This window comes from Curtobacterium sp. MCLR17_039 (assembly GCF_003234745.1).
Taxonomy (GTDB): domain Bacteria; phylum Actinomycetota; class Actinomycetes; order Actinomycetales; family Microbacteriaceae; genus Curtobacterium; species Curtobacterium flaccumfaciens.
This window is the reverse complement of the sequence record NZ_QKTF01000019.1, coordinates 1-57,671: the sequence shown is the minus strand read 5'-3', so window position 1 is coordinate 57,671 and position 57,671 is coordinate 1. Positions and strand designations below refer to the sequence as shown.

Sequence of the window (57,671 nt, the reverse complement as noted above, 5' to 3'; positions counted from 1 at the left end):
GGCGCTGCTGCCACTCGAGCTGATCGGCTCGCACGTCGGGCCGGAGGTCTCGCACACCACGGGCCGGCACCTCGACCTGGACTTCCGGATGGCGGTGTCGCTGTTCGGCTCGGCCGGCATCGAGACCGACATCACGAAGCTGTCACCCGAGGAGCTCGACCGGCTCCGGGCCTGGACGGCGCTGTACCGACGGGAGCGCGGGCTGCTGCACTCCGGCCGGCTGCGGCACCTGGACCTCGGGGACCCGGGGACGGTGGCGACATCGGTCGTGGCCACCGACCGTTCGCGGGCGCTGGTGCGGGTGGCGCGGACGGAGACGGGGCCGAGGTCGTTGCCGGTGCCGCTCCGGGTGCGCGGACTCGACCGGTCGCGGCGCTACCGGCTCGCCCCGGTGGCCGGGCTCGCCGTGCCGCACGGGCTCGACATGGTGCCGCCGGAGTGGCTCGTGCGCGGGCACCTGGAACTGACCGGCGCGGTGTTCGAGGACGTCGGCGCACGGCTCCCGCTGCTCGCCCCCGCGAGCGCGATCGTGCTGGAGCTCCGCGCGCTCGACTGAGCACGTTCGACCGACGGTTCCGGTTCGCGAACCCGGGGGATCGTGAACCGGAACCGTCAGCGCGACGCCCCGGTCAGGGCAGGAGCGAACCCGCGTGGCGGAGGACGAGCGGGTGGACGAGCTCCTGTGCAGCGATGCCCGGCGCACCCGTCACCGTGAAGGTCACCGACTCGCCGGGGAGCAGGGACACCAACCCGTCGTCGACGCGGGCGGCCGCATCCACGCGATCGGGGAACAGCGAGACGTCCCGCGCGTACGCTGTCGCCGTCACGGTGACCGTCGCGCCGTCGTCCGTCGCCGACACGACCGTCGACAGGGGCGAGGGCTCGAGCGTCTGGTCGACGACCTCGGCGAAGTCGTGCACCGTGCGGGTGCCGGCTCCCGTGACGACGAGGACCTCGGAACCGGGGTCGCCCGGTACCGCGAGCGACGACGGCAGCTGCACCCGGGCGGCATCGGCGGGGTTGGCCGCGAGCGTGAACGACGACGACTCGAGCACGGTGCCGTCGAAGGCGACGCGCGAGACCGTGACCTCGTCGGCGACCGACGCCCCGGACGCGTTGACGAGGACGACGTCGAGCCCACCCTGGCCACCGGACGACGGCTGCACGGTGAGCAGCACGGGCTGGTAGGCCTGCCGGACGGCGTACCAGACGGGCTTCCGGATGCCGGCGTGGTCGACGAGGGCCCAGGACACCACGGGCCAGTCGTCGTTCAGCTGCCAGACGACCATGCCGGTGTTGTCGGGCGTGCGGGAGCGGAACCACTCCATGCCGAAGCGGATCGCGTGCGCCTGGTTGAGCTGCGCGGCGAAGTGCCAGTCCTCGATGGTCTTCGGCTCGGGCAGGTGCCCGCGCATGCCGTCGGCGAGCTTCCGGTTGCCCTGGTCGGCCTTCTGGTGCACGAGCATCTCGTGGCCGTCCGGGTCGAGGGGCTCGTCGTGCACCACCGCGGTCAGGGTCGACCACGCCGGCGGCCCCTGGAACCCGAACTCGGCGACGAACCGCGGCTCCCAGTCGGCGTAGGCGCGGTAGTCGAGCCGGTTCCAGACGTCCCAGATGTGCACGCTGCCGTTCCGCTGGTCGTTCGGCGTCAGGTACTCGTCGAACGAGAACGGGCTGCCCGGCGTGTACGGCCGGGTCGGGTCCAGCTCGGCGACCATCGACGGGAGCAGGGAACGGTAGTAGCCGTTGCCCCAGGTCCGGCCGACGAGCGACGGCCGCCAGCCCCACTCGGCGTAGGCGACGAGGTTCTCGTTGTTGCCGTTCCACACCACGAGCGACGGGTGCGGGCTGAGGCGGGTGACGGCCTCGCGGGCCTCGGGCTCGACCTCGTCGGCGAGCCAGGGCTCCTCGGCGTAGGCGGCACAGGCGAACAGGAAGTCCTGCCACACCAGGACGCCGAGCTCGTCGCACCGGTCGTACAGGTCGTCGGACTCGTAGATGCCGCCGCCCCAGATGCGGAGCAGGTTCATGTTCGCGTCGATCGCGTCCTGGATCCGGTCCGCGTAGCGCTCGGGCGTCATCTCGGTCAGGTAGGCGTGGTCGGGGATCCAGTTCGCCCCGCGCACCATGACCGGACGGCCGTTGACGCGGAGCAGGAACGGCGCGCCGCCGGCGTCGGCAGCGGTGTCGAGCGTGACCGTGCGGAAGCCCACGCGGCCGGTCCACACGTCGTCGCCGACCTCGACCCGGACGTCGTACAGCGGCTGGTCGCCCTCGCCGCGGGGCCACCAGACGGCGACGTCGGGGACCTCGAGGCGGACGGTCGCCGCGCCGTCGACGACGGGGCGCGCGCCGACCACCCGGCCGGCGGTGTCGGAACCCGGGTGCCCTGCGGACGCGGGGTGCGGGGCCAGGGTGATCCGGGCCTCCAGGCCGTTGCCCGCGGAACCGTCCGCGGACGCGACGGGCGCGCTGCCGATCGCCTGCGAGAAGGAGCCGGTGGAGCCGGCGTGCTCGACGTCGACGTGGGCCGTCAGCACCCCGGTGGTGCCGTCGAGGTCGACGAGCGGGCGGACGGCCGCGATGCGGACGCCGCTCCAGGACTCGATGCCGATCGACTTCCAGATGCCGCTCGTGGCGACGTCGACGCCCCAGTCCCACCCGAAGTTCGACGCGTTCTTGCGCAGCGCGTTGTAGGGGTGGTGGTTGACGTGGGGTAGCTCGCCGCCGTGCAGTGCGGACAGACGCTCGGCTGCGGGGACGGGCGCGTCGAACGTGACGACGAGCTCGTTCGTGCCCGGTCGGAGCAGGTGCCCGACGGGGAACCGGTACGAGCGGTGCTGGTTGGCGGTGGTCGCGACGACGATGCCGTTGAGCTCGATCGTGGCGAGGGTGTCGAGGCCCTCGGCGACGAGGTCGTGGCGGGTCTCGTCCGGCGCGGTCCACTCGAACGTGCGGCGGTAGCGCCAGACGGTGTCGCCGATCCACTGGGTGGCGGCCTCGCCGTCGCCGTCGAACGGGTCGGGGATCCGGCCGGCCCGCAGCAGGTCGGTGTGCACGCAGCCGGGCACCTGCGCCTCGACCGGTTCGCGGTGCTCCGCCGACTGCTCGGGCCCGGTCACCGCCTCGAGGGTCCACGTGCCGTCCAGGGTGGTCCGCTCCATTGCGTCTCCTCATCGTTACGGGGCCGTGACCCGACCCCTTGACCGCCTTAGTTTACGCGTGTAACAATCACGCTCACAACGTGGACCCTGCGACGACGCAGACCGAGAGGACAACGATGTTCAACCCAACCCGTTCACGGCTCGCCATCGGCGGCGCCGTTCTCCTCGCAGCCGGCCTCGCGCTCAGCGGCTGCAGCTCCAGCGGCACCGCCAGCACGAACGACGCCGCTGCCTCGACCCTGGTGGCGTACACCGGCCAGTCCGGCGACTACCAGATCAACTTCAACCCGTGGTCGCCGTCCAACATCGGCGGCGTCGGCACGATCTACGAGTCGCTCTTCTTCATCACCAACGTCAACACGAAGGACCCGAAGCCGCTGCTCGGCAAGTCCTACGAGTGGAACGACGACGGCACGCAGCTCACCATCACGCTGCGCGACGGGGCCACCTGGAGCGACGGCGAGCCCTTCACCTCGAAGGACGTCGTGTTCACGCTCGACATGCTCAAGAAGCAGAAGGCCCTGAACTCGATCGGCTACGACGGCACCGCGAAGGCCGACGGCGACGACAAGGTGGTCGTCTCGTTCGACAAGCCGTCGTTCGTGCTCGGCCCGAACCTGCTCGGCAAGACCTGGATCGTGCCCGAGCACCTGTGGAAGGACATCGACCCGACCACCGACGTCGTGCGTGAGCCCGTCGGCACCGGCCCGTACACGCTCGGCACCTTCAAGGCGCAGGCATTCACCCTCGAGGCGAACAAGAAGTACTGGGACGGCGCCCCGGCCGTGAAGACCATCCGCTACCTGTCGCTCTCCGGCAACACCGCCGGCGCCGACGCACTGAAGCAGGGGTCGATCGACTGGCAGACCGGCCCGGTGCCGAACATGGACGACATCCCCGCCAACTACAACGGCTACGACGGCATCACCGTCGGCCAGAACCAGATGGCCCTGCTGACCTGCGCGAACACCGACCTGGGCTGCGCCGGCCCGCAGACCGACCCGGCCGTCCGCCACGCGATCGCCGACGCCATCAACCGGAAGCAGCTCAACTCGCTGGCGTTCGAGAACACCGCGAGCGAGATCTCGCCGACCTTCGCGCTCACCACGACGCAGAAGGACACCATCTCGAAGGACATCGAGCCGGCCGTGATGCCGGAGACCGCCGACACCGACGCGGCCGCCGCGACCCTCGAGGACGCCGGGTGGGAGAAGGGCTCCGACGGCATCTACGCCAAGGACGGCAAGAAGCTGTCCCTGACGGTCGAGGTCGTCACCGGGTGGACGGACTACATCACCGCGATCGACACGATGACGCAGCAGCTCAAGGCCGCGGGCATCGAGCTCAAGGCGCAGCAGTCGTCGTGGAACGAGTGGACCGACAAGAAGACCAAGGGCAACTTCGAGCTCGCGATCGACTCGCTCGGCCAGGGCCCGACGGCGAACCCGTACTACCTGTACAACAACTACTTCACGACGGCCAACACCGCGAAGGTCGGTGAAGCGGCCCCGATGAACATCTCGCGGTACAGCAACCCCGACGTCGACGAGGCCATCGCGAAGCTCGCCACGATCAACCCCGAGGACACCGCGGCGACCCAGCCCGAGCTCGACACGATCCAGGAGCACATCGTCGAGGACCTGCCCTACATCCCCGTGATGACGGGCGGCACGACGAGCGAGTTCCACGCGGCGAAGTTCACCGGCTGGCCGACGAAGGACGACCTGTACGCGTTCCCGGCGGTCTGGGCGAGCCCGGACAACGCCGAAATCTTCAAGGCGCTCAAGCCGGCGAAGGGCTGACACCGATGGGATCGCGACCGAGGGGCACTCGACGATGACCTACTTCCTGCGCAAGATCGGGTTCTACGTCGTCGCACTGTGGGCGGCCCTGACGCTGAACTTCATCATCCCCAGGCTCCTGCCCGGCAACCCGGTGGACATCCTGCTCGCCAAGCTCCAGCAGCGCGGCGGCCAGGTGACCCCGGCGACCCGGGAGGCGTACGAGCTGCTCCTCGGTGGCGATTCCTCGGAGCCGCTCATCTCCCAGTACGGCCACTACCTGGTCAACGTGTTCCGCGGTGACCTCGGCGTGTCCGTCAGTTACTTCCCGGCACCCGTCACCGAGGTGATCGGCAGTTCGCTGCCGTGGACCATCGCCCTGGTCGGGATCGCCACCATCGTGGCCGCGATCATCGGCGTCGGCCTCGGGGCCTTCGTCGGGTGGCGGCCCGGCACCTGGCTCGACTCGTTCGTGCCGGCCACCACCCTGCTCGCCGCGGTGCCGTACTTCTGGCTCGCGCTGATCCTGGTGTACTTCTTCGCCACCGGGCTCCACCTGTTCCCGGCGCAGGGCGGCTACGACGTCATCCTGACGCCCGGGTTCAACTGGGACTTCATCGTCTCGGCGGTGCAGTACGGGGTGCTGCCGGCGGTGACGATCGTGCTCGCATCGCTCGGCGGCTGGCTGCTCGGCATGCGCAACATGATGGTGTCGACGCTGTCCGAGGACTACATCACCACCGCGCAGGCGAAGGGCCTGTCCGACGGCAAGATCCTGCGGAACTACGCCGCCCGGAACGCCGTGCTGCCGTCCGTCGCCGGGTTCGCGATCTCCCTCGGGTTCATCGTGTCCGGCTCCGTCGTCACCGAGCAGGTGTTCTCGTACCCGGGCATCGGGTCGAAGCTGCTGTCCGCCGTGACGAACAACGACTACGCGCTCATGCAGGGCATCTTCCTGTTCATCACCCTGGCGGTCCTCGGCGCGAACCTCGTCGTCGACCTGCTGTACGGACTGATCGACCCGCGCACGCGGGCCCGGAGCTAGGGGAGGAGACGACCATGACCAACATCCAGCAGGAGACCGAGCCCACCATCGGCGCGCTGACCGAGGAGGCCGACAGCACCACGTCGATCGCCACCCGGCGCGCGTCGAAGGGCGGCATCCGCAGGTTCTTGCCCACCCTCACCCCGTGGCTCGTCACGGGCATCGCGCTCGTCGCCGGCGTCACGCTGTTCGGGGTGATCGGACCGCTGCTCGTCGGCGACCCGACCACCATCCGCGACACCGGGCTGCAGGGACCGAGCGGCTCGAACGTCCTCGGCACCACCCAGACCGGTCAGGACGTCCTGGCGCAGCTCGCCTTCGCCACCCGGGGCAGCCTGCAGATCGGGCTCATCGTCGGCGTCCTCGCCACGGTGCTGTCCGCGTTCTTCGGCATCCTCGGCGCCTACCTGGGCGGGATCATGGACGAGGCGTTCTCGCTGTTCTCGAACGTGTTCCTCGTCATCCCCGGCCTGCCGCTCGTCATCGTCATCTCCGGCCTGGTGCCGCGTGAGGCCCGCGGGCTGTGGACCATCGCGGTCGTCCTGGCGATCACGTCGTGGGCCGGGTCCGCCCGGGTGCTGCGGGCGCAGACGATGTCGATCCGCAACCGCGACTACGTGTCCGCCGCCCGGGTCGCCGGCGAACGGCCCTGGCGGGTCATCGCCGTCGAGATCCTGCCGAACCTGCTGCCGGTGCTCGCGTCGCAGTTCGTGTTCGCGGTGATCGCTGCGATCCTCGGGGAGGCGGGGCTGTCGTTCCTCGGGCTCGGGGCGTCGAACTCGTCGACGCTCGGCACGATGCTCTTCTACGCCCAGAACGGCTTCGCGCTGGCGAACGGAGCCTGGTGGTGGTTCGTGCCGCCGGGCCTGCTCATCGCCCTGCTCGGCATGGGCCTGTCCCTGGTGAACTTCTCGATCGACGAGGTCATCAACCCGCGACTCGCGAACGTGCGTGCGCAGCGACGGCGCGACCGTCGTGCGAAGCGTGCGGCCCGCTCGGGAGGCCCGGCCCGCGTCGCCACCGCCGGTCACGACACGAAGGGGGTCGCCCGATGAGCGCCACCGACACCGCACGACCGGTCACCTCCGACGCCACGGGCGACGGCCGCCGACCGGCCGTGCTGACCATCGACCACCTCGACGTCGTCTACGAGACCGAGCACCCCGTGCACGCCGTCAAGGACGTCTCGCTCACCCTGGCGCCCGGCGAGATCCTCGGGCTCGCGGGGGAGTCGGGCTGCGGCAAGACGACCCTGGCGTACGCCATCACCCGGCTGCACCGGCCGCCGGCGAAGGTCACGTCGGGCAGCATCACGTTCCACGACCGCGACGGCACCGACGTCGACCTGCTCGGCCTGCCGCACGAGCAGCTCCGGGCGGTGCGGTGGTCGAAGCTGTCGATGGTGTTCCAGGGGGCGATGAACGCGCTCAACCCGGTCACCACGATCCGCGCCCAGCTCGACGACGCCCTGGTCGAACACCGGAAGGGCCTGCCCCGCAAGGAACGTCGGGCGATCGCCGAGGACGCCCTGCGCCGCGTCGGCGTCGACCCGTCCCGCATCACCGCGTACCCGCACGAACTGTCGGGCGGCATGCGGCAGCGCGTGATGATCGCGATGGCGATGCTGCTCGAACCGCAGATCATGATCATGGACGAGCCGACCACCGCGCTCGACGTCGTGGTGCAGCGGGAGATCCTGCGCGAGATCGTCCGACTGCGCGACGAGCTCGGGTTCGCCGTCGTGTTCATCACCCACGACCTGCCGCTGCTGCTCGAGATCAGCGACCGGATCGCGATCATGCTCCGCGGCGAGGTCGTCGAGTGCGACCGTGCCAGCGTGATCCAGCACGACCCGCAGCACCCGTACACGCGGAAGCTGCTGCAGTCGTTCCCGAGCCTGTCCGGAGCCCGCGGCGCGTTCATCCGCACCGGGGTCGAGGACGGCGCCGAACCCGAGACCGACACCCGGGCCGTCGTGGTCCAGGCAGCACAGGAGACGGACCGATGACCAGTGTGACCGTCAGCCACCTCGGCAAGGACTTCCACACCCGCAAGGGCCTGAAGCGCACCACGCTGCGGGCCGTCGACGACGTGTCGTTCGACCTGCTGCCCGGCCGGACCGTCGCGCTGGTGGGGGAGTCCGGCTCGGGCAAGTCCACCATCGCGCGGATGCTCGCCAAGCTCGAGACCAGGACGCGCGGCTCGATCGACGTGCGGCTCGAGGACGGCACCCCCGTCGAGGGCAGCATGTACCGGCGGCACGTGCAGATGGTGTTCCAGGACCCGTTCGCCTCGCTCAACCCGTTTCACTCGATCGAGCACCACATCGCCCGGCCGCTGCAGCTGCACCACCGGGCCCGCGGCGCCGACGAGACCGCCGACAAGGTGCGGGAACTGCTCGGCCGGGTGAACCTCGACGAGGACTTCGCGTCGCGGCGGCCGCACGAGCTCTCCGGCGGGCAGCGGCAGCGCGTCGCCATCGCCCGCGCACTCGCCCCGGGCGCCCAGGTGCTCATCGCCGACGAACCCGTGTCGATGCTCGACGTCTCGATCCGCCTGAGCGTGCTCAACCTGCTCGGCCGGCTGCAGCGCGAGGACGAACTCGCCGTGCTCTACATCACGCACGACCTGGCGACCGCGCGGCACTTCTCCGACGAGATCCTCGTGCTCTACCGCGGCCGGGTCGTCGAGCGGGGTCCGTCGGACGCCGTCATCCTCGACCCGCACCACGACTACACCCGGCTGCTCGCCGAGGCCGCCCCCGACCCGGAGCGCACCGAGCGCCGGATCACCGCGGGGCCGCCGCTCGACCGGACGAAGATCGACAACACCACCTGCTACGACCACACGGTCGGGGACTGGGTGTCGAGCGAGCCCGCACCGGTCGGGGCGTGATGAGCAACGGGCCGACGTTCGTCGACTGGGTCACCGACGGGTTCGCGGCACGGTTCCGGGTCGGTGCGGACCAGCCCGCGGCGCTCGTGTCGTTCGTGCCGACCGGCGGAGCGTCGGCTGGCGGAGCGCTCGCCGACGGGCCGGACGACCCGCAGCCGCTCGTCGAGCTGACGACGATCGGGCACGGGCGGTTCCCGGGCGGGTTCCGGCACGTGGACTCCACGATCGGGGCGCGACTGCGCCCCGTGTCGCACCACGTGCACGACGACGGGACCGACCTGTGGTTCCGGATCGTGCAGGCGGACGCGGCCACGGGCCTCCAGGCCGAGTCGGTGTTCCGGGCGCGCGCCGGCGTGCCCGCGTTCCAGACGTGGACCGAGGTGTCGGCCGAGCACGGTGAGCACGTCGTCGACTCCGTGTCGTCGTTCGCGACCGGGGTGTTCCTGGCCGACTCGGGTGCCACCGTCGACGAGCTCGCCCTCGTGCACGCCGACAACGACTGGGCAGCGGAGAGCCGTTGGCGGACCGATCCGCTGCGGTCGATCGGGCTCGCGGCGATCGACCGGGAGGCCCAGCACCACCCGCCCCGCAGCCGCGCCGTCGTGCAGAACCGCGGTTCGTGGTCGACGGGCGAGGCGCTGCCGATCGGGGTGCTGCGGGCGGAGGACGCTGTGTCGCTTCCGTACGCGCTCGTCTGGCAGGTCGAGCACAACGGGCCGTGGCTGTACGAGCTCGGGGAGACCCGGCGGCACGCGTACCTGCTGGTGAGCGGCCCCACCGACCAGGAACACCAGTGGACCACCGTCGTCACGCCCGAGCAGCCGTTCACCTCGGTGCCGGTGTCCGTCGGGATCGCCGGGTCGATCGACGACGCCTTCGGGGTGCTCACCCGGCAGCGTCGGGCGTTCCGGCACGTGCGGGAGGCCGACCGTGCCCTGCCCCTGGTGTTCAACGACTACATGAACACGCTCATGGGCGACCCGACCACCGAGAAGCTCCTGCCGCTCATCGACGCGGCAGCCGACGCCGGAGCGGACCTGTTCTGCATCGACGCCGGCTGGTACGCCGAGGGGCACTGGTGGGACACCGTCGGAGCGTGGGAGGAAGCGGCGTCGCGGTTCCCATCGGGGCTCGGGGCCGTCATCGACCACATCCGTGCGCGCGGCATGCAGGCCGGCCTCTGGCTCGAGCCCGAGGTCATCGGCATCCACTCGCCGCTGGCTTCGACCCTGCCGTCGTCCGCGTTCGTCGAGCACCACGGGGTCCGGGTCGCGGAGCACGGGCGGCACCTGCTCGACCTGCGCTCGCCGGAGGCCCGCGCGCACCTCGACGCGGTGGTCGACCGGCTCGTCGGGGAGCTCGGGGTGACGTTCTTCAAGATGGACAACAACACCATGACGGGGCCGTTCGCCGGGATGCTCGACCACCAGCGGGCGCTGCTCGACTGGCTCGACGCGGTGCAGGAGCGGTACCCGGCACTGCTCATCGAGAACTGCGCCTCGGGAGCGATGCGCGCCGACTGGGCCGTGTTGTCCCGCCTGCACATGCAGTCGACGTCGGACCAGCAGGACCCGGTGTTGTCCGCCACGATCGCCGCCGCCGCTCCCGCCGCGATGCTGCCCGAGCAGGCGGGGAACTGGGCGTACCCGGCGCCGACGATGGACCCGGAGCTGTTCACGCTGTCGCTCGTGAACGGGGTGCTCGGGCGGATGTACCTGTCCGGGTACCTCAACGAGATGACGTCGTCGCAGCGTGCGGTGGTCGGTGACGCCATCGCGGCACACCGGCAGGTCCTCGACGTCGTCGAGGCGTCCGTCCCGGTCTGGCCCCTCGGGCTGCCCGCCTGGGAGGACCCGTGGGTCGCACTCGGCCTGCACACCGCCTCGGGCGACCTGTACCTGTCGGTGTGGTCGCTGCCCGGTGCGTCGGCGTCGGTGTCGTTGCCGCTGCCGGCGTTCGCCGGGCAGACGGTGGTCGTCGAGCCGCTGTTCCCGACGGCACTCGGGTCGTGGTCCGTGGCGTGGGACGCCGCTTCGGGCTCGCTCGAGGTCGCGAACGGCGGATCGACCCCCACAGCGCGGGTGCTCCGCGTCCGGTCGCAGGAGGCGGACGCGGAGGCCTGAGCGGGCGCGCGTCGCGATGGCAGGGCGCGCGCCGGAGCGGACGGGAGGCACGGTGCGGGCAGGCACCGTGCCGCCCGTTTCGTCGGTGGTCGCGTCCACGGCGGGGGGACGCGGCTTCGTGTCCGCGCGGTGACGGTTCCGGTTCGGGATCCTCGGGGATCGTGAACCAGAACCGTCAGGAGCGCTGCAGGACGGGATCCCCGCTCGTGCACAGCGCCGTAGGATCAGAGCAGGGGAGTTGCGGAGAACCGGGGGAGTCGAGCGTGAGTGCACCGATCTGGCTGATCGCGATCGGCGGGGTGTTCGTCGTCCTCGGCGGATTGGCGTACGCCGGACTCTGGCGGTCGTGGATGCGACGCAGCACGCCGGCGATGCCCTTCGGCTTGTTCTGGCTCGGGCTGGCGCTCGCCTGCGAGGGCGTCGCGGCGTTCTGCTTCAACGGGCCTGTGGTGCTCGCCCTCGTCCTGATGGTGGCGTTCGTGCTGTGCGGCGTGCTCGGGATGTGGTTGCTGTTCGGCGGGGCTCGGTGGGCGACACCGCGGTGGTCGCGACGGGCGGCTCGCCGATGACCCGGCACGTGCCGTGGGACCCCTGGCCTGACGTCCGCTGGGATGCACTGGCCATCGTCGACGGTCTCGTGTTCGAGGTGCCGGAAGGGTGGACGGCCCGTCCGGTCGAACCGGGCATCCGACTTGAGCGCGACGACCACGCGGTGTCCATCGACGTGCGGTCCTTCTCCGGTGATCCGACGGCGGAGGTCGTCCGGCGACTCCGGGACCGACCGGACGCCCTCGTCCTCGAATCCACGGACGCCCGGGTCCTCGTCGCCCTGCCCGAACCGGACGACGTCGTCATCCGTGAGCTCCGGATCCTCCGCGATGTCCGGGTCCGGGTCGCGGTCGAGTGCTCGGCCCGTGACTGGCCTGGAGCCGCCGCGGTCGTCGACGGGCTGCTCGACTCGCGGTGGCGCCGTCCCCTCGACGAGCCGTCGACCGGGAACCGCGCGCTCGCCGCAGCCGCCGGCCCGGGTGCGACCCTTCCGTGGCGCACTCCCGTCGGAGTGCTCGACCAGCTGGTGCGATTCCGGGAGCGCGGCATGGTGCCGGCAGCGGCGCGACGCTCGGGGACCGGGGTCGCCGCGCGAGAGCTCGGGTTCGTCGGGCGTTTCGGTGGCCTCACCGACAAGGGCCACGAACTCGTCGGCCCGGTGGTCGATCACGATGCGCTCCTCGTCGTCGAGTCGAGTGACCCCGCGAGCGACGCTCCGCCACTGCGCTGGGCGTGCTGGATGCAGGGCCAGAAGTGCGTCGTGCGTGCCGGCCACGAGGACGGTTCGGAGTCGCTCGGTGTCGTTCGTCCAGGATCCCTCGTGGCACACCTGCTCCGGTGGCTCGATGTCGACCCCGTCGAATCGGTCGGCTCCGGTGAGCCGGTCACGATCACGACGGCGCAGTACGAGGACCGATCCGGCCCCTGCCCGAGCGACGTCGTGTGGTTCCGGCGTGCCTGGGCGGAACCTCGGTGGCGGTCCGTGAACGGCTGGAGCCACCAGGCCGGGAAGGGAGTCCACGGGCTGTTCGTACTGGGTGTCGGTGCGCTGACGAGGGAGAGCGGTGACGGAACGATCACCCTGCGTCCGGAGCGCACCGCGGTGGTCGTTCGGGGTGCTGTCGAGGGAGTGAACGCGTTCGTTGGTCTCACCGACGGCGCCCGGCAGCAGCGCTGATCAGGGGAGGAGCTGGAGCTCCATCGCCCGGGTCACCGCACGGGTGCGGTCGTTCACGCCGAGCTTCTCGAAGACGTGGCCGAGGTGCGTCTTCACCGTGGCCTCGCTGAGGAACAGCGCGCGGCCGATCGCCGGGTTGCTGTTGCCCTGGGCGACGAGGCGCAGGACGTCGAGCTCACGCGGGGTCAGGGTCGGGCCGGCGGCGGCGGGGAGCGAGCCCGTCGCTCGGCGGACGAGCGCTGCGGCCGCCGAGGGCGCGAGTGCCGTCTCACCCCGTGCGGTCGCCCGGACGCCGGCGAGGATCTCGGACTCCGGGGCGGCCTTGAGCAGGTAGCCGGTGGCGCCGGCCTCGATGGCCGCGAGGATCTGGTCGTCGGACTCGTACGTGGTCAGGATCAGGACGCGGACGCCGGGGTCGGCGGCGAGGATCTCCGCCGTCGCCGCATCGCCGTCGAGCACGGGCATCCGGAGGTCCATGAGCACGACGTCGGGGCGTTCGGCCAGCGCCACCGTCACCGCGGCTCGGCCGTCGCTGGCCTGGCCGACGACCTCGACGTCGTCGGCGTCCTGCAGCAGGGCCACGATGCCCGACCGGACGATCGGGTGGTCGTCGGCGACCACGACGCGGATCACCGGGTCACCTCCGCCACGGGCTGACGACCGACGGCCTGGAGGCCCGGCTCGGGTCCGGTGGGCAGGCTCGCGTCGACGACGGTGCCTCCGCCAGGGCAGCTCGTGATCGTGCAGGCACCGCCGGAGAGCGACAACCGTTCGTGGAGGCCCCGGAGACCGTGCCCGGCTGTCGGGACGCCGGTGTCGAACCCGACGCCGTCGTCGGTCACACGGACGCCGACCTGTCCGGGCGCGTGCTGCAGGACGATGCGGACGGAGCCGGCATCGGCGTGCGCACGGATGTTCGCGAGGGACTCTTGGACGACCCGGAGCAGCACGACCTGGGCATCGCGGTCGAGCGGGCCGTCGGTCGCGTCGACGGCGACGGGCGTGCCGGTCTCGCGGGTGTAGCGCTCCGCCAGACGGTGCAGGGCCCCGGCCAGGCTGCCGCTCGTGGCACCGGCGACCCCGGCGGCGATGAGGGCGCGGGAGTCCTCGAGCGCCGCTCGTGCCGACTCCTCGAGGACCGCCAGCCGTTCGTCGAGTGCGGCACCGCGGTCGTTCGCCAGGTCCTTGCGGGCACGTTCGGTGAGCATGACGATGCCGGCGAGGTTCTGCGCGACGGTGTCGTGGATCTCGCGGGCCAGGCGCTCCCGTTCGCTCGCGACGCCCGCGCTGCGGTGGGCATCGGCGAGGGACTGCTGGGTGGCGCGGAGTTCGTCGAGGAGCTGGCGGCGCTCCTCGGACAGGCCGGCGACGCTCGAGATCCACACGCCCATCGCGCAGGCACCGATCACGCTGATGCCCTCGATGAGCACGGTGCTGACGAGGGCGTCCTGGCCGCCGGAGACCTGCAGGCCGATGCCGCTCGCGACGCCGACCGCGACCGAGAGCAGGACGGCGGTGCGGACCCGTTCGGACTGCACCCAGACGAGCGGGAACGCGATGCACTGCACGAACGCGGTGCTCGGCACGACGGCGGGCAGCACCAGGGCGGCGACGAGGACCAGCGGCAGGAAGGCCGCGGCGGCACGGCGGCTGTCGTAGCCGCGGTGGCCGAACACGGCGTAGGCGACGACGAGCACCACGACCGCGGTGTAGGCGGGCCAGCGGATCGACCACGGGGACCACCCGAACACGGTGATCACGGCGGTGAGGAGCATCGTGGCCGCGAAGAAGACGTGCAACCACCGGTTGCGCATCCACGTCTCACCGCTCATGTGCCCAGCATCCCACCAGCGGGGCGCCATCAGGCGTCCTTGCGGTTCCACCGGAACGTCAGCAGGCAGGCCACCGTGCCCAGGACCAGCCACGCTGCCAACACGAGGGCTCCGAGGGCGAGGTGCCACGCGCCTCCAGGCTCACCCGACTCGAACGCACCGGGCAGGAAGACGGACCGCATGCCGGACGCCATCCAGCGCAGGGGGAAGACGGACGCGACGTCCTGCAACCAGGTGGGGAGCTGCGTGAAGGGCAGGTAGACGCCGGAGATGAACTGCAGCACCAGGACGATCGGGACGATGGTGGCGGTGGCGCGCCGGCCCTCGCGGGGGAGCGCCGAGACCGCGATGCCGAGGACGCAGCTGGTGGCGATGCCGAGGACCATCACCCCGGCGAAGACACCCCAGTTGCTCGCGTCGGTCGGCAGGTCGACGCCGAACACCAGGCTCGCGATCGCCAGCAGCAGGGCCGTCTGCACGAGCGTGGTGACGAGGACCATGCCGATCTTGCCGACGAAGTACGACAGGACGGGCAGCGGTGTGCCGCCGAGGCGCTTCAACGTGCCGTCGCTGCGCTCGGTGGCGATGTCGACGCCGAGCGACTGCGTGCCGGAGAGCAGGATGCCCGTCGCCACCAGGCCGGGCAGGTAGTAGGTGGCGTAGTCGACGCTGACGTCGGGGCCGGCCTGGATGTCAGCGGCGCCGGAGAACGCCACCGAGAACAGCGCCAGCATGATGATCGGGAACAGGAACGTGAAGAAGACCGCGTCGGGAGCGCGGAAGTAGGTGCGGATCTCGTACGAGATGCGGCTGGTCGCTGTCTTCACTTCTGTCCCACCATGTCGAGGTAGACGTCCTCGAGGGACGGACGGATGACTTCGAGGTCGTGCATGGGCGAGGTGCTGCTGCGGATCAGCGCCGTCGGGTCGGTCGTGCGCTCGTTGTGGTGTCCGCCGTCGTCGTCACGCCAGCGGACCCGGGGCGTGCGGGCCTCGGCACCGCCGATCTCGTCGATGGGTGCGAGGTCGAGGAGCTTCCCGTCGGCGATGACCGCGGCCCGGTCGGCGAGCTGGGCGGCTTCGTCGAGGTAGTGCGTGGTGAGCAGGATCGTCGTGCCCTCGTGCTGCACCCGGCGCAGGAGATCCCAGAACTGCCGACGGGCCTCGGGGTCGAAGCCCGTGGTCGGTTCGTCGAGGAACAGGACCTCCGGGCGGCCGATGATGCCGAGGGCGACGTCGACGCGGCGGCGCTGGCCACCCGACAGTCGGCTGATGCGGGTGTTGCGCTGCGTCTCGAGCCCCGTCGCGGTGAGGAGCTCCTCGACGCTGCGGTGCTTCGGGTAGAGCGTCGCGAAGTGGTTCAGCTGCTCAGCGACGGTGACGTTCGGGGACTCCGCGCTGGTCTGCAGGACGATACCGATGCGTGCGTTGTGGCTGCGGCTCGTCCGTGCCGGGTCGTGACCGAGGACGCGGACCTCGCCGGCGGTGCGGGAGCGGTACCCCTCGAGGATCTCGACCGTCGTGGACTTGCCGGCACCGTTGGGGCCGAGGAGCGCGAAGGTCTCGCCGTGTTCGATCGTGAAGGAGACGTCGTCCACGGCACGTTTGCCGGTGGCGTACTGCTTGCCGAGGTGCTGGACCTCGATGGCGGGGGACTCGGGCATGGGCCCAGCTTCGCCGCCGGGGCGCCGTGGGGGATCGACCGGGGCGGTGGTGTCGGCATCGTCCGATCGGGGGATGGTGCCGGCGGGGAAGGTGGTTCGGTTTCCGGCCGTGACGGTTCTGGTTCGCGATCGTCGGGGATCGTGAACCGGAACCGTCAACGTCTCAGTACTGCGGCCGGATCCAGTCCGTCGGCGGCACGAAGCGGGCGCGGGGCAGGACCTCGTCCGGCTCGGCGGTCCGCACGCTCGTGATGATCGTGGCCTCGCCGTGCTCGTACGAACGGCGAGCGATGCCGTCGCGCTCGTCGATCACCAGCGTCGAGCGGGACGCCGGGTCCTCATGGTGCTCGAACGTCAGCAGGATCGAGTGCTCGCCGATGTGCTGGATCAAGATCGGGTGGACGTCGTCCGTGGCGCGACCCCACCGGAGCATCAGATCGGGCGCTGCCATCCGGACGACGGGGGACGAGACCATGCCCCGGGCGAACGACACGTCGATCGGGCCGTCGTCGGGCTCGTGCAGCACGCCGTCGCGGTAGGAGACCGGCTTGGCACGCTGTCGGACGAGCGTCCAGGTCTGCGCGGGCTCGTCGATGTCGACGCGGAACTGCCAGGACTTCTGCCTGGGCTCCTGGTGGATGCCCTCGAGGACGTACCGGGCCGGTCGGCGGAGGGCGGCGAGCTCCTCGGCGATCGCGGGACCGTCGGAGCGGGTGAGGAGATCGTCGAAACGCACGGTGCCAGCATGGCGCAACACGTGCCGGGGACGGCACCCCGTGACGAGCTGGAGGCGCGGGTCTGGGTGGTGCGACATGACCGTGCCCGCCGATCGTGGTGATCGGCGGGCACGGCCGGGCAGAGGGATCAGCCGATGCTCGGGCTCGCGGTCATCCCGACATCGCCCGTGTGGGCGAAGCCGTCGGTGCCCGCGGTTCCGACCCACGTCCACAGTGAGCCGGTGTTGGCCTGCACGGCGACGGCGACGTCACCGCCGACGGTGTCGACGGCCGGGCTGGTGCCGACCTTCATGCCGACGCCCGCGGTGTGTGCGAAGCCGGCGTCACCGGGCGCACCGCGCCAGGTCCACAGGTCGCCGGTGTTCGCCTGCGCCGCAACGGCGAGCTGGGAACCGACGAGGGTGATGGACGGGTTCGTGCCCGCCTTCATGCCCAGCGCGGTCTCCTTCGCGAGACCCGCAGTGCGCGGCGTCCCGCTCCACACCCAGAGCTTGCCGGTGTTCGCCTGCGCCGCGACCGCGATGGTCGAGCCGTTGACGCGCGTGACCGAGGGGCTCGTGCCGTCCTTCATGCCGAGACCGGTGTCGGCCGCGGTGCCCTTCTGGGCTGCGGTGCCGTACCAGGTCAGCAGCTTGCCGCTGTTCGCCTGGAACGCCACGGAGACGCCGCTGCCGACGGTCGTGATCGACGGGTTCGTGCCGGCCTTCATGCCGTAGCCGGTGGACATCGCCGTCCCGGCCGACCCGGGCGTCCCCGTCCAGGTCCAGAGCTCGCCGGTGTTGGCCTGGAACGCGACCGCGTACTGGCCCCCACCGAGTGAAGCGATCGCCGGGCTCGTGCCGAGCTTCATGCCGACGTTCGCCGAACCCGCGGTCCCCGTCTGCCCGGCCTTGCCTCGCCACGTCACCAGCGAGCCGTCCGGCGCCGCGAACGCGGCAGCGGAATCGGTGCCGGTCGAGGCGATGGCGGGCGACGTGCCCTCCTGCACGGCTCGCCCTGAGTTCGCGGCGAAGCCTTCACTGCCCGCCTCGCCGGTCCACGTCCACAGCGTGCCGGTGTTGGCTCGGACAGCGACGTGCGACTGGACGATCGTGCCCGGGAAGTTCGGGAACGACCACGGGATCGGTGTGCCCTGGCTGACGGAGCGACCGCAGGTGAAGTAGTCGTTCAGTCCGGTCTGACTCGTTCCGTCACGCTTCACCTCGAAGTGCAGGTGGTTGCCGGTCGAGTTGCCAGTGGTCCCCACCGAACCGATCCGCTCGCCCTTCGTGACGGTCTCCCCGACCGAGACGAGCGGGCTGCCGTTGATCATGTGTCCGTAGAGCGTCTGGTAGCCCGCGCCGTGGTCGATCACCACGTAGGTTCCGTAGCCGGTCGTCGCCGAGCTGTTGATGACCGTGCGGACCGTACCGGCCGCGCCCGCGACGATCGACGAACCACCCGAAGCGGCGATGTCGATGCCCGAGTGCGGCGTGCCATCGCAATGGGCCCCCACGTACCCCGTCACCGTTCCGGACGCCGGCACGATGACATCCCCCGTTGCTGCCTGCGCTGGTACCACAGCGATCAGGCTCAGTCCGGCTGCCAGGGCAACCGTCGCCGACAAGGCGAGAATCTTCTTCATGTGTTTCCCCTCAACGACCGCCGACGGTGGCGGCCGTTGGAACTCTGTCAGGGAGTAGAACACCATTTCCACCCCCCGATCGGGCCGAGGGGTCTGCGGGGCGTTCGTACTGCCGATCGGGGATCGTGAACCGGAACCGTCAACGCCTCAGTACTGCGGCCGGATCCAGTCCGTCGGCGGCACGAAGCGGGCGCGGGGCAGGACCTCGTCCGGCTCGGCGGTCCGCACGCTCGTGATGATCGTGTCCTCGCCGTACTCCGAGAAGCGGCGGGCGATGCCGTCGTGTTCGTCGATCACGAGTGTCCCGCGGGTCGCCGGGTCCCCGCGGTGCTCGAAGGTCACCAGGATCGAGTGCTCGCCGATGTGCTGGACCAGGATCGGGTGGAAGCTCTCGGAGCCTCGTCCCCAGCGGAGCATCAGGTCGGGCACGGCCATCCGGACGACGGGTGCGTCCGTGGTGCTGCGGTCGAACGGGGCGTCGATCGAGCCGCCGGGGTAGACGTCGTCGTGCAGAACCCCTTCGCGGAAGCTGACGTGTTCACCGTCGGACCGATCGAGGGTCCAGGTCTGCGCGGGCTCGTCGATGTCGACACGGAACTGCCAGAACTTCTGCCGGGACTCCTGGTGGATGCCCTCGAGGACGTACCGGGCGGGTCGGCGGAGGGCGGCGAGCTCCTCGGCGATCGCGGGACCGTCGGACCGGGTCAGGAGTTCGTCGAAACGCACGGTGCCAGCATGGCGCACCACGTGCCGTGGACCGCACCCCCTGACGGGCTGGAGGCGCGGGGCGGGGTGGTGCAGGGCCTCCAGGCCGTGGGGTGGTCGCGTCAGGTTGCGTCAAGCAACGTGCGCGTAGACCGGGAGGATGCAGGTCGTCGGAGTCGAACAGTTCGGAGGGCCCGAGGCCCTCGCAGTCCACGAGGTGCCGGAGCCGCACGCCGGTGCGGGGTCCGTGCGGATCCGGGTGCAGGCGTTCGCCGTGAACCCGACCGACACGGGGGTGCGTGCCGGGCAGCGGGACAGCTCGCAGGCTTCGCCGCCGTACGTGCCGGGGATGGACGCCGCCGGCGTCATCGACGAGGTCGGGCCCGACGTCACCGGCTGGCAGGTCGGCGACGAGGTCATGGCGATGGCATTGCCGCTCAGCGCCCACGGTGGCGCCTACGTGCAGGAGCTCGTCGCGCCGGTGGGGTCGTTCGCACGGATCCCTCGCGGGACGTCGATCGAGGCTGCGGCGACCGTGCCCATGAACGGGCTGACGGCGTTGCAGATCCTGTCGCACGCCTCGCTCGCACCGGGGCAGACGCTCGCCGTGACCGGGGCCGCTGGGCTGCTCGGGAACTACGTGGTGCAGCTGGCGAAGGCCGCCGGGCTGACCGTGATCGCGGATGCTGCTCCGGCGGACGAGGCACTCGTCCGGTCGCTCGGGCCGGACCACGTGGTGCCGCGAGGTGCTTCCTTCGCCTCCGCTGTCCGGGAGCTCGTGCCGGACGGGGTCGATGCGCTCGCCGATGCTGCCGTGCAGCGCGACGAGGTCGTGGACGCCGTTCGGGACGGGGGAGTCTTCTTCGACGTGCGGGGGTGGCAGGGCAATGGGGCTCGGGGGATCGAGTTCGTGCAGGTGATGGTGTTCTCGGAGTACCGGTCGTTCGACAAGCTCGAGCAGCTGCGGCACGCGGTGGAGAGTGGGACGTTGTCGCCGCGGGTCGCGGAGGTACTGCCGGCTGCGCGGGCTGTGGAGGCGCATGAGCGGTTGGAGGCTGGGGGGACGCGGGGGCGGTTCGTGCTGACTTGGTGAGTTGATGACGGTGTGATGGACGGGAGGCGCGGTGCCGGGTGGTGCCGCGCCTCTCGTCAGTCAGTCGGCCGCTGCTCCTGATCGGCTCCTGTCGGGAGACCCTTCAAGTGCTCACTCGCTAGGAGCCGAGGACTTCCGCGAGCGGAAGAGGCCAACGACCTTGCCGCCCACTGCATCAGCAGCTCCGGCCACCCGGCCGCCGACCTGCTTGGCCGCAGTGAGCGCCTGCGCTTCATCGGGCACCCCGTCGCCGTCTAGATCGACTCTCCGAAAGACCCGGGTGGCGGTGCTCGCCGCACCAGAAACACCCGTACCGACTGCTCCAGCAGCCCCACTCACCCAACTACCGGTCGACCGCGCAGCATCTTCCAGCGCTGCCAGAGCGCGGCTCTCGGAAGCCGCATCTTCGGAGTCCGTATCGGCTGAGATCGTGAGGTGTTCTGGGAACGTCTCCGGCGCTTCGGGGAAAGCGGTGCGGGATGACTTCACAACGTCGCGCCCGAACACGAAACGGGCGACTCCGCCCGTCACCGCGCCGACGCCGTACTCGACGGTCGCGCGCTGCTTGCCGGTCATCCCCTCGCGGATCGGGTCGAGCTCGCCGGTCTGGATGGTGCGGACGAGGCTCTGGGCGGCGCCACCCGGCAACGCGTTGGACAGCGTGGAGGCCCAGTGCGACCAATCGTCCCGACCCGCAGCGATCGCCTGGCCGGTACCCACCGTGCCGCCCGCGGAGACCTCAGCGACGTCATTTGCCATCGCAGCGATCTGCTGCTGGCTCACTCGCTCGTTGGTGAGGCCGAGGATCAGCGCCTGCGCCTGGTCCTTGTCGAGGTCCATGTCGTGGACGTCGGCAAGCGCGAGACCGAAGACTGCCGTGATCTCGAACTGCAGCTGCTGGTCTCCGGCAGGAAGTAGTCGTGCCGCCGCGCCCCGAGCGCCGGTCTGAGCGGCGTTCTTTGCGAGGTTCTTGGCAGCCACCTTCATGGCACCCTTCGTGCCGGCCTTCGCTGCTTGTGCGCCCGCGCTCTTCGCTCCGGCGACGGCTGGGCCCGCAACAGGAATCGAGGCAATCGCGATGTCCGCTGCGATCGATCCCACCGTGATCGCGGCCCCTGCCGTCGTGATCGACGTCGTGTAGTGGCGCTCGAGCATCTGGACGATGTCTGCGGGAGTTGCCGAAGGGTTTCGACGGCGGAGCCACTTCACGTACTGCCGGGCGAGGGCACGACGGCCGGTCACGGCCTTCGCGATGTTCCGAGTCACGTCTTCCTCGGGGACCTCGGCTTCGAGGGTCACGTCGGCAGCGTCGGGTTCGGTCATGTTCGGTTGTCCTCTTGCGTGAGCCGCGCTCGGGTACGCGGTGTTGGTCGACATCGTCGCATGAACCGCGGACCTTGCGAAACTCCTGCTTGACTCCGCGCTCTCGGCGGACGCTTGCCGCCCACGGAGCCCGGTTCGCATCGCGTCAGTGGGACTTGGTTCGGGGCAATCTTCGCTGGCCTGCTAGCGTGCGGACATGGCGGATGAGGGGCTACGCGAGGAACTCCGTGAGTTCGTGGCGGAACGCGACTGGGCGCAATTCCACTCGCCGGAGAACCTGGCGAAGAGCATCTCGATCGAGGCAGGGGAGCTGCTCGAGTGTTTCCAGTGGACGTCTGAGGCCGATGTGGCGCGCGTCCGTCTCGAACTCGCCGACGTCCTCACCTACTGCCACCTACTCGCCGATCGACTCGGCTCCGATCCCGCAGAGATCATTCGCGAGAAACTCGCCCTCACTCGGGACAAGTACCCGATCGATCAGGCCCGAGGACGAAGCACGAAGTATGACCAGCTTTGACATCGCGCAGCTCCCGTTCAACGAGCGGCATCTGCGGCTGTGGCGCGAAGAGGACCCTCGGTTCCTGAACTGGCCCGTCGTGTACATCCTCGACGACGGCAAGCGTGTCTACGTCGGCGAGACGCTCAACACTGCGTCACGCATGCGGCAGCACCTCGATTCCGCAGAACGGCGGTCGTTGAAGGCCGTGCGCCTAGTACTCGACAGCACCTTCAACAAGTCCGTGTGCCTGGACCTGGAGTCGCAGCTGATCGGACTGTTCGCTGGAGACGACAAGTACACCGTCCTCAACAGCAACAAGGGTGTCGTCAATGCGGACTACTACGACCGTGCGCGGTACCGAGAGACCTTCGAGGAGATCTTCGAAGCGCTGCGCGAGCAGAAGCTCTTCACACGCAGCATCGCCGAGATCGAGAACAGCGAGCTGTTCAAACTCTCCCCATTCAAGGCGCTCAACCGTGATCAGGCCGTCGTGATGGAGGACATCCTCGAGGGGCTGTTCGACGACCTATCAACGGGCGCAGGCAGCACGATCGTCGTGCAGGGCGACCCGGGGACAGGCAAGACGATCGTGGCCGTCTACCTGCTCAAGTTGCTCCGCGACATCGCGAACGGCGTCGGGGGCGACGAGGTGGACGGGGACTCGATGTTCTCGGACTACTTCACCGAGGAGAACCGTGGGCGCCTGGCTGACTTCCGAGTCGGCCTAGTCATCCCGCAGCAGGCGCTCCGCGCGTCCTTGAAGCGCGTGTTCCGCAAGACCCCTGGCCTCGAGAAGATTATGGTGCTCACGCCGTTCGAGGTGGGGAAGAGTGCTGAGAAGTGGGACCTGCTGGTCGTTGACGAGTCGCACCGGCTGAACCACCGAGCGAACCAAGCATCCGGACTGCAGAACAAGAGCTTCGGAGAGATCAATCAGCAGCTCTTCGGCGCTGATGCTGACCACTACACCCAGCTCGACTGGATCCGGAACCAGAGCAGACACCAGATCTTCCTGCTCGATTCGGAGCAGAGCGTGCGCCCAGCGGATCTTCCGCAGGACCTGCAGAAGGACCTCGTGGACGAGGTGAGAGAGCAGCACCGCTACTACCGGCTCTTCACCCAGATGCGCGTGCAAGGCGGAGCCGACTACGTCTCATACGTCCGCGCTGTCATGCGAGGAGAGTCGCCCGACCCACGGTCGTTCGGCGACTACGAGCTCCGGATGTTCGACGACCTAGGGGAGATGCACGATGCCATCCGGGCGCGCGACGACGCAGTGGGCCTCTCAAGGCTCGTCGCGGGGTACGCGTGGGAGTGGAAGAGCAAGCGTGATCGCAGTGCGATTGACATCGAGATCGATGGACGCCAGCTGCAGTGGAACCAGACGCAGACCGACTGGATCGCCTCACCCGGCGCGGTCGACCAGGTCGGCTCGGTCCACACCGTGCAGGGATACGACCTTAACTACGTCGGGGTGATCATCGGGCGCGACCTGCGGTTCGACCCTGTCTCGATGGAGATCGTGTTTGACCGATCGAACTACTTCGACAAGAAGGCCAAGGAGAACAACCCTCGCCTTGGGATCACATACACCGACGTCGATCTCGGTCGCCTAGTATCGAACATCTACTCGATTCTGCTGACGAGGGGTGTCCAAGGCACTTTCCTCTACGTCGTCGATGCTGAGTTGCGCGCACATCTTGCGCGGTTCTGCAACTCGGACCTTGGCCGAGGTGCCAACCGCGCGTAAAAATCTTATATTAATCGGGTAGCCCGCACGAATCTCCCTGACAGGATTCGATAGAAGGATCGGACCAGGGGAAACGAGTGCAAACTCGCTACTTCGAGCATTCGAGAAGAGCCCATCGGGCACAGAACGTCAGTAGCGCCGCTTGATGCAGCAAGGGGACTGACTCGAGACCGAACGTTTGTGTACGCCTCCTTGTTTTGCGCATCTGGGTCGCCATTGGCCGCATGCCTGTGAGGGATCAGGACGGGCGGCCGATCTCCAGCGCTGCTTGCGAGCCGCAACGGCGGCGCGAAGAACCCCAAGCAAGCCACCCCCGAACGGCCGGACGTTGATGTAGCCTCAAGTCGTGGTACATGTGAGCCGGCTAGAACCGGGACGCCAGCAGATTCGCGCGCACAAGACGTCCATCCGTGCCTTCGTGCAGAGGGTGGTGGCCGAGGATGGAACCGCGCGCGTTCATCTGAGTACCTTCGGCTCACCTGAACGCGAGTCAGCGCCAAAGAGCAGCCAATCGTTACAGTTTGACGAGCGATCCGCCAAAGAACTGGTCAGATACTTCCATGAGATCTTCGGCGAGGACCTGGGGAGTGCGCCCGAAGAGCCTGGGTCCGCGGACTATCGAGACGGAGACGGGCGGCGGTTGGAGCCCGGATTGTCGCACCCCAGTGGGTACACTGCCCCGGAGACCGGAGAGTGATGACCGACACATTTGCGAGACAGCAGTTCAAATTCATTGACCTGTTTGCAGGCTTAGGCGGCTTCCATGTTGCCCTTGAACGGCTGGGAGGAAAAGCGGTTTTTGCTGCCGAATGGGTACAAGACCTTGCAGAACTGTACGAGTTGAACTACGGCTTGCGACCCGCGGGCGATGTAAGTGCAGTGGATGCGGCAAGTATCCCAGATCATGACGTTCTAGCGGCAGGCTTCCCGTGCCAACCGTTCTCAAAGGCAGGAGAACAGCTAGGATTTAGGCATACAGAACAAGGAGAATTGTTCTTCGAAGTTCTGCGAGTTTTAGAGAGTAAGCGACCGTCGACCTTCATTCTCGAGAACGTGCCAAACCTACTCACGCATCGGAATGGCGAAACGATGCGTCTGATCGAGCGCAGACTGCGAGCCCTCGGTTATGACGTTGCAATGCGAAAATACTCGCCCCACATGTTCGGTATACCTCAGATCCGGGACCGCGTCTACATAGTGGGCTCCTTGAACAGTCTGGACAAGTTTCATTGGCCCGAACCTGTTGCCGCCGTGCCCCCGTCGATTCACTCGATACTCGACCATCGGCCAACTGGATTCGATTTGCCTCCGGGTGTCCAGGAGTGTCTCAGCGTGTGGGACGAATTCTTGAAAAGCGTGCCAGATCATGTGCAGATTCCTCGCCCTTTGTGGTCGATGGAATTTGGTGCAACGTACGCGTACGAGGCGACAACTCCTTTTGCATGGGAAGACAACGGCGCGGACCCAGGACGAGGCGCATATGGGTTCCCGTTGGCAGGCTTGGATCGCGGTGAGCGCTTCGCCCGATTGCCGAGTCACGCTCGACGCGAACAACTTGTCTTTCCGGACTGGAAGATTCGGTTCATCAAGAAGAACCGCGAGTTCTATGCCCAGAATAAGGACTGGCTCGATAAGTGGATTCCCAAGATCCGCAATTTCCCCAGCAGTTGGCAGAAACTCGAATGGAACGTTGGAGGCGGCGAGCGTGACATCTGGAAATATGTTGTTCAGATGAGAGCCTCCGGGGTGCGAGTGAAAAATACAACAACTTCGCCGAGCCTTGTCGCGATGACCCCTACGCAAGTGCCGATCATAGCGTGGGAAAATCGCTACCTCACTCCGCGCGAGGGCGCTCGGCTTCAGAGCCTGGGTGCCATTGAACTTCCGGTAGCAAAAAAGTCTGTATATAAGGCACTGGGTAACGCTGTGAACGCAGACGTCGTTGCGGCGATCGCCAGCCCCCTACTCGAGACCTTGGCGGGGGTTTCGGTCACGGCTGCAGTAGGTGAGTTGGTCGCGTGAACAACTCGACAGCACCGGCGCAATCGGGCGACAGAGTTTCGATCGTACCTGGCGTGAATATGCTCCGTGTACTTAGCCATCTGAATTATAAGGCTTGGTTTGCTTTGGCGGAATTTGTCGACAACGCTGTGCAGAGTCACATCGAGGCCAGGACGCAGAATATTCTGGAAATCGACATCGATTTCGATAGTGGACGAGACTCGCAGATAGTTGTTCGTGACAATGCAGCGGGTATCCGGCGACGAGACTTTCCGAGGGCGTTCAAGCCAGCCAGCGCTCCACCGAATCCGTCCGGACTCTCTGAGTTCGGGATGGGGATGAAGAGTGCCGCATATTGGTTCGCAGATCGATGGGAAGTCGTCACCTCTTCGGCGGGGGACGAGCGCGCATATTCCGTTGAATTCGATGTCGACGAAATTACCCGCGACGACCTTGAAACAGTCCGCGTGAATACCTCGCCTACAGAAGCATCGTCGCACTTCACTGAGGTGCGGCTGAAAAGTGTGCGTCACATGCCTGTGGGGCGTACTATCGGCAAAATCAAGGAGCACCTGCGGGATATTTACAGAGAGTTCATCGACTCTGGGTCCCTGGTTTTGAGGGTTAATGGGCAAAAGTTGGAGCACCGATACCCCGACTTGCTTGTCGCGCCCATTTTCTCCGACCTTTCGGCATCTCCTCAAACTTGGAAAATCGAGATCGATTTTGAATTCGCGGAAGGAAAGCGAGCCACCGGCTTCGTAGCGCTGAGAGACCCCGGGTCGACCAAAAACACAGGGCTATCCCTGTTCCGCAGAGGTCGCATCATTCAGGGTAGTGCCGACGAAGGGTATAAACCTCAGTCACTGTTTGGCGGTGGCAATAGCTACGAGTCGCAGAGAGTATTCGGAGACATCCACCTACATGGCTTCGGCGTTAGCCACACAAAAGACGGCTTCCAATGGGACGGAGCGGAAGAAGAGTTCTTGGAGCGCCTCAAGGACGTGATTGATGGCCCCGCCTTGCCGCTCCTGAAGCAGGCTAGGGGGTTTAGAAAGTTCGAGTACGGCAGGACCTCGCGTCGCCACGTGCAGGAGGCGATCACCAGGACCGGTGACGCTGTCCAGAATAATCTGGAGTCAGCTTTGCCTGGCATTATTGATTCTGCTTCACCTGCCGCCGCCCCGGTATCGGACGAACTTGATAGTTCTCCCATCATTTCAAAAAATATCGAGTTTCGTCACGAGGGTGTTCGTTGGGAAGTCGACATTGGTTCATCCGCGGCCATGGGACCGGACTCGTGGTATTCGCGATCAATTGAGCGAACCCAAGAGTCAATCCAAATTTCGGTTCAACTGAATATGTCGCATCCGTTCATAATTCGCTTTTGTCAGCGCGATGCTGAGAGTCTCGAGGCGGTTACTCGACTTGCGGTGTCGTTGGCAGTAGGCGAAGTCACATCCAGATTGGCCGGTGTTACAGACGCGCAAGCTGTAGTTGCAGCGGTAAATTCGGTTGTATCGAGAGTTCTTTCGGGGGAATAATGTACGCGCATTTTGACGACGAGGCCAGTAATTCGGATGTGGCAGTCGGAGCTACTTACTTGGCTTTCGAGGACCGAATTATACCGGCGGATTCTCACCAAGCGTCGCGAGCCGACGCAATTGAGTTGTTCAGGGCTTTGTTTCCGACGTCGGTGTCAACGGAGAATACCGTGCTCGCCGTTGGTCAAGTACAGAGTGGCAAAACTCTCTCTTATGAGGGACTCATCTGCCTGGCACGGGATAACGGAATCCCGCTAGTGGTTGTGATCAGTGGCATCTCCAATCCCCTCCTCGAACAAGGGGCGGGACGGCTAGACGAAGATCTTGAACTGGCTGCGCCGGGCGCATGGTTCTTCAGGACGAATCCGAGTTTGGACGACGAGGGGGATGTCGACGCTTTCAAAGGCGTAGTAGCCGACTGGCAGGACGCTTGGGTTCCTGCCAGTGCCCGCCGGACTATCGTAGTGACGGTGCTTAAGCACCACGGGCGTCTCGGAGCTCTACGCTCCTTGCTAGATGAAGTGGGATGGGGTGAGCGCCCAGTCCTTATCATCGATGACGAGGCGGACCAAGCCAGTCTGAACGCCAGGATCCGGAGGAACGAGGAGTCCACGACGTACAGCCGTCTGCTTGAACTTCGACAGTCATTCGATCGTTTTGGCTACGCGCAGTACACCGCTACTCCTCAAGCACCCCTGCTCATCAGTATCGGAGACGTGTTATCCCCGCGAACTGTTCGTGTCCTGAAGCCTGGCTCTGGATACGTCGGTGGAAAAGTCTTCTTCGGCGATCCAGACAGTAAGCTCGTTCGTACAATTCCCGACGGGGACCTTTCAGCTTTGGAAGAAGGGGCCATTGACCCACCGAAGAGTTTGATTGAAGCGCTTCAGGTCTATCTTCTAGGGCTAGCGTGGTCGGTTTCGTCGGGCTCTCTGGAGCCTCGCTCGATGCTTATTCATCCGTCGCAAGGTAGGGATCCGCACAACGCTTTTCACCTATGGACACGAGCTTATGTCCGTCGTGTTGAATCGAAAGCGGATTTGGCTCGCAACTCTTTGGATTCTAGAGCAGATCTAGTGAGGGAGTTCGAGGCGGCCTGGCGGGACCTCAAAGTCTCGGAGTCGAATATCTTGCCGCTTGAGGAATTGTTGGGAATTCTCCCGTCAGTCTTGCGGAGGACCACGGTGATGAAGATGAATGCTTCGACCGGTTCGACTCCTAGGGTGCCGTGGCGCGACTTTCGGGGGTTTATCCTTGTGGGCGGGCAAGCGTTGGATAGGGGATTCACGGTCAAAGGGTTGACGGTAACGTATATGCCTCGGGGTATCGGTACGGGGAATGCCGACACCATCCAACAGCGGGCGCGGTTCTTCGGCTATAAAAGAGAGTACCTTGGGCTCTGCAGAGTGTATCTCGAGGCTACGACGCGGTATGCGTTCGAAGCCTACGTAGAGCATGAGGAGGACGTTCGGCAGAAACTGGCTCTCCTGAGTTCGGAGGGCCATGACTTGCGCCGCTGGCGCCGTTTATTTGTTCTAGATCCGCTCTTGCAGCCGACCCGGGCCTCCGTGCGTCCGGTCGGAGCCCAGAGATCGAGGCGTAAAGCTCATTGGTATAGTTTGGCCGTCCCAATGGAAACGAACGCGTTGCCCGAATTGGCTGGCGTTGATCTCATTCGGGGAGCCTTCAGCGTCGAAGCGTCCGACGAAAGCCGGCCAGTTGGCATGGGGACGATTCTTGCTAGCGACCTCGCGGAATTCCTTAGTTCGCTAGTTCCGGAAGGCGAGGCGGATTCGCTAAGCCTCACAGCGATGACCGCTCAGTTGCAGGTCGCCGCGGTGAATCGCCCAGGCGTTTCGGTCGATGTGTTCAGGATGCGTCCTGGCCGCGTTTCGCGACGTGAAGCAAATGCCCTCGGCCGAGTGGATCAGTTGTTCCAGGGGCGGTCAAAGGGTGGGAGCGCAGCAGCCTATCGAGGCGATCGGCAAATGCATTCCAAGGGCCTTACGCTGCAGATTCACCGTGTGGTCGCCGTTCGCCCGGACGGGACCGAGATCGAGGGTTGGTTGCCCGCCCTATGGGTTCCTGAGGAATTCGCTGAGGACTGGTTCCTCCAGGACGTGTCATGACGCTACTGGATTCATTTGTCGCGCTTCGAGGTTCGACGCCCACGTTTGGGGCCGACTACGTCGTCGCGGAGTCGGCAGTCTCTGGCGTATTCGTTGGGAAAGGTCCGGAAGGGCAGGCGGCCCTCATCGTTTCAAGTCCGTCCGGTTCCCCTCCAGCGCCAGTTCGTATCGTCCTGGCAGCCTTCACTGCTTATCGCTACCGCCGAGTTGTGTTGAGCGGCACGACTCGAGTAGAGACCGGCGCACTTACTATGGAGGTTTCCGAGCAGGAACTTATCCCGCGTTTCTTTGACTTATGTGGCTTGCTCCTGAGGACGTACGTCGAAGGTTCGGAGTCCGAAGTATGGCAGTCGATGGAGGCCATAGCGAGGATTTTTCGGGCTGCCGAGGAAGTAAGCCAGACTGAACTTGTCGGTTTCATTGGTGAACTTGTTTACATTTACGCCTCGGTAGACCGGAATCGCGCTCTACGCGCCTGGGGCGGACAAGACAGGGCCCGTCTCGACTTCCAGTTTGCTCAGGCACGTCTCGATGTGAAGACGACATCTGGTTCTGGGCGGATTCATCGGCTCGGTCTGGATCAGGTCAAACCGGTAGGTTCTATTTTCCCCTACTTTGCAAGCCTGCAATTACGAGAAGGGGGTCGGCAGAGTGTCGGAGATGTAATTCGACGCATCGCTGCGGATGCTGGGGTCGAGTCGGATAATCGACTGAAGCTTGAAGAACGGGTAGCTCTAGCATTTGGCCGAAATCGCGCAATTTCTGAGGCCTTCAATTTTGATCTTGATGCCGCAGTGCAATCCATTCGAATCTATCCCGGGGAAGAGATCCCCCGTATTGATAGCGTTCCGCTCGGGGTTAGCCGGGTCAGCTTCCTTTCGGACTTTGATTTTGCGCCGAACTGGATGACGCAGATAGATTTCGAAACCGGCGGTCTCTGCTGATCTTCCCTGGTTCCGCCGGCCGAAACGAGCCCTTCGGCCTGGGCGTGCGTCGCCCGGACCTCTTTCCTTCGGGCCTTGTTCGCCGTTCAGCGATGGCGGACGGCATTGCGAGGGGTTCGTTGGGCGGAGCGGTGGTGTTCGAATAGACCGGTTAGGGGACGAGGGATCAGCGAGAGCGCCCCGATGCCGCTCTGCCCGGAACGATCGACTCCTGGAGCGGCGCATCCGACGTCGCGGCATTTCTGGCGGCTGGTTGTGCCTCCAGATCAGCCCGCACCGACGCCGAAACCCCGAACACCAACGTCGCCACGAACCCCACGACATACGCCACCACGAGCCCCGACCCGTACCCGAGCAACGCCCACCCGTACCCGGACGAGCCGTTCAGCAGCGGGATGAGCGACAGGTCCGAGGCCCCGATGGCGATCGCCCCGACGGAGTGCCCGAGCTGGTCGAACAGCCCGACGACGCCGCCACCGAACGCTCCACCGATGCATGCGGTGATGAAGGGTCGACCGAGGGGGAGCGTCACGCCGTAGATCAGGGGCTCACCGACACCGAGGAACCCGGCCGGCAGCGCTCCGCGGATGGTTCGCACCAGCGAAGCGTTCGACCGGAACCGCACCCACAGCGCGATGCACGCACCGATCTGCCCGGCACCACCCATCGCCAGGACGGGCAGCAGCACGGTCCACCCGGTCTGGTCGATCAGGGTGGTGTGGATCGGGATGAGCCCCTGGTGCATCCCGGTCATGACGAGCGGCAGGAAGAGGCCTCCGAGCACGAAACCGGCGAACGCTCCGCCGTTCGCGAGCAGCCAGGTCGCAGCGGTCCCGATCGCGACGGAGACGACACCGGCGACGGACATGAGCACGCCGAGGGTGATCGAACCGGCGACGAGCACGGTGACGGTCGGCACCACGATGAGCACGATGACGTCCGGCGTGACCCGGCGCATGAACCGCTCGACGTAGGCGGCGAGGATGCCGCCGGCCAGCGCACCGAGCACACCGCCCTGCCCGGGAGCCAGGGTCTCGCCGAACACCGTGACGTTCGCGACGCCGGCCGCGACGATGATGCCGCCGACCGCACCGCCGAGGATGGGCGTGCCGCCGAACTCCTTCGCGGCGTTCATCCCGACGAACACGGCGAGCAGCGACAGGAACCCGGACGAGAGCACGCCGAGGAACGGCGTCACCCCGGGCACCCACCCGAGGTTCGTCAGGATGCCGTTGATCCCGGCGATCAGCCCGCAAGCGATCAGTGCGGGGATGAGCGGGATGAAGATCGCGGAGATCTTCCGGATCGCGCGCATGGTGCGGCCGTCAGAACGGGACCGCGCGGTCGCCTTGATGGACGCACCGCGAGCAGCGAGCTCCTCAGGCGACGCACCAGAGCCGCCAGCCGCAGCCGGCGGGGCGGCCGCGCGCAGGGCCTCCAGGCCGTCGGCCACGCGGTCGACGAGACCCGGGCCGAGCACGATCTGCAGGTTCGAGCCGGCCGCGATGGCGGCCATGACGCCGTCGGTGGCCTTCAGATCCTCGAGCGCGACTGCGGAGTCGGACACGACCTCGACCCGCAGGCGGGTCATGCAGTTCTCGACGTCGGCGATGTTCGCGGAACCGCCGACGGCGTCGAGGATCTGCTGGGCGAGTTGCTGTGCATCGGGCATTGCTGTGCTCCTCGGGGGAAAGGAAACGGAAAAGGGGGAACGCGGTCTACAGCACGGCGCGCAACGAGCCAGCAGCAGCATCGAGGCGCTCGCGGGCATCGGCAGCGGAGGCACCGGTCAGGATCACGGCGATGGCGGTCTTCACCTCGCCGTCCGAGGCGTCGAGTGCCGCCTGGACCTCGGCGGAGGCAGCGCCGGTGACGTCCTGCACGAGCGAGAACGCCCGCGCGACGAGCTTCGCGTTCGTCGCCCGCACGTCGACCATGCGGTTGCCGTACGTCTTGTGGCTGCGCACCATCGCGAGCGTGGTGAGCATGTTCAGGACGAGCTTCTGCGCGGTGCCCGCCTTCAGGCGGGTCGACCCGGCGATGAACTCGGGGCCGACGACGACGTCGATGGCGATGTCGGCCTCCCGCCCCGCGGCCGAGGCGGGGTTGCACGCGACGGAGACCGACAGTGCGGAGCGGCGCCGGGCCTCCAGGATGGCCGCGATGACGTAGGGCGTCCTGCCGGACGCGCTGATCCCGACGACCACGTCGTCGGCCGTCAGGCTGAGCGCGTCGAGGTCGCGGACGGCGGCTGCTTCGTCGTCCTCCGCGCCCTCCACCGCGGTGGTCAGGGCGGGGTCGCCGCCGGCGATCACGCCGACCACCTGGCTCGGGTCGGTACCGAACGTGGGCGGGCACTCGCTGGCGTCGAGGACGCCGAGCCGGCCCGGCGTGCCGGCGCCGACGTAGACGAGTCGGCCGCCGCGCGCGAACGCTGCGGCGATCGAGTCTGCCGCCAAGGCGATGGCCGGGAGGCACGGCTCCAGTGCCGCAGGCACGCTTCGGTCTCCGGCGTTCATGCGCTGGGCGGCTTCCAGCGTGGAGATCGTGTCGATGTCGTCCAGCGAATGGTCGGTCGCCTCGGTGGTGAGGGCAGCGAGTTCGTCGCGGAGGGCGTCATGGGTTTCGTGCGTCTGGTTCATGGTGGTGCTCAGTTCCGGTGGTGGGTGCGGACGGCGTCGCGGCTGCGGGCGAGGAGCGGCTGGGAGCGCTCGTCGGTGCGCTGCGCGACGACGATGAACAGGGTGTCGACGATGGCGAGCTGGCTCATCCGGCTGCCCATGGCCGCGGGGCGCAGGGCACTCTCGGCACCGGCGACACCGAGCAGGACGTGGTCGGCGGTGGTGGCGAGTGGGGCGGCGGCGTGGCCGGTGATCGCGATGATCGTGGCGTGTTGGGCTCGGGCGGCGTGGGCGACCTCGAGGGTCTCGACGGTGGAGCCCGAGTGGCTGACGAGCACCAGGACGTCGTGCTCGCCGATGACGCTCGCCAGTGTCAGGGCGTTGTGCGGGTCGTCGGCGATGGAGCTCACGATCCCGATGCGTTCGAGCTTGAGGTGCAGGTCGCGGGCGACGATGCCGCTCGCGCCGACGCCGTACAGGACGACGCGGCGGGCGTCGCTCACGGCGGCTGCAGCTGCCTCGAGTGCGTGCGGGTCGAGTGCGGCGCGGGTGTCAGCCATCACCGCGCGGACGTCCTCGGTGACCTTCGCGATCACGGTGGCGACGTCGTCGTCGACCGCGACCCCGGCGTGGATCTCGGTGGACTCACGCTCGTGGATCCCGCGTTCGACAGCACGGGTCATGCTGCGCTGCAGGGCGGCGAAGTTCGCGAAGCCCAGGTGCTGGGCGAACCGGGAGACGGTGGCGGGGGAGACCCCGGCTCGGCCGGCGAGGTCGGTGGCGTTCGTGGTGGCCGCGGCCGCCGGGTCGTCGAGGACGGCGTCGGCGATGGCGCGCATGCTCGACGGCATGCTCGCCGACTGGGTGCGGACGAGGGCGAAGGCGTCGGCGCGCTCGGACCGCTCGGTGATCGTCATCCCGCCATGAAAGCGTCTTTCGTAAGCGAGCGCCAGTGCTGAAAGTAAATTGCGTGTTACGTGGTGCGGGCTGACGGCGCGACTCGGCTTCGCCCAACCAAAGTGCGCCCGCGCCGGAGGTGTGTGGTGCAGTTGCGCTTTGGTGGTGCGTGCGGCGGCGGTAGGCCTACCGGGTCAGCGCTGGCGGGCGGCTGCCTCGGTGGCCGCCTGTACGTAGCGTCGGGCAGCCCGGGTCTGGCGGAGGAGGAGCGGTGTGAAGGCGAAGGCCGCCAGGAGGAGTGCGCCGCAGAGCACCCGACCGAAGCCGGCGGTGAAGGGGTCGTCATCGACGAGGTTCGGGAGCTGTGGCCCGGCGATGCCGAGGTAGAGCAGCAGGAACTGTCCGAGCGCGAGCGGTTGGGAGACGGCGCGGAGACGAGCGAGGTCGAATGCCCGCCGAGCGAGGTCGGAGTCGGCCGGTTCGATCGGAGCTTGCTCGGCGATCGCCTGCGAGATGGTCTTGCGGCCCGAGCGCGAGAGTCCTCCGAGAGGCGCCTGCAGCTGCGGAGTCAGGCGGAGGGTGGTGGCGATCATCGAGAACGCCCCGGCGAGTCCGCCGACAGCCGCGGTGCACCCGACGACCACGAGCAGCCGTCCTGGTCCAGCGCCCACGCGCTCGAGTACGACACCGAAGACCGCGCCGACCACGGCTCCGGCCAGGGCGATCCAGACCGTGCGGCGCCAGGCTCGGCGGGCAATCGCTTCGGGCGTCTCTGATCCCTGCGTCACGGTCGTCATACCACGGAGGCCGGCATGTCGGTGCGGCGTTCGTTGTCGGTCGTCGTGGCTTCCGCGTAGCGCCGAGCTCGGCGGCCTCGGACGACCAGCAACGGGACGAGGAACGCCACTTCGATGACGAAGAGCGCCAGGAGGATCCGGCTGAAGGGCGTGCTGCCATCGCCGGTGACGACCCGGGCGAACTGGGGAGCGGCGGCTCCTGTGAACAGCAGGAGGTTCTGGACGAGGATCAGCCCGTTGAACGCGGCGGTCCCGCGAGCAAGGGTGAGCGCGCGGTGCTGCAGCTCCGGGCCCGCGTCGTCGGCGAGCGGAACACCCGAGCGGATGGCGCTCTTGATGATCTTGCGACGGTCTCTCGTCAGGTCCTCGGTCGCCTGCGTGATGATCGACGACCCGCGTGCACTGGCGGGGAGCAACGAGAGCATTCCGGCCAGGCCGACCAGTACGGCGACGCACGTGAAGATCGCCAGGGCGACGGTCCAACCGTCCTCGTCCCGCGAGGTTGCCCAACCTGCCACTGCCCCCGCGACCGCGGCGATCGACACGACCAGGGCGGTACGTCGCCAGGCACGCCCGATGATTCGTTCGTCTTCCCCCACCCGCTCACCCTACGGGGCGGGGCACAGCCGCGTTCTGGAGCCGAGCACCCGTCGGACGCTGGCGGGTGTGGTCGAGGCGAGGCGGGCCTCCAGGCTGGACGCCGTCAGGCGACGCCGCGTCGCTGACGGAAGACCCCCGCGCGCACCAGCCACACGTAGAGCAGGCAGCCGATGCAGACGTCGAAGACGGCGTTGAGGAACGCGGCGACCAGGGCGACCGCGGCACCGATCGGGGCGGCGTACGGCACGCCGAGCAGCGCGAGGAGCAGGGCGACCGCGGTCACGAACAGGCCGACCTGCTGGGCGAAGGTCGGGGGTTCCGGCGCCTCGAGTTCGGCGGGCGGGGCGAGGCGTGGGCGGACGACCCGTCGGAAGAGTGCTCCGTAGGGGTGGCGGCGGATGCCGGCGATGCCTCCGACGGCGAACAGCACGACGATGACCGCGAGCAGCACGATGCCGGCGACCCACGTCTCGGGGATCAGCGTGAGGACAATCGTCGCGGCGAGGAGCACCGTGGTGATGGCGGCGCCGAAGCGGGGGGAGCGCGGGTCGACGCCGCGTTCGGTGTCAGTGGTGGTGGTCATCGGGACTCCTGGGTGCCGGTGGTTCCTGGGGTGCCTGTGCTGCGTGTGGTGTCCGTGCTGCCTGCGGTCAGGACGGCGTCGAGGGCTGCGGTGAGCTCGGGTGGGCGGGGTGGGCCTCCGAAGCGGGTGTGGACCGAGCGGTCGGCGTCGAGCAGCAGGACCGTCGGGGTCTGGAGGACGTTGAAGCGGCTCGCGAGGTCGGGGTGCTCGGCGAGGTCGATCTCGATGCGTCGAACGCCCTCGTGTTGGTCTGCGACGGAGGCGAGCTGACGCCGGGTGGCCGGGCACCGCGCACAGGTCGGCGTGGAGAACTGGACGAACGTGGCGGCGGTGCCGTAATCGGTGTCGAGCGCGAGGCCGTCTGCGTCCTGCCTCGTCGACGCGGCGCTGCCCGCCGACCGGGCTCGACCGGTCCGGTGGCGGAGCAGGAGACCGAGGACCGTCGCGAGCGCGAGGACCCCCACGAGCACGGCCACTGCGGTTCCGAAGGTCACACGGCGACGGTACGCGCAGCCGACGAACTGCTGTCGAACGTGACCGGATGTGACGCCGAGCTGTGCGCGTCGCGCCGGGCTCGGCGGGGGCTCAGTCCTCGGGGAGCGTGCGGACCCACTGCTCGAACGCGGCGGCGTCGTCGTCGCTGAAGACGGCGGAAGGCCGCGACTCGTCCTTCGCCGAGTGCAGGAACAGCGTGCCGTCGGCCATCCCCGGCGTCGCGTCGTCGAGGATGGACGACTTCGCCGCGACGCCCTTCCTGGTGAGGAAGGTCAGCTGCTCGCCGTTCGCCGATTCTGCGATCGCCGCATCACCGTCGAAGAACGAGGCGAGCTCCATCACCAGGAACGCGGTGGCCCCGTCCTGCGTGGTGAGGGCGACGGCCGGCTTCGTCCGACTCTTGCCGAAGGGGCGCTCGACGGTCGTGGCCGTGACTCCCGAGCCGGTCCACGGTCGCACGTCGGTCAGGGGGAGCCTGGCGGCGACCCGCGCCGCGGGTCGTTTCGGCGGGAGGGCGGCCTGGAACAGCAACGTCCCGATCACGACCGCGAGAAACCAGGCGTACGGCGAGAACGTCTTCGTCGCGATGAGGACGAGGAAGCCACCGAGGAACCCCGCCCCGACCAGATTCGGCCACCACCTCGACTCCTGACGCAGGCCGAGCGGCCACACCACGGCGCCGTACACGAGTCCGACGACCGTGGGGACCCAGAAGGCCGAGGGGCGGATGACGCCGGCGTGGAAGTGCAGCCAGACGTCCGCGACCGCCATGACGACCGCCATGACGACGAAGAAGACACGCTGTGCGCGACGGTCCCGCTCGCGCGTGCTCAATGTGGTCATGTCGTTCCCCCGTGGTGCTCGTTCCCCGTGCTGCTCAGTCAAGCAGAACGCGGGGTCGTGGTCCCACCGCTCGGGCCGTACCCTCGGTCGGGTGACTGACGACGTGACCGCGGGCCGCTACCGGCACTTCAAGGGCAACGACTACGAGGTGCTGCTCGTCGCTCGTGACGTGGAAACCGAGGAGCCCGTGGTCGTGTACCAGGCGTTGTACGGCGAGCGGGGGCACTGGGTTCGCACGCTCGCCGACTTCACGGCACACGTGACACGTGACGGGTACGACGGGCCGCGGTTCGTGCGTGTCGAGACCGTACAGGTCTGAGCGACCCAAAGACGTTCCTGCAGTTCAGTTGACTGGGTCGAGGCCGTGCTTTCGCATGTATTCGAGCGCTCGCTCGATCGCCAAGATTTTCCGCTGCAGCTCTTTGAGTGACGGTGCCGAAGGGTCCGAGAACTCATCGAGACGTTCGTGTTCTCGACGGACTTGACGCTCCGTCTCTGCGAGCGCTCGCCAGACCGCGGGATCTTGCTCGAGTCCGGCTTTTTGTCGGAGGACCACCGCGGTGAGCTGTCGGGTGACGATGGATTCGAGCGCCTCAGCGGAGGTGTCAGGGCTGGCGAGTCCGGCGGCGAGGCTGCTGCTGCCGACCGCGATGCCTCCGCCACCAGCTGCGATGAGGCTTCCAGCGGTGACGAGGCCGCCGATCATGCCGCCGGGGCCGAACGCGGCGAGGGCGCTCGTGACAGCGGCCGCTCCGACGACACCGGGCGCAGCCGCGAGTGCCAGCCCGCCAGTTGCGACCACCAGCGCTGCCGCACCGACGCCGATTGCGCCGAGCTTCCACCAGGCAGCACCACGGCCAGGGTTGAGCACGTTCTGAGCGGTTGTGGTGGCCTCGAGCACGAGATCTCCGAACGGACTCCCCAGACCTGACTCCGCAGCGAGGTCGCGCATCGCCTGTTGGCGGACCTTCTTCGAAACATCAATCTCGAACGGCCGCAGGACGTTTCCCGAAGCGAGCACGATGAGCGGGACGACCGCCGCGCTCCGGTCACGCAACGTGACGACGGGAGGCTCCGGAACGGCAGCGTGCACGTCGGCCAGGTCGAACGTGAGCTCAGTGATGCGCGCGGGGGCGGGGCGACCTTCGGCTGCGCGACGGGTCAACATGCCCTGCGCGACCGTGGATTGCACATGACGAAGGGCACCTTCGAAACGCTCGCGGTCGTCGCCGTCGAGCCCGTTCCGGAGATGCGTGGCGTACCGCAATGCGAGCAGGCCGAGCAGTTCAGTCTCATCGACCGGGGTGTCCACTCCGCGGGCAGCCGGCACCAGCTCCTGCGAGTGGGAACCGAAGAGTCCGAAGCCGATGGCAGTCGCGACGGCAGGGTCGCTCAGGTACTCGACCGCATCGTGGACGTGCACATTCGCTGCCGTCACGACCTGGTGGTCGAGGAGCCACGGGAACACCGATGACAGACCGCGGTGTGACGCCACCGGGTCCAGGCGGTTCCAGAAGTTCACCCACCACCCCAGGTTCGTCGGCGGCTCGTCCATCGCATTGGTGAGGTCGTCGATCGAAAAACGTCGGCTCGCCAAGGGGCTGCCGATCGTCACCATCCCGACGACCTCGATCGCCGGCGGAAGCCGTCTGACGATGTCTGCCGCCACCACTGATCCCAAGCTGTGCCCGAGAATCAGCAGCCGTCCTGTCTCGGGGAGCGCTTTGAGTACTCGGACGAGAACGCTTGCGCGGATGTCGTCATGCTCCAGGTAGTTCCTGGCCTGTTTGAACTGCGGCAGCTCGGTCGCAGCACCGATGACCGCCTCCGCCTGGTCGTAGCCCGTTCCGAGATCGTTCTGACCGACGCGGAACTCCATCGCCGCAGTTCGGCCTTCGAATTCCCGCCGGTTCCTCCGCGCATCCTCGCGCCGGAGTGGCTTGCTCGTGATCGGCGGGACACGATCGGCGTCGTCAGTGCCGTTCAGGAGGTGCGCGTACCGCGGCGCAACGAAGGCGTCCGCTCCGATCGCTGGGTAGCCGAGGCGCACCAGTGCGCCCGAGAGGGCCACGCGCCAAGCGCCGTCAGGGTCTCCCTTCCCGACACCGTGGAGGAAGAGCAGGGTCGGGCGTTCTGGCATCTGTGTCCTCCGCGGTCGTGGCTAACCGCGGTCAGCCTACGGAGTCAGGAGCGTCCGTCGGTGCGACAGCGTCCCGTCGGAAGACGTACACGCCGACGACTCGCCCGCTCGAGAACACCTGATCGAGCTGGTTCTGCGTGTTGCTGAGTGACGAGATCGACACCTCATGGACGTACCCGGTGTGCTGCAGCCGCCAACCGATCGCCTCGATATCGCTGAGCGTTCGGCCGTCGTCACTCTCGACGGGCAAGGAGAGCTCGAACAAGGCCTTCCCTGCGGCGAGTGCGAGTTCTGCGCGTCCGATCGGGGATTCGTCGTGACGTCGCTGTGCGGCTCGCTCCGCGTTCGTAGCCTTCTTCGCGACAGCCTGCGCTCGGGCTCGCTCCTTCTCCTCTGCGGTCTTGAACAACCCCACCGTTCAACCCTTCGGTCCGTCGCGACGCCACCTGTCGTCAGCGGGACAGTAGCAGCAGCCCGCTCGTCGTTCGTGACGTCGATCGCCGACCGTGTCGGCGGCCGCCCCTAGGCTCGCAGGGCACCACACGAGACGGGGGAGCAGGATGCAGATCACGAGTGACGGCGGCGTCGTCCTCAGCCCCAGCGACCTGTCGACGTGGTCGACCTGCGAGTGGGCGTTCCTGCGCCGCCTCGACTCCAAGCTCGGCCGCGGGGACGCCCTGCCGGACGTGCACGACGACATGCTCGAGCGCACCGCACGGCTGGGGGACCAGCACGAACTCGACTACCTCGACATCCTCAAGCAGACCCGCAACGTCGTCGAGTTCGACCGCCCCGCCCCGCCGGACTACGCACGCGCCGCAGCCGAAGCACGACAGGCCTTCGCCGACGGGGCCGACGTGCTGTACCAGCCGACGTTCCACGCAGCGCCGACGGCCGACGAGCCCGGGTTCATCGGCTTCGCGGACTTCATCATCCGCAACGACCGCGGCGAGTACGAGGTCTACGACACCAAGCTCGCCCGCCACGCCAAGATCAGCGCCCTGCTCCAGCTCGCCGCCTATGCCGAGCAGATGCAGGCGCACGGCATCCCCACCGGTGAGCAGGTGCACCTGGTGCTCGGCGACCGGACGACGACCACGCACGACCTCGCCGACATCGCGCCGGTGTACCGCACGCAGCGCGCCGAACTGCAGCGGGTCATCGCCGAGCGCATCGCGGCAGACGAACCGCTGCGGTGGGGCGACCCGCGCTACTCGAGCTGTGGACGCTGCGACGTCTGCTCGACCCAGGTCGCCGAACACCGTGACCTCGTCCTCGTCGCGGGCATGCGCCTCGACCAACGGGCGAAGCTGATCAAGCACGAGGTGCGGACGATCGACGACCTGGCGGCCCGCACCCGGGCAGTGCCGGGCTTGTCCCGCGCGACGCAGGATCGGCTGGTACGTCAGGCGAGCCTCCAGATCGAGTCGGAAGACGCCCGACGGACGGGCGCCGACGGGCCGGACCAGCCCGTCAAGCCGCGCTTCGAGGTCCTCGACGCCCGCGCGCTCGACGCGATCCCGGCACCCGACCCGGGCGACGTCTTCTTCGACTTCGAGGGCGACCCGCTGCACACCGAGGACGGCGTGCACTGGGGCCTCGACTACCTGTTCGGCCTGGTCGACGACCGCGCCGAGTTCACCGCGTTCTGGGCGCACACCATCCGCGACGAACGAGTTGCGCTGGAGCAGTTCCTCGCGTTCATCGAAGCCCGGCGGCAGCAGTACCCGGGCATGCACATCTACCACTACGCGGCCTACGAGCGGACGCACCTGCTGTCACTCGCCGCCCGGCACGGCGTGGGCGAGGACGCCGTCGACGACCTGCTGCGAGCCGGGGTCCTGGTCGACCTGTACCCGATCGTCCGCAAGGCCCTGGTCGTCGGCAGCCACAGCTACTCCATCAAGAAGCTCGAACCGCTGTACATGGGGTCGGACCTGCGCGAGAGCGACGTCACGAACGCCGCTGACAGCATCACCGCCTACGTCGACGCGATCGAGGAGCTCCGGAACGGCGACGCGGCCGAGGGACAGCGGATGCTCGACCAGGTCGCCGACTACAACGCCTACGACTGCCGCTCCACCCTGCGCCTGCGCGACTGGCTCCGCTCGCTGCGCACCGCCGACCCCGATGCGGCCGACCCGGCGCTCGAGCTCGAGGTCCCACCGATCCCCGTCGAGCGCGAGCCCAATCCGGTGTCCGTCGCGTTGGCTGCGCAACTCGAGGACGTCGACGCCCTCGACCGCACCCCTGACCAGACCGCGTTGGCGCTCGCCGCGGCCGCGATCGACTACCACCGCCGCGAGGCCAAGACCTTCTGGCAGGACCACTTCGACCGCCTGCGGAACCCGGTCGACGACTGGGCCGACACGCGTGACGTCCTGGTCGTGGAGCGGGCGTCCGTCGAGCGCGACTGGGACACGCTGCCGCGTGCCCGGTCGCAGTCGCGGGAACTCCGGTTGTCAGGGACGCTCGCGCCCGGTTCGCGGCTCCGGCCTGGAGGCACGCCCCACCTGGTCTACGACGACCCACTTCCGCCATCGGTCGCCTCCCCGGGCCCCGGGTCGAAGGGCGCTTCGTCGCGCGCCGTGATCGTGGACGTCCGGGACGACGGCGATGCCGTCGAGGTCCTCGTGAAAGAGGGCCTGCCCGTCGGCGGCGAGCCGCACCACGAGTTCCCCGTGGCCCTCGCCCCGTCGGCGCCGCCCCGAGCGAAGCCCCAACCCGAGGCGATCGCGTGGTGGGGTCAGGCCGTACTCGACGAGCTGCCGGCGATGCTGCCCGACCCGGCGCTCGACCTGCTGCGACGGGTGCCCCCTCGTGGCCCGATCGTGCCGGTGCAGGGCGACGACACGGTGTCGGCCGTCGTCTCGACCCTGCTCGACCTCGACCGGTCGTACCTGGCGATCCAGGGCCCTCCCGGCACGGGCAAGACCTACGTCGGCTCGAACGTCGTCGCCCGACTCGTCCGCGAGTACGGCTGGCGCGTCGGGGTCGTCGGCCAGTCGCACGCGACGTCGGAGAACTTCCTGACCTCGGTCGTGAACGCCGGCGTCCCCGCCGACCGGGTCGTGAAGGTGCCGAAGTCCGGCGCAACCGAGGACGAGCTCGACGCCGCAGCCTGGACCCCCGTGAAGAACGGTGCCGCGGTCGCCGCGTTCCTGTCCTCGTGCGAGTCCTCGGGCACCGGCGGTGTCGTCGGTGGCACGGCGTGGACGTTCGCGAACGAGTCGACGATCGAGCGTCGTTTCCTCGACCTGCTCGTGGTCGACGAGGCCGGACAGTTCTCCCTCGCACCGACCATCGCCTCCTCGGTCGCCGCGACCCGGCTCCTGCTGCTCGGCGACCCCCAGCAGCTGCCCCAGGTGTCGCAGGGCTCGCACCCCGAGCCCGTCGACGAGTCCGCGCTCGGCTGGCTCGCCGACGGCCAGCACGTCCTGCCGCCCGAGTTCGGGTACTTCCTCGCCCGCACCCGCCGCATGGAGCCCGCGCTGACCGAATCCGTCTCGGCCCTGTCCTACGACGGGCAGCTCGCCTCGATGGTCTCCGGGCGGCACCTCGACGGCATCGCCGCGGGTGTGCACCCCGTGCCGGTCGTGCACGCGGGCAACACGACGTCCTCTGCTGAAGAGGCCGCCCGGGTCGTCGCCCTCGTCGGTGACGTCGTCGGCCGCACCTGGACCGACGGCTCCGACACCTGTGCCCTGACCGACGAGGACGTCATCGTGGTGGCGCCGTACAACGCACAGGGAGCACTGATCCGGCAGGAGCTCGACCGCGCGGGCTTCACCGGCACCCAGGTCGGCACGGTCGACCTGTTCCAGGGCCGAGAGGCCGTCGTGTCGATCGTGTCCCTGGCAGCGTCGAGTGCGGCGGACATCCCGCGCGGCCTCGACTTCCTGCTCATGCCGAACCGGTTGAACGTGGCGATCTCACGGGCGAAGTGGGCGGCGTACCTCGTGCACTCACCGGCGCTGACCACCGGACTGCCCCCGTCGATCGCGGGCTTGTCCCTGTTGTCCCGCTTCATCGAGCTCGTCGACCCGTAGCGGAGTGACATGTAGGATTTCCGGATGAGTTACCAGATGCCACCGAACCCGTACCAGCCGATGGCGGGTCCGTACCCGCAGCGATCGGGCAACGGGTTCGCCGTCGCAGCCCTCGTGCTCGGCATCTGGGGCTTCCTTGTCACGTGGATCCCCTTCTTCATCGGACTGTTTCTCGGATTCGTCCCCGATGTGCTCGCGATCGTGTTCGGGATCTGCGGGGTGATCCGGGCGAACCGTGGTGCCCGTGGCATGGGGATGGCCGTGACCGGATTGATCCTCGGGAGCCTGGCGTTCCTCAGCATCTTCGTCGGCGCCGGGACTGCCTGGTGACTCACCCCGACTCGACGGTGCCGATGGTCGAGCTGTAGGTCGCCACCGCACCGAACTGGGCACCGATGATCGTGATGGACCACGCGGTGCCGTCCGGGGCGACGGAGTACAGGACGCGTGCGCCGTCAGGAACGGCAGCGAGCCCGGTGCCGTCGGGCAGCAGGATCCGTTCCGGCGCGGTCATCCCCACGGACAGGGTCGACGGGTACGGACCGGCGCCGAACCTCTGCTCCATGACGAAGGCGAGCGTGCCGGCGCTCTGTACGACGGCCGACCGCTCGGTCTCGACAGTCGCCGGAGCCGGAGCCGGAGCCGGCGGCGCGGCAGGCTCCGGCGTCGATGACGGCAGAGCAGACTCCACCGGGGCAGCGACCGCCGAGCGGAACGGGACCGCCACCGTCCCGACGACAGCGCTCCGGCCGTCGAGGGGGAGCGAGAGTGCTGGCAGGTGGACACCGGTACCCGCCAGAGCAGACCCGATGACCGCGTACGCCATCAGCGCCGTCCCGACGCTGCCGAGGATCGCACCTCCGCGACCGAACGCCCGCGCTGTGGCCGAGCCCCATCGTGCGGTCTTGACCGCCTGCACGCCGAAGACGATCGCCGAGATACCGATCGTCGAGACGATGAAGCCCGTCTGGATCCCGGACTGTTGCGGCTCGACGAGTGCGATGACCACGCTGCCGAGGCCGAGCAGCATCGCAAGGGTCGCGAACGCCCAGGGCCTCGTGCGCCTGCGTGGCTTCGCGTTCAGCAGCGGTGATGGTGCGTGGAGTGTCGGCAGCCGCCGAGCACCACTCCGCGAGGGTCCTGACGAGTACTCCGGAGGGGACCAATCTCGTGGTCCTGGCCCGCCCAACGGCATCGTCGTTCCCCCGTCCGCTCAGTACGACGGACCCATCTTGATGGGCGACGCCGACGTGAGCGATCCCCAGAACTGGGTTGACCGGCTGGCGACGACCGAACGCTGCGGGCCGGTACGATCACGAGCCTTCGGGGACGCCGCCCTGCATCTGCGCCCGCATCTCGGCGAGGACGTCGGCGTGCAGGAAGTTCGCCTCGGCCGCACTCGTGGGGTCGACCACGATGCCGAACTCCTCGGGCAGGGCCGACACGAGCTCGGACATCGGCACCGGACGCCCCTCGGCGTCGGGCAGGCCGGCGGCGAGTTCGTCCGGGTCGGTGAAGACGGGCACGAACGGCTTGTCCCGGATCATGACGTGGGCGACGCTGCCGGCCTCCGGAGTGCCCGCCGCCTTCCAGGGGACCCACGCCGCGCTGCGCAGGAAGCCCGCGGGCGAGGCCGCCATCCTCCGTCGCAGTTCGGCGGCCGCGCTCGGCGGGGCCTTGTCGACGCCTCGGCCGAAGGCTGATCCGTTCGTCTCATCGGTACTCACGCCAACCATGCTGTCACGGTCGGCGGACACGGCGGGGCCGAGCCGCGCCTCCAGGCCGATGCCCGGCGCACGCGGACGTGGGCCGGGCGTCGGAGGTGACCGTCTCAGTACGCGGCCGACTGCCCGCCGTCGATCGGGACGACCGTCGCGTTGACGTAGGACGCGTCGTTCGACAGCAGGAAGGCGACGACGGCGGCGATCTCGGGGGCCTCGCCGTAGCGCTTCGTCGGGTTGACCTGGATGAACTCCTCGGCGGCCTTGCGCGGGTTCTCGGCGTCGAGCTGCTTCATCGAGTTCTCGACCATGGGCGTCCAGATGGCTCCGGGGGCGATGGCGTTGATGCGGATGCCGTAGCGGCCGTACTCGACGGCCGAGTTGCGGGTGAGACCGACGACGCCGTGCTTGGCTGCCGCGTACCCGGACTGGTTGCCGATGCCGCGGATGCCGCCGACGCTCGCCGTGTTCACGACCATGCCGGAGCCCTGCTCGCGCATGACCTTGAGCACCTTCTCGAGCCCGAGGAACACGCCGCGCAGGTTGATCGACACGACGCGGTCGAACTCGGCGGCGGTGAACGACTCGGTGGGGTTCTGCTTGCCCTCGATGCCGGCGTTGTTGAAGAAGCCGTCGACGCGGCCGAAGCGCTCGGTCGTGGCGGTGACGTAGGCGTCGACCTGGGCCTCGTCGGACACGTCGGCGACGGTCGTCAGGACCTGCGCGTCCGGGGTAGCCTCGAGCACGGCGGTCTTCGTCGCCTCGAGTCCCTGCTCGGAGACGTCGACGAGGGAGAGTGCAGCGCCCTCGGCGGCCAGGCGGACGGCGGTCGCGCGACCGAGGCCGGAGCCGCCGCCGGTGATGAGGACGACGCGCTCGGCGAAGCGGGTGGTGACGGTGCTGGTTCCGGGCATGGGGGAGGCCTCCTGAGGTCTTCGACGGTGAAGGGCTCGGGGTCCGCGGTGGGGCAGCGAGTCCGATCGATGCATCTGCATCGAGAGTTATAGACTACACCTGTCGTTTAACGACGCGGTCAGCAGGTGTCCAGCACCCGCACCATCGCGCTGCCTGCCTCAGCTCGTGACGATCGAGGTCGTCGTTGCCATGGTCGCCGCCATGATCACGACCATCGTCGCGGCCTCGATCTCCTCGAGTACCGCCTTCACCGCCGGGCTCGCCCAGGTGCCCGAGGTGATCTCCTTGACCAGGTCCTTGTCGACGGCGCCGAACTGCTTGCGCAGGGTGTTCGTCGCGTCGAGCAGGCCGATGACCGCGGCGGAGAACGGCGTGGGTCCTGCCCGGCCGGCCAGCACGTCCGCGATGCCGGATCGCAGCAGTGCCTCCGGGGCTCCGTCCCGCTCCGGGTGCTTCGTGGTGGGGAAGAGGCCGAGCACCTTGCCCTGCTCGACGCTGATGACGCCGCGCTCGACGAGTCCGGCGAACACGTCGTCGCGCAGCTGGCGCTTGCCGAGTCGGCTCACCCACCACTTCGCCTTGCGCGGTGCACCGGCCGCCGCGATGGAGCCGACCACGCCGTCGAGCACGGGGTCGCCCGTTGCGGCGCCGTTCACGACGGCGACGAGTCCGTCCTGCAGCGAGACCGCACCGCGCAGAGCGAGGTCGGCGAGGACCGCCCCCGCGAGACCCGTGTCGAGCGTCGAACCGTCGAGAGCGTGGCGTCCGTCGGGCTCGACCTGCAGGAGCGCGTACGCCTGTGGGACCGTGAGTTGCTCAGCCATGCCCGCAGCCTGCCACGCGGGGCGGAGGTGCGCCGGGCCTCCGAGCCGACACCCAGCGGCGCCGGACCGCTCGATGCCTGGATAAGGTGCTGTCCCGTGGGCATGCGCGGTTTGATGTGGGACGGGACGCGACGACACGGCGTGCTGCTCGCGATCGCCCTGGCGCCGGTGCTCGCTGCGGTCGCGGAGACGGCTGCGCTGGCGCTGTCCCACGACCCGGACTGGGGCCGCGGCATCACCGGAGTGGTGGCGGCGATGACCGTCGCCGGGCTCGTCGTGGGCGTGCGCTACAACCCGCTGAACGACATCGCGACCCGGAACCGTCGGTCCGCGCAGGAGCGGACGTCGCGGGAGTCGCGCCGCTCGTTCCTCGACTTGCTGGTGCTCGACCTGGTCCTCATCGTGCTCGGCTTGCCTTTCGGCGGCGTGCTCGCGATCCGCGAGGGCGACCCGAGCGCGTGGTTCCTCTCGCTGGTGTTCGGCTTCCTGTCCGCGATCGCGTTGCTGCTGGCCTGGCTGGTCGACATGTTCGTCGTGCTGCCGATCGTGTCGATGGTCGGCGCTCTGATCGGCGCGAAGGGATCGAGCAGGACCGCGGCGTCGGCCGGGGCGGTGTTCCTGTCCGTCCTGGTGTTCGCCGTCGCGGTCACCGTCGCCGTCCCGAGCACCGACCACGGGTACCTCGGGCGGGCCGGGAGGTTCCTCGAGGCCATGGGGGTCCTCGCCGGTCTGCCGTTCGGCGACGCCGCGAACCCCGCGCTCCTCTGGCTCGCCCGGCTCGCGCTCGTGCTGCTCGTCCTGTCGATCACCTGGCTGGTGCGTGAGGGGCGCGTGCTTCGTCACGCCCGGGGAGACCGCCCGCGCCGGCCGCGCTGAAACCCAGCGGCGCCGGACCGCTCGACGTCAGCAGGCGTCCAGCACCCGCACCATCGCGTCCCGCTCCGCCGGAGCCACCCACAGGCGGTACTTCGCCTTCACCGTGACCTGGTGCTCGATGTAGGTGCAGCGGAACGCCTTGTTCGCGGGGAGCCAGGTCGCCGCGTCGCCGGAGCCCTTCTGCGAGTTGGACCGGCCGTCGACGGCGAACAGGTTCACCGGGTCGTTCGCCAGCGCCTGCCGGTCGGTCTCGGTGAGCCGCTGGGCTCCGGTGCGCCAGGCGTTCTCGAGCGCGACGACGTGGTCGATCTGCACGAGCGTCGACGTCGTGTTGCCGCGCACGAAGTCCACCGTCGCGCCGGTGTACGGCGAGACGAGGGTGCCCGTGAGGACCTTGCAGCGGCCCTCGCGGGTGATGCCGGCGAGGTCGCGGGCGAGGACGTCGTTCCGGGTGTCGCACCCGTTGTGGTCGACGTCGAGCCAGGCGCTGCCGAAGTCGCCGGTTCGGTCGTAGCCGGTGCCTGCTGCCTTGCCCTTGACGGGCAGATCGGCGAGCTGGGTGCGTGCGCGGACCGCGTCGGCGTCGGTTCCGCGGCTGACGGTCGGACTGGAGGCGGGGGTCGCCCCCGACGACGCCTGCTGCGGTCCGATGGTGGTCGTCTCCCCGGCCGTGGGACCGCCCGCCGCGGTCGTGCCCGCCGCGTCGGCGTCCGGCCCGAGGACGCCGGACGCGTCGAGCGCGTACCCGCCGACGGCGAGGGCCAGGACGACGAGGACGGAGGTCAGGGTGATGCGGCTGCGGCGTCGGCGGGACGTCATGCGGTGGGACTCCAGGTGGTGCGGGCGGAACGGCGGTGCAGGCGGAACGGTGGTGCGGGCGGAACGGTGGTGCGGCGGTGTGCGCAGCGGGTCAGGTCAGCAGGGAGCGGATGTCGTCGGCGGTCAGGTCGTCGGCGAACAGGGCGTCGTCGTCGATCATCGTGGCGAACAGCTCGGCCTTGCGGGCGGCGAGGGCGAGGACCTTCTCCTCGATGGTGTCCTCGGCGATGAACCGTTGGACGCTGACCGACCGGGTCTGCCCGATGCGGTGCGTGCGGTCGACGGCCTGGGACTCGGCGGCGGGGTTCCACCACGGGTCGAGCACGAACACGGTGTCCGCCTCGGTCAGGGTGAGCCCGAACCCGCCGGCCTTCAACGAGATGAGGAACGCCGGGGCGGTGCCCTGCCGGAAGCGCTCGATGACCTCCGGGCGCTTGCGGGTGGAGCCGTCGAGGTACTCGTAGCCGATGCCGCGGGCGTCGAGGGCGTCGGACACCATCCGCAGGAACGAGGTGAACTGGCTGAACACCAGGGCGCGACGGCCCTCTGCCGCGAGCTGTTCGAGTTCGTCGAGCAGCAGGTCGAGCTTGGCGGAGGGGATCGGGGTCGATCCCGACGTGACGTCCGAGTCCGACGACGACGACCCGGACGACACCAGCGCCGGCGACAGCGCGAGCATCCGCAGCAGGGTCAGCGACCGGAACACGATCATCCGGTTCTTCGACAGGTCCTCGATCAGGTCGAGGACCTTCAGGCGCTCCCGGTTCAGGGTGCGCTCGTACAGCTCCCGGTGCGCGGGGTCGAGCGTGACCCGGACGACCTGTTCCTGCTTCGGTGGCAGGTCGGCCGCGACGGCTTCCTTGGTGCGGCGGAGCATGAGCGGCCGGATCCGTCGGCGCAGCCGCCCGGTGAGTTCCTGCCGGGCCTCGCCGCGGAGCTCGGGCGAGGCGAGGGGCTTCACGTAGTCGTCGCCGAACCGGGTCCAGGTGGACAGCAGCCCGGGCGCGACGATGTGGAACAGTGCCCACAGGTCGGTCAGGCCGTTCTCGAGCGGGGTGCCGGTGATCGCGAACTTCACCGGTGCCTGCAGCTCCGAGGCCACACGGTGGGTCTGGGACTGCGGGTTCTTCACGAACTGGGCCTCGTCGAGCACCAGCGCCGACCACGGCAGGTCGGTCCAGGCGCGGGCGTCGAGCCGCAGCAGCGCGTACGAGGTGACGACGACGTCCGACGCAGCGGCGGTCCGGGCGACGAGCCCCGGGTCCTTCAGCGACGTCGAGGTCACCGTCGCGACCCGCAGCGACGGCACGAACTTGGCGGCCTCGGCGGCCCAGTTGCCGACGACCGAGGTCGGTGCGACGACCAGGAACGGGGGCGCGTCGGGCTCCGTGGCACGACGGGCGGCGACCATCGCGAGCACCTGCAGGGTCTTGCCGAGCCCCATGTCGTCGGCGAGCACCCCGCCGATGCCGTGCGTCACCAGGAACGACAGCCACGCGTACCCGGCGTGCTGGTACGGCCGCAGGTCGGCGTGCACGGTGTCCGGCACGGGGACGTCACCCGGGGGAGTCGCCCCGAGCAGCCCCGAGGCGATCGCCTGCCACCGCTCGTCGTGCGAGGTCTCGTCGGCCAGCAGGTCGAACTCCGACCACAGCCCGGCGTGCAGCGGTGTGACGGCGATCGGCTGGTCGGGCTCCCACTCGTCCAGGTCGCGGGCCTCGTCGATGAGTTCCTTGAGCCGATCGAACGCGGGGTCGGCCAGCGACAGGTACGAGTTGTCGACGAGCTTGAGCCGTCGCTGCCGACCCGCGAGCGCGGTGAGCAGCGGCGTGAAGGGGATCTGCTTGCCGTTGACGCTGACGATGATGCCGAGGTCGAACCAGTCGTGCTTGTCCGACGGCATCGTCGTGACACGGATGTGCGGCCGCCCGCTCAACCGCTCGTAGTCGAGGCGCTCGCCCTGCACGACCGTGCGGATGCCGAGCGACGGCAGCTCGGGCAGGAACTCGTTCGCGAACACCGCGACGTCGGCCCCGTCGATGGTGCCGTCCTGGAACCAGTCCAGCCCGCCACCGGGTCCGGCAGGGCGGACGGGAGGCCCGGCCTGCGTCGCGTCGTCGTCCGCCGTCGTCGACGTGGTCGGCTGCACCGCCGCGGCCGGGTCCGCCACGGGGGCATCATCGGTACTTGCAGGAACGTCGGTGCCGGCAGGATCGTCGGCGGCACGGAGCCCGGACAGGTCGGGGAGCGGGCCGTGCAGGGACACCGGGTCCTTCCGGCCGTCGACGTGCCAGCGCCAGTGCAGGTGCACGCGGTCGTCGGTGCGCGGCGCCCGGGCCGGCTCGAACGTCGCGGTGAGCACGAGTTCGGGCGGGGTGCGCTCGGGCAGCTCCACCGAGCCGTCGGAGCTGACCAGGCCGAGGGCGCCGCGCAACCGGGGTGACCAGTCGGCCAGGAACTCGTCGACCTCGGCGGTCGGCACGGTGATCCGGGTGCCCTCGACGAGCATGCGGCGCTGGTCCTCGGGCACCGGTGCCGGGGTCGGGGCGACGGCGACCGTGAACTCGGGGCTCTCGCGGAACACGTAGACGCCGTGGTCGCCGATCATCCGCGCTGCTCCGGGCACCACGGGCCGGCCGTCGAGCACGGCACTCGCGCCGATCACCACGGCGTCGTCGTGCCGGGCGACGTCGAGCAGCACCTGGGCCTGCGTGCCGAGCACCGCACCGCCCTCGCGCTTGCCGGTGACGAACGCGATGCCGAGCGCCGCGGCCTGCTGCAGGAGCGGCCAGAGCAGGGGGCTCCGGAAGTCGTCGAGGTGCAGCCAGTCGCTCTCACCGGGCAGGCCCGCGAGTTGCCCGGCGCGGTGCAGGGCGGCGAGCTGCAGGAACCAGGCGTGCTGCTCGGCACCGACGCCGAGCCGGTTCTGCGAGTAGGGGAGCGTGCCCCAGGTCAGCTGCCCGCGCACCCAGTTGCCGGCGTCGCTGCGGGTCACCGGCCGGACCCCGAGCCGAACGCTGCGGGACGGCGCGGGCAGGGCGCGGCCGGCGGCACGGGCTCGTGAGGCGAGCTTGGCGGGGACCGCGTCACGCAACTCGAACTGCAGTCCCATCCGGGTGCCCTGCGGGGTGGGCGCCCGCTCGTCATCACCGGCGAGGCGGGCGAGGTCGTGCCTCCAGTCCGAGGGCGGCGGGGCCGGCGTTTCCGGACGTGGGCCGGCGTTCGCGGCGAGGGCGCGGGCGTTGATGGTGAGGAGCGCGGCCGCGACGTGCTTGCAGTCGCCGCCGAGCGGGCAGCTGCAGGTGCTGCGGACCGGGCGGACGAAGTCGCCGCGCGCCGGGGTGGTGTCGACGCGGAGTTCGTACGGGTCGTCGGCGGTGCCGGACACGACCGCGGTGACCGTGCCGTCGTCGTCGTGCCAGGTGGCGTCGTCGACCAGGCCGGCGCGGACGACGTCGCGTGCCCGGCCGAAGGTCTGCGGCCCGACGAAGCGGATGACGTCGACGGCGTCGATCATCGGGGCAGCAGGCACGGGACCATCGTGCCAGTCACCACCGACGATCCCCGCCGCCACCCTGTGCGACGGACATCTGACAGGACTACCGTCCAACGCGGAGCGCGACGACAGCGGTCCACGGAATCGATTGGAACCTCATGCCGGACCGACTGCGGTGGGTACGCGACTCAGCCGACCACTGGAACGGGTGGATCGACGCCGAGGTCGTGTGCGACATCACCCGGACCGACACGTACACCGTCGATTCCCCGGACCACTCGTTGACCGGCGGGCACTCGTCCTTCGAGAGTGCGGCCGCTCAGGTGCACGGCTGGGTTCGCTGGACCGGCCGTTAGGCCGCAGAGCGCAACCCGGTTGTACGTCCACCCGCTGCTCCCTAGCGTGAGAGTGCAGGCCGGGGACCACCCGGAGGTGACCCCACCGCTCTGCTCCAGGAGAGAGAGGTGTTCCGATGACCGACGCGACCGAGTCGCAGGCGCCCGCTCCGGGTTCCGATCCTGCTGCACGCCCCACCTCGCCGCGTTCGCTCGTCGCCGTGGCCGGTCAGGACACCGACGAGGCCATCAGCTCGCTCGCCGGCATGTACGCGGGCAAGGCCTGGTACTCCCGAGCCCTCGACCAGGACTACTGGTTCAAGTACGTCGGTGTCGGTGACGAACGGCTGAGTGTCCGCCGTTCCCAGATGCACGGGTACCTGCGGGGTGACGTCGCCACCGAGGGTGAGGTCGTCGTCCAGTGGCTCGAACGCGGCGAGGCCCGCGTCGACGTCGGCCGCGACGAGGCCCGCATGCAGCCCGGCGTCCCGACACTGTTCCCCGTCGAGCGCCGGTTCGAGATGGAGTACCAGGACTGGGACCAGCGCCTGGTGCACCTGCGCCGTGACCTGGTGCTCGACGTCGCCGCCGAAGACCACCTGGTCGACGGCACCATGGCGTTCGACACCACGACGACGCCTGACTCCGCAGCTCTGGGCCAGTGGCGGACCGCCGTGTCCGGCGCGCTCCGTGCGCTGCGCGAGGAGGGCGACGAGTCCCTCGCCTGGCACGAGGCGCAGCGTGACGTCGTCCGCGCCCTGTTCCGCATGTACCCGCTGCAGGCCGAGCGGTTCCCCGCGGGCTACGGCACCCGCAGCGACGGACGACTCCGGGCTGCGGTCGAGTTCATCCAGGCGCACGCCCACCAGCCGCTCACCGTCGCCGACATCGCGCAGGCCGCGGGGCTGAGCATCCGTGGGATCCAGGAGTCGTTCCAGCGGGCGTTCGAGCGCTCGCCGATGACGTACCTGCGCGAGGTCCGGCTCGGACGGGTGCACGAGGAACTGCGGATCCTCGACCCGCAGGCGACCTCGGTGGCGGACGTCGCCCGGCGGTGGGGCTTCGCGCACATGGGGCGGTTCGCCTCGGTGTACGCGAACCGGTTCGGGGAGTACCCGCGGGAGACGTTGCGGCGCTGAGGGCGGCTCGTCGCGGCAGCGTGAGCGCCCCTTGTTCTGGGGGTCCCTCGCTCCGGGGTAGAACTGACAGTCTGCTCAGGGGGTGCGAGGGGCGTACCCCCTGAGGGGAGCTCCATGAGCAGTCCATCCGGTCCGACCGAGGACGACGGCCATCCCGTCTTCCTCGGGGAGACGAGCAGACGATCCGTCCTGCTCTTCGCTGCCGCGGCAGCAGTCACCGCGGCGACGCTCAGTGGCACGTCCCGGGCGTTCGCCGTCGAGCCGTCCAACCTGACGTACCCGTCGTACCCCGAGTCGACCTCGACGCGGGATCGCGCGTTCTCGGCCAGAGCGGCCGAAGAGTACGCGAACGGCAAGATCCCGGTCAGCGAGCTGACCTACGTGGCGGAGTCGACGAACAACCTGGGCAAGCAGTACCTGCTGGCGAGCGCCGCCACGGCCTACATCGCCCTGGGCAAGGCCTACCAGGCCGCGCTCAACAAGCCGATGACGATGGCCGAGGGGTACCGGGACTACGAGCGCCAGGAGTACCTCTACCAGGGGTACATCCAGGGGAAGCCCGGGTTCAACAAGGCGGCCTACCCCGGGACCTCGATCCACGGGTTGGGTCGGGCCGTGGACTTCAGCGGAGGGGTCAACAGCTACGGCACGCCCGAGAAGGCGTGGATGAACGCCAACGGCCCGACCTTCGGCTGGCAGCCGGTCGGCGACGGTTTCGACTTCCGTGAACCGTGGCACTTCGAGTACGACGGCTCCTACCAGCCGGAAGAACCAGCACCGCCCGTCAACGAACGACAGGAAGACACAGACATGAAGCTCATCACCAACAACGGACGCACCTGGCTCGTCGGCGAGTTCACGGCGGTCGAGATCGACACCGACTTCCTCAACGAGCTGAAGTCGGCCTACAACGTCCCGGGTTCGCTCGGCAACCTGCGCGCTGCACTCGCGGCGCAGTACGGCGAACCGGTCGCCATCCAGGCCGCCGGGAACGTCGAGGGCATCATCGCGGTCGCGAAGAAGAACCGCGCGGGCCTGGTCAGCGAGCTCAAGCGCTGACCACGGACCACTGCACGGACGAGGGGCCTGCCGGCGATCCGGCAGGCCCCTCGTCTGCGTGTGTTCGGTGGTACTCCGGGCACGCGGAACGCCCCACCGGCTCGTTCGAGGAGACGGTGGGGCGTTGGCGCGACTGTGTCGGATCGGTCCGGCGGCCTCAGTAGGCCTGGATGATGCCCAGGAAGTCCCCGTAGCCGAGGGAGCGCTGCGACAGCTCGCAGACGTCCGACGACGGCTTCATGACCAGACGCGTCGCGATGTCGACGTGGTCCAGACCGAAGGTGTGGCCCCACTCGTGCACCGCGACCCCTCGGACGTCGTACCGATCGCCCGAGCACGATGCCTGCACGGAGTTCCACGCGTACCGCGTCGAGTACTTCTGGTCCGACTCCGTCGAGGCGAGCGTGCTCAGGTTGTAGAAGGTGCAGGTCGCGGCGAGCGTCCCGGTCGGCAGGCTGCCCCACCCGATCACGTTCTTGTTGTCCTGCGCAGAGCAGGACAGCGCACTGGTCACTGCCGGGTCGGATCCGGTCGCGCCCAGCGGGGTGTTCCGGGCCCCCGAGATCCCCGACGCACCGCACGCCGAGATGTTGCCGCCCCACTTGTTCGCCGCTGCCTTGAGCTCGTCGTAGGCGTACGTCCCCTTGCTGTTCGCCTCGTTGTAGCGCCATTCGACGGACGTCCTCCAGGTGTTGCCCGCGAGGTTGTAGTCACCAGCGCAGGACGCAGCGCCGATCGAGGTGCCGGGCGCGGTGGCGGGCGCCTGGGTCCCGCTGCTGGACTGCGCAGCGCCCTGCGTCGCACGCTGTGCTGAGGACCTTGCCGGCGACGTGCCGTGCCAGTCGCTCCCGACCTGCACGGAGACGCCGGCGTCGGTGTTGAAGACGGTCACGTCGGTCGCCGGCTGTGCGCCCGCGGCACTGACGCTGTCGACCCTGACGGCCGTTCCGGCCGCGGGGACGACGAACGTCCGGCCGTCGACCACCACGGTCGAGCCGGCGCCGACGGTGCAGCCTGCGTCCAGATCGGTCGACGTGACGGTGCCGTCCGTGCACCCGCTGGAAGCGTTTGCTGGTGCGGCGACCCCCGCGCCGACGACGAGCGCCGTGCCGAGCACGGCGAGAGTGAGTGTGCGGTACATGAGTCCCCTTCGCTTATGTGAGCACTCGAACTCTGGCACTTCCCGCGATGGGGAGCGAGAGGCGTCACCGAATCGCAACGTGCCGACACCCGGTTGTTCACGAGCGAGCACGCGTCAGGTCCTCCCAGGCGTCGGGTGCTCAGTCGCGCAGGGGCTCACCGCCGGTCGCCTCGCCCGTCGCCAACTTGCTGTGGCGTCGTGAGTACCCGAAGTACACACCGAGCCCGATCGCGAACCAGATCGCGAACCGCACCCAGGTCTCCCACTGCAGGAACGTGACGAGCCACAGCGACGCGATGACGCCGATGATCGGGATGACGGGCATGAACGGCAGCCGGAACTGGCGGTCCAGGTCGGGCTGCCGGTAGCGCAGGACCACCACGGCCGAGCACACCACGACGAACGCGAGCAGGATGCCGATGTTCGTGAGCTCGGCGACCACACCGATCGGCAGCACCCCGGCCAGGATCGCCGACGCGATGCCGAGGATCCAGGTCACCCGTGTCGGCACGTGCCGCTTCGGGTCGGTCTTCGCGAACCACTTCGGCATCAGACCGTCGCGGCTCATCGAGAACCAGACGCGCGAGGCACCGAGCATGAACGTCACCAGAACCGTGACGATGCCGACGATGGCACCGATCGCGATGACGTTGGCGACACCGCCGAGGCCGACGGACGCGAACGCCGACGAGAAGCCCGACGCCGGGTCGATGTCGGTGTACTTCTGCATCCCGGTGAGCACGAGGGTCGCCAGGACGTACAGCACCATCGAGATGCCGAGGGACAGCAGGATCGCCTTCGGCATGTGCTTGCGGGCGTCGGTGGACTCCTCGGCCGCGGTGGACATGGCGTCGTAGCCGAACACGGCGAAGAACACGGTCGCGGCACCGGTCATCACGCCGCCGAAGCCGAACGGGAAGTACGGGGAGTAGTTCGCACTGTTGATGTGGAACACGCCGAGCACGACGATGAGCACGACGAGCGCCACCTTGATGCCGACGGCGACGAACTCGAACCGGGCGGCGCTGCGGATGCCGCGCGTCAGCACGAACGCGGTGAGCAGGCACAACGCGATCGCGAAGACGTCGATCACGTGGCCGTCACCGGTGCCCGGGGCGCCGAGCATCCACGCGGGCAGATCGATGCCGAACTGGCCGACCAGGAACCCCACGTAGCCGGAGATGCCGATCGCGACCACCGCCACGATCGCCGTGTACTCGAGCAGCAGGTCCCAGCCGATGAACCACCCGACGATCTCGCCGAGCACCGCGTAGCCGTACGTGTACGCGCTGCCGGCCTTCGGGATGAGCCCCGCGAACTCGGCGTACGACAGGGCAGCGGCGGCGCTCGCGACCCCGGCGACCAGGAAGCTGATCAGCACCGCGGGACCGGCGACGCCGTTCGCGACGGTGCCGGCGAGGGTGAAGATGCCGGCGCCGATGATGCCGCCGATGCCGATCGCGGTGAGCTGCCACAGACCGAGGTGCCGTTTCAGGCCGCCCTCGCCCCCGGCCTCGTCATCGATCGTGTCGATGGGCTTCCGTCGGAACAGGGTGCGTGTCGTCGTCGTCACCCGCCCATGGTGCACCCGGAGGCGGTCGTGCGCACGGGCGGGCTGCGGGCGTTCTGGCGGCTGGCTGCGCGCGTGCGCGGCGGCGGGGCCGGCGGAGTTTCGCGCTGAGCGACACTTCTCGCGCCGCCGAGCCCGTGAACTGTCGCTCAGCGCGAAAGAACGGCCCGACC

The 57,671-nt window shown here is 68.6% G+C and carries 49 protein-coding genes (1 of these 49 running past the window's edge); 22 read left to right on the top strand and 27 right to left on the bottom strand.

Annotated features, from left to right (window positions below; translation table 11 throughout):
- Positions 1–556 carry the end of an alpha-galactosidase gene (locus tag DEJ00_RS16880; RefSeq protein ID WP_258373723.1) on the top strand. The gene continues 1,616 nt to the left of window position 1, outside the view, so the window shows 556 of its 2,172 coding nt (coding positions 1,617–2,172); its start codon lies off the left edge, out of view; its stop codon occupies positions 554–556.
- A gap of 73 nt (positions 557–629) precedes the next feature.
- On the opposite strand, the gene DEJ00_RS16875 is transcribed toward DEJ00_RS16880, so the two are convergent.
- The gene (locus tag DEJ00_RS16875) at positions 630–3,164 is read right to left on the bottom strand and encodes a glycoside hydrolase family 2 protein (protein ID WP_111058155.1); all 2,535 of its coding nucleotides are present in this window, start codon (positions 3,162–3,164) and stop codon (positions 630–632) included.
- A gap of 116 nt (positions 3,165–3,280) precedes the next feature.
- Between DEJ00_RS16875 and DEJ00_RS16870 the strand changes: the two genes are divergently transcribed.
- The 8 genes from DEJ00_RS16870 to DEJ00_RS16835 all read left to right on the top strand — a co-directional run bounded on the left by DEJ00_RS16870 (position 3,281) and on the right by DEJ00_RS16835 (position 12,734).
- Entirely contained in the window at positions 3,281–4,966 is a 1,686-nt protein-coding gene (locus tag DEJ00_RS16870) for an ABC transporter substrate-binding protein (RefSeq protein WP_111058154.1), read from the top strand.
- 34 nt (positions 4,967–5,000) lie between these two features.
- A complete protein-coding gene (locus tag DEJ00_RS16865; protein ID WP_071247140.1) occupies positions 5,001–5,990 on the top strand; it encodes an ABC transporter permease in 990 nt (329 codons plus the stop codon).
- Between the two features lie 14 nt (positions 5,991–6,004).
- Positions 6,005–7,045, top strand: coding sequence for an ABC transporter permease (locus DEJ00_RS16860; RefSeq protein WP_111023919.1), 1,041 nt, complete (start codon positions 6,005–6,007; stop codon positions 7,043–7,045).
- Positions 7,042–7,998, top strand: coding sequence for an ABC transporter ATP-binding protein (locus DEJ00_RS16855; RefSeq protein WP_051596654.1), 957 nt, complete (start codon positions 7,042–7,044; stop codon positions 7,996–7,998). The genes DEJ00_RS16860 and DEJ00_RS16855 overlap by 4 nt, the downstream gene beginning before the upstream one ends.
- Complete coding sequence (locus DEJ00_RS16850; protein WP_111058153.1) at positions 7,995–8,885, top strand: ABC transporter ATP-binding protein; 891 nt, start codon at positions 7,995–7,997, stop codon at positions 8,883–8,885. The genes DEJ00_RS16855 and DEJ00_RS16850 overlap by 4 nt, the downstream gene beginning before the upstream one ends.
- Positions 8,885–11,008 (top strand): glycoside hydrolase family 36 protein, encoded by a 2,124-nt coding sequence (locus DEJ00_RS16845; RefSeq protein ID WP_111058152.1) that lies wholly within the window; start codon positions 8,885–8,887, stop codon positions 11,006–11,008. Before DEJ00_RS16850 ends, DEJ00_RS16845 begins: the two co-directional genes overlap by 1 nt.
- 263 nt (positions 11,009–11,271) lie before the next feature.
- Positions 11,272–11,577: a hypothetical protein gene (locus DEJ00_RS16840; RefSeq protein WP_111058151.1), complete on the top strand. Its 306-nt coding sequence runs from the start codon at positions 11,272–11,274 to the stop codon at positions 11,575–11,577.
- Positions 11,535–12,734, top strand: a complete 1,200-nt coding sequence (locus tag DEJ00_RS16835; protein WP_111058150.1) for a hypothetical protein — start codon at positions 11,535–11,537, stop codon at positions 12,732–12,734. The genes DEJ00_RS16840 and DEJ00_RS16835 overlap by 43 nt, the downstream gene beginning before the upstream one ends.
- Here the strand turns inward: DEJ00_RS16835 and DEJ00_RS16830 are convergent, their stop codons facing one another.
- The 7 genes from DEJ00_RS16830 to DEJ00_RS16800 form a co-directional block, all read right to left on the bottom strand.
- Entirely contained in the window at positions 12,735–13,367 is a 633-nt protein-coding gene (locus DEJ00_RS16830) for a response regulator transcription factor (protein WP_111058149.1), read from the bottom strand.
- The gene (locus tag DEJ00_RS16825) at positions 13,364–14,566 is read right to left on the bottom strand and encodes a sensor histidine kinase (protein WP_111058148.1); all 1,203 of its coding nucleotides are present in this window, start codon (positions 14,564–14,566) and stop codon (positions 13,364–13,366) included. Before DEJ00_RS16825 ends, DEJ00_RS16830 begins: the two co-directional genes overlap by 4 nt.
- A 29-nt stretch (positions 14,567–14,595) precedes the next feature.
- On the bottom strand, positions 14,596–15,393 hold the full coding sequence (locus tag DEJ00_RS16820) for an ABC transporter permease (protein ID WP_071247167.1): 798 nt from the start codon (positions 15,391–15,393) through the stop codon (positions 14,596–14,598).
- Entirely contained in the window at positions 15,390–16,229 is an 840-nt protein-coding gene (locus DEJ00_RS16815) for an ABC transporter ATP-binding protein (protein ID WP_181440221.1), read from the bottom strand. Before DEJ00_RS16815 ends, DEJ00_RS16820 begins: the two co-directional genes overlap by 4 nt.
- A 163-nt stretch (positions 16,230–16,392) precedes the next feature.
- Positions 16,393–16,965, bottom strand: a complete 573-nt coding sequence (locus DEJ00_RS16810; protein ID WP_111058147.1) for a hypothetical protein — start codon at positions 16,963–16,965, stop codon at positions 16,393–16,395.
- A 128-nt stretch (positions 16,966–17,093) separates the two neighbouring features.
- Positions 17,094–18,590, bottom strand: a complete 1,497-nt coding sequence (locus DEJ00_RS16805; RefSeq protein ID WP_181440220.1) for a M23 family metallopeptidase — start codon at positions 18,588–18,590, stop codon at positions 17,094–17,096.
- A 147-nt stretch (positions 18,591–18,737) separates the two neighbouring features.
- Positions 18,738–19,316: a hypothetical protein gene (locus DEJ00_RS16800; protein ID WP_111058145.1), complete on the bottom strand. Its 579-nt coding sequence runs from the start codon at positions 19,314–19,316 to the stop codon at positions 18,738–18,740.
- A 139-nt stretch (positions 19,317–19,455) separates the two neighbouring features.
- On the opposite strand from DEJ00_RS16800, the gene DEJ00_RS16795 reads away from it, so the two are divergent.
- Complete coding sequence (locus tag DEJ00_RS16795; protein ID WP_111058144.1) at positions 19,456–20,388, top strand: NADP-dependent oxidoreductase; 933 nt, start codon at positions 19,456–19,458, stop codon at positions 20,386–20,388.
- 111 nt (positions 20,389–20,499) lie between these two features.
- On the opposite strand, the gene DEJ00_RS16790 is transcribed toward DEJ00_RS16795, so the two are convergent.
- A complete protein-coding gene (locus DEJ00_RS16790; RefSeq protein ID WP_111058143.1) occupies positions 20,500–21,711 on the bottom strand; it encodes a hypothetical protein in 1,212 nt (403 codons plus the stop codon).
- 196 nt (positions 21,712–21,907) lie between these two features.
- Here DEJ00_RS16790 and DEJ00_RS16785 point away from each other — a divergent pair, with 196 nt between their 5' ends.
- The 6 genes from DEJ00_RS16785 to DEJ00_RS16760 all read left to right on the top strand — a co-directional run bounded on the left by DEJ00_RS16785 (position 21,908) and on the right by DEJ00_RS16760 (position 30,578).
- Complete coding sequence (locus DEJ00_RS16785; RefSeq protein WP_111058142.1) at positions 21,908–22,228, top strand: nucleotide pyrophosphohydrolase; 321 nt, start codon at positions 21,908–21,910, stop codon at positions 22,226–22,228.
- Positions 22,215–23,960, top strand: a complete 1,746-nt coding sequence (locus tag DEJ00_RS16780; protein WP_111058141.1) for a DUF2075 domain-containing protein — start codon at positions 22,215–22,217, stop codon at positions 23,958–23,960. The genes DEJ00_RS16785 and DEJ00_RS16780 overlap by 14 nt, the downstream gene beginning before the upstream one ends.
- A 696-nt stretch (positions 23,961–24,656) precedes the next feature.
- Entirely contained in the window at positions 24,657–25,982 is a 1,326-nt protein-coding gene (dcm, locus tag DEJ00_RS16775; protein WP_111058140.1) for a DNA (cytosine-5-)-methyltransferase, read from the top strand.
- Positions 25,979–27,505 (top strand): ATP-binding protein, encoded by a 1,527-nt coding sequence (locus DEJ00_RS16770; protein ID WP_146248003.1) that lies wholly within the window; start codon positions 25,979–25,981, stop codon positions 27,503–27,505. Before dcm ends, DEJ00_RS16770 begins: the two co-directional genes overlap by 4 nt.
- A gap of 170 nt (positions 27,506–27,675) precedes the next feature.
- The gene (locus DEJ00_RS16765) at positions 27,676–29,634 is read left to right on the top strand and encodes a Z1 domain-containing protein (RefSeq protein ID WP_181440219.1); all 1,959 of its coding nucleotides are present in this window, start codon (positions 27,676–27,678) and stop codon (positions 29,632–29,634) included.
- A complete protein-coding gene (locus DEJ00_RS16760; RefSeq protein ID WP_111058137.1) occupies positions 29,631–30,578 on the top strand; it encodes a PD-(D/E)XK motif protein in 948 nt (315 codons plus the stop codon). The genes DEJ00_RS16765 and DEJ00_RS16760 overlap by 4 nt, the downstream gene beginning before the upstream one ends.
- A 166-nt stretch (positions 30,579–30,744) precedes the next feature.
- On the opposite strand, the gene DEJ00_RS16755 is transcribed toward DEJ00_RS16760, so the two are convergent.
- From DEJ00_RS16755 to DEJ00_RS16720, 8 genes are all read right to left on the bottom strand, one after another.
- The gene (locus tag DEJ00_RS16755; protein ID WP_111058136.1) at positions 30,745–32,250 is read right to left on the bottom strand and encodes a PTS transporter subunit EIIC; all 1,506 of its coding nucleotides are present in this window, start codon (positions 32,248–32,250) and stop codon (positions 30,745–30,747) included.
- 46 nt (positions 32,251–32,296) lie between these two features.
- Positions 32,297–33,220, bottom strand: a complete 924-nt coding sequence (murQ, locus tag DEJ00_RS16750) for an N-acetylmuramic acid 6-phosphate etherase (RefSeq protein WP_111058135.1) — start codon at positions 33,218–33,220, stop codon at positions 32,297–32,299.
- Between the two features lie 8 nt (positions 33,221–33,228).
- The gene (locus DEJ00_RS16745; protein ID WP_111058134.1) at positions 33,229–34,116 is read right to left on the bottom strand and encodes a MurR/RpiR family transcriptional regulator; all 888 of its coding nucleotides are present in this window, start codon (positions 34,114–34,116) and stop codon (positions 33,229–33,231) included.
- A 174-nt stretch (positions 34,117–34,290) separates the two neighbouring features.
- On the bottom strand, positions 34,291–34,884 hold the full coding sequence (locus tag DEJ00_RS16740; RefSeq protein ID WP_146248002.1) for a hypothetical protein: 594 nt from the start codon (positions 34,882–34,884) through the stop codon (positions 34,291–34,293).
- Between the two features lie 5 nt (positions 34,885–34,889).
- A complete protein-coding gene (locus DEJ00_RS16735; protein ID WP_111058132.1) occupies positions 34,890–35,492 on the bottom strand; it encodes a hypothetical protein in 603 nt (200 codons plus the stop codon).
- A 104-nt stretch (positions 35,493–35,596) separates the two neighbouring features.
- Complete coding sequence (locus DEJ00_RS16730; protein ID WP_111058131.1) at positions 35,597–36,076, bottom strand: DUF4395 domain-containing protein; 480 nt, start codon at positions 36,074–36,076, stop codon at positions 35,597–35,599.
- The gene (locus DEJ00_RS16725; RefSeq protein ID WP_111058130.1) at positions 36,073–36,570 is read right to left on the bottom strand and encodes a co-chaperone YbbN; all 498 of its coding nucleotides are present in this window, start codon (positions 36,568–36,570) and stop codon (positions 36,073–36,075) included. Before DEJ00_RS16725 ends, DEJ00_RS16730 begins: the two co-directional genes overlap by 4 nt.
- 91 nt (positions 36,571–36,661) lie before the next feature.
- A complete protein-coding gene (locus tag DEJ00_RS16720) occupies positions 36,662–37,414 on the bottom strand; it encodes a hypothetical protein (protein WP_146248001.1) in 753 nt (250 codons plus the stop codon).
- 91 nt (positions 37,415–37,505) lie between these two features.
- Here DEJ00_RS16720 and DEJ00_RS16715 point away from each other — a divergent pair, with 91 nt between their 5' ends.
- Entirely contained in the window at positions 37,506–37,733 is a 228-nt protein-coding gene (locus tag DEJ00_RS16715) for a DUF1653 domain-containing protein (protein WP_258373722.1), read from the top strand.
- A gap of 24 nt (positions 37,734–37,757) precedes the next feature.
- Here the strand turns inward: DEJ00_RS16715 and DEJ00_RS16710 are convergent, their stop codons facing one another.
- Positions 37,758–39,485 carry a hypothetical protein gene (locus DEJ00_RS16710; protein WP_258373721.1) on the bottom strand — a complete coding sequence of 576 codons (1,728 nt, stop codon included), beginning with the start codon at positions 39,483–39,485 and terminating at the stop codon, positions 37,758–37,760.
- 100 nt (positions 39,486–39,585) lie between these two features.
- Positions 39,586–39,969, bottom strand: coding sequence for a hypothetical protein (locus tag DEJ00_RS16705; RefSeq protein ID WP_111058127.1), 384 nt, complete (start codon positions 39,967–39,969; stop codon positions 39,586–39,588).
- 145 nt (positions 39,970–40,114) lie between these two features.
- Here DEJ00_RS16705 and DEJ00_RS16700 point away from each other — a divergent pair, with 145 nt between their 5' ends.
- Both DEJ00_RS16700 and DEJ00_RS16695 read left to right on the top strand, forming a co-directional pair.
- Positions 40,115–43,603, top strand: a complete 3,489-nt coding sequence (locus DEJ00_RS16700) for a TM0106 family RecB-like putative nuclease (RefSeq protein WP_111058126.1) — start codon at positions 40,115–40,117, stop codon at positions 43,601–43,603.
- 24 nt (positions 43,604–43,627) lie between these two features.
- Positions 43,628–43,933, top strand: coding sequence for a DUF4190 domain-containing protein (locus DEJ00_RS16695; protein WP_146248000.1), 306 nt, complete (start codon positions 43,628–43,630; stop codon positions 43,931–43,933).
- A gap of 1 nt (position 43,934) precedes the next feature.
- Here the strand turns inward: DEJ00_RS16695 and DEJ00_RS16690 are convergent, their stop codons facing one another.
- The 4 genes from DEJ00_RS16690 to DEJ00_RS16675 form a co-directional block, all read right to left on the bottom strand.
- Positions 43,935–44,633, bottom strand: a complete 699-nt coding sequence (locus DEJ00_RS16690; protein WP_111058124.1) for a hypothetical protein — start codon at positions 44,631–44,633, stop codon at positions 43,935–43,937.
- Positions 44,634–44,916: 283 nt separating this feature from the next.
- Positions 44,917–45,330, bottom strand: a complete 414-nt coding sequence (locus DEJ00_RS16685; protein WP_181440218.1) for an SseB family protein — start codon at positions 45,328–45,330, stop codon at positions 44,917–44,919.
- A 104-nt stretch (positions 45,331–45,434) separates the two neighbouring features.
- The gene (locus DEJ00_RS16680) at positions 45,435–46,238 is read right to left on the bottom strand and encodes an SDR family oxidoreductase (RefSeq protein WP_111058122.1); all 804 of its coding nucleotides are present in this window, start codon (positions 46,236–46,238) and stop codon (positions 45,435–45,437) included.
- Between the two features lie 159 nt (positions 46,239–46,397).
- Positions 46,398–47,063 (bottom strand): GPP34 family phosphoprotein, encoded by a 666-nt coding sequence (locus DEJ00_RS16675; RefSeq protein ID WP_111058121.1) that lies wholly within the window; start codon positions 47,061–47,063, stop codon positions 46,398–46,400.
- Between the two features lie 141 nt (positions 47,064–47,204).
- On the opposite strand from DEJ00_RS16675, the gene DEJ00_RS16670 reads away from it, so the two are divergent.
- Positions 47,205–47,939: a hypothetical protein gene (locus DEJ00_RS16670; protein ID WP_146247998.1), complete on the top strand. Its 735-nt coding sequence runs from the start codon at positions 47,205–47,207 to the stop codon at positions 47,937–47,939.
- A gap of 27 nt (positions 47,940–47,966) precedes the next feature.
- Here DEJ00_RS16670 and DEJ00_RS16665 read toward each other — a convergent pair whose 3' ends face one another.
- A complete protein-coding gene (locus DEJ00_RS16665) occupies positions 47,967–48,758 on the bottom strand; it encodes an HNH endonuclease family protein (protein ID WP_258373720.1) in 792 nt (263 codons plus the stop codon).
- Positions 48,759–48,849: 91 nt separating this feature from the next.
- A complete protein-coding gene (locus DEJ00_RS16660) occupies positions 48,850–52,290 on the bottom strand; it encodes a DEAD/DEAH box helicase (protein WP_146247997.1) in 3,441 nt (1,146 codons plus the stop codon).
- Positions 52,291–52,726: 436 nt separating this feature from the next.
- Here DEJ00_RS16660 and DEJ00_RS16650 point away from each other — a divergent pair, with 436 nt between their 5' ends.
- Positions 52,727–53,728 carry an AraC family transcriptional regulator gene (locus DEJ00_RS16650; RefSeq protein ID WP_111058117.1) on the top strand — a complete coding sequence of 334 codons (1,002 nt, stop codon included), beginning with the start codon at positions 52,727–52,729 and terminating at the stop codon, positions 53,726–53,728.
- A 114-nt stretch (positions 53,729–53,842) separates the two neighbouring features.
- Entirely contained in the window at positions 53,843–54,787 is a 945-nt protein-coding gene (locus DEJ00_RS16645; protein ID WP_111058116.1) for a D-alanyl-D-alanine carboxypeptidase family protein, read from the top strand.
- Positions 54,788–54,944: 157 nt separating this feature from the next.
- On the opposite strand, the gene DEJ00_RS16640 is transcribed toward DEJ00_RS16645, so the two are convergent.
- On the bottom strand, positions 54,945–55,928 hold the full coding sequence (locus tag DEJ00_RS16640; protein ID WP_051596667.1) for a matrixin family metalloprotease: 984 nt from the start codon (positions 55,926–55,928) through the stop codon (positions 54,945–54,947).
- A gap of 139 nt (positions 55,929–56,067) precedes the next feature.
- Positions 56,068–57,501, bottom strand: a complete 1,434-nt coding sequence (locus tag DEJ00_RS16635) for an amino acid permease (RefSeq protein ID WP_111058115.1) — start codon at positions 57,499–57,501, stop codon at positions 56,068–56,070.
- Between the last annotated feature and the right edge of the window lie 170 nt (positions 57,502–57,671).

Excerpts from the sequence above, each read along its gene's own strand:
- DEJ00_RS16785 (WP_111058142.1), top strand. The coding sequence starts at position 21,908 with ATGGCGGATGAGGGGCTACGCGAGGAACTCCGTGAGTTCGTGGCGGAA.
- DEJ00_RS16780 (WP_111058141.1), top strand. The coding sequence starts at position 22,215 with ATGACCAGCTTTGACATCGCGCAGCTCCCGTTCAACGAGCGGCATCTG.
- DEJ00_RS16675 (WP_111058121.1), bottom strand. The coding sequence starts at position 47,063 with ATGGCTGAGCAACTCACGGTCCCACAGGCGTACGCGCTCCTGCAGGTC.
- DEJ00_RS16850 (WP_111058153.1), top strand. The coding sequence starts at position 7,995 with ATGACCAGTGTGACCGTCAGCCACCTCGGCAAGGACTTCCACACCCGC.
- murQ (WP_111058135.1), bottom strand. The coding sequence starts at position 33,220 with ATGAACCAGACGCACGAAACCCATGACGCCCTCCGCGACGAACTCGCT.
- DEJ00_RS16815 (WP_181440221.1), bottom strand. The coding sequence starts at position 16,229 with ATGCCCGAGTCCCCCGCCATCGAGGTCCAGCACCTCGGCAAGCAGTAC.
- DEJ00_RS16875 (WP_111058155.1), bottom strand. The coding sequence starts at position 3,164 with ATGGAGCGGACCACCCTGGACGGCACGTGGACCCTCGAGGCGGTGACC.
- DEJ00_RS16870 (WP_111058154.1), top strand. The coding sequence starts at position 3,281 with ATGTTCAACCCAACCCGTTCACGGCTCGCCATCGGCGGCGCCGTTCTC.
- DEJ00_RS16825 (WP_111058148.1), bottom strand. The coding sequence starts at position 14,566 with ATGAGCGGTGAGACGTGGATGCGCAACCGGTGGTTGCACGTCTTCTTC.
- DEJ00_RS16690 (WP_111058124.1), bottom strand. The coding sequence starts at position 44,633 with ATGCTGCTCGGCCTCGGCAGCGTGGTCATCGCACTCGTCGAGCCGCAA.
- DEJ00_RS16865 (WP_071247140.1), top strand. The coding sequence starts at position 5,001 with ATGACCTACTTCCTGCGCAAGATCGGGTTCTACGTCGTCGCACTGTGG.
- dcm (WP_111058140.1), top strand. The coding sequence starts at position 24,657 with ATGACCGACACATTTGCGAGACAGCAGTTCAAATTCATTGACCTGTTT.
- DEJ00_RS16860 (WP_111023919.1), top strand. The coding sequence starts at position 6,005 with ATGACCAACATCCAGCAGGAGACCGAGCCCACCATCGGCGCGCTGACC.
- DEJ00_RS16805 (WP_181440220.1), bottom strand. The coding sequence starts at position 18,590 with ATGAAGAAGATTCTCGCCTTGTCGGCGACGGTTGCCCTGGCAGCCGGA.
- DEJ00_RS16640 (WP_051596667.1), bottom strand. The coding sequence starts at position 55,928 with ATGTACCGCACACTCACTCTCGCCGTGCTCGGCACGGCGCTCGTCGTC.
- DEJ00_RS16695 (WP_146248000.1), top strand. The coding sequence starts at position 43,628 with ATGAGTTACCAGATGCCACCGAACCCGTACCAGCCGATGGCGGGTCCG.
- DEJ00_RS16720 (WP_146248001.1), bottom strand. The coding sequence starts at position 37,414 with ATGACCACATTGAGCACGCGCGAGCGGGACCGTCGCGCACAGCGTGTC.
- DEJ00_RS16795 (WP_111058144.1), top strand. The coding sequence starts at position 19,456 with ATGCAGGTCGTCGGAGTCGAACAGTTCGGAGGGCCCGAGGCCCTCGCA.
- DEJ00_RS16665 (WP_258373720.1), bottom strand. The coding sequence starts at position 48,758 with ATGACGTCCCGCCGACGCCGCAGCCGCATCACCCTGACCTCCGTCCTC.
- DEJ00_RS16760 (WP_111058137.1), top strand. The coding sequence starts at position 29,631 with ATGACGCTACTGGATTCATTTGTCGCGCTTCGAGGTTCGACGCCCACG.
- DEJ00_RS16700 (WP_111058126.1), top strand. The coding sequence starts at position 40,115 with ATGCAGATCACGAGTGACGGCGGCGTCGTCCTCAGCCCCAGCGACCTG.
- DEJ00_RS16790 (WP_111058143.1), bottom strand. The coding sequence starts at position 21,711 with ATGACCGAACCCGACGCTGCCGACGTGACCCTCGAAGCCGAGGTCCCC.
- DEJ00_RS16645 (WP_111058116.1), top strand. The coding sequence starts at position 53,843 with ATGAGCAGTCCATCCGGTCCGACCGAGGACGACGGCCATCCCGTCTTC.
- DEJ00_RS16730 (WP_111058131.1), bottom strand. The coding sequence starts at position 36,076 with ATGACCACCACCACTGACACCGAACGCGGCGTCGACCCGCGCTCCCCC.
- DEJ00_RS16650 (WP_111058117.1), top strand. The coding sequence starts at position 52,727 with ATGACCGACGCGACCGAGTCGCAGGCGCCCGCTCCGGGTTCCGATCCT.
- DEJ00_RS16745 (WP_111058134.1), bottom strand. The coding sequence starts at position 34,116 with ATGACGATCACCGAGCGGTCCGAGCGCGCCGACGCCTTCGCCCTCGTC.
- DEJ00_RS16855 (WP_051596654.1), top strand. The coding sequence starts at position 7,042 with ATGAGCGCCACCGACACCGCACGACCGGTCACCTCCGACGCCACGGGC.
- DEJ00_RS16845 (WP_111058152.1), top strand. The coding sequence starts at position 8,885 with ATGAGCAACGGGCCGACGTTCGTCGACTGGGTCACCGACGGGTTCGCG.
- DEJ00_RS16680 (WP_111058122.1), bottom strand. The coding sequence starts at position 46,238 with ATGCCCGGAACCAGCACCGTCACCACCCGCTTCGCCGAGCGCGTCGTC.
- DEJ00_RS16755 (WP_111058136.1), bottom strand. The coding sequence starts at position 32,250 with ATGCCCGATGCACAGCAACTCGCCCAGCAGATCCTCGACGCCGTCGGC.